The sequence below is a fragment of the Sphingomonas sp. 8AM genome (assembly GCF_902506455.1).
Classification (GTDB): Bacteria; Pseudomonadota; Alphaproteobacteria; order Sphingomonadales; family Sphingomonadaceae; genus Sphingomonas.
In genome coordinates, this window is sequence record NZ_LR733844.1 from 2,761,205 (window position 1) to 2,818,004 (window position 56,800).

Sequence of the window (56,800 nt, forward strand, 5' to 3'; positions counted from 1 at the left end):
CGGCGCGTACAGCCGCTACGGCTCGGACACGTTCAAACAGCTGTATATCTATGGCGCGCTCGACACCGGCGCGACGACACTCAACCGGCTCGCGTTCGGATTCCAGTGGAGCGTGTCGGGATTCCTGCTGACGCCCTGGCTGAAAAAGGCTGCTCCGGAGACGACGGCGCGAATGCGGCAGCGGATCGCCGACGAGCTGACCACGACCTTCGCGAGCAACTATACGGCGACGATCGGACTCAAGGAGGCGCTGCATGCCGACGTGCTGCGCGCCTATGAGCGCAAGGCAACCGGTGAGAAATATCTGATCGACCCGACGCGGTAGGTTCCGCGCCGCGTCATCGAACGCGAAGCCACCGATGACGTGCGAAACCCGAGGCAGGTCCTGACCTGCCGCCCGATGCTGATCTTATCGTTCGACAAGCGGTGTATCGATCGTGCGGCTCGATGAAGGCGCGCGATCGATATGGCAGACCGCTGCGGCCCGGCATCGTTTGCCGCCGACCCGCCGCGCGCGCTGAAGCGGGTCAGCGATAACCGCCGGTACCCCGATGTGCCGGGTGCCCGGTACGGGCGCGGCTGGCGCGTCAAAGGGCGGTGACTAGATCCGACCGGTCGCACGCCCTGCATCCGGGTAGGGTGCGGGGCGACGAAGGCGCCGCTAGAACGCCGTCGCCAGTCGGTCGAGCATCGACCGTGCCGGGCTGACCACCGGCATCTCGCCGGCATGCGCGGCGTCCAGCAACGCGACGCGGCGATGCAGCTCGACGCTGCTCTCGATCAGCCCTCGCGCATGCTGCGGAAACCGCGCCAGCATCTCCGCGTCACTGGCCGGTGCAGTCCCCAGCCGCCGTGAAGGATCGAGCGCCTGCGTCGCGGGCAGTTCCCCGGCCGCGATCGCACGTTGCGTCAGCAGCCACGCGATGACGTGCATCAGCCGCGTCGTCACCTTGAGCGATTCGCAGCTGAACGCCACGCGCTCCATCGGCGGCAGCGCCTCGCGCTCGATGCGTCCGCCCTCGTCGAAATAATGCCGCGCCTCGTCCGCCAGCACCATCGCCTCGGTATAGAAGGCGTCGATCAGGCGGCGTTGCAGGCGAGGATCATGGGCGTGGTCGGCCATGTCCGCGTCCTTGCCACGACCGCGCCTCGGCCGCCAAGCGCGTTCATCACGTTTGCGGACCGTCGCAGGGCAGAACCGTCCCGAAATGCGCCGTTTTTGCCGCCGCCCGTCAGGCGATGATGTCGGGGATCATCTGATCCTCAAGCAACGCGATTTCGTCGCGCAGCCGCAGTTTGCGCTTCTTCAGCCGCATGAGTTGCAACTGGTCGGAGCCGCCACCCCCGGCCAGCGCACCGATCGCCGCGTCGAGATCGCGGTGCTCGACGCGCAGCATCTCCAACCGCGCCGTCACGTCCGCCTCATCGCCCACGTCGTTCATCGCCCGCACTCCCGACCCCTGAGTCGCGCCTGCATAGCCGCCGCGTCGACGTGGCGCGACCCGTCGTACCAAAGTCGCAGATGGGCGCGAGTCAGCAAAAGTCACGGGACATATCGCCCGATTCGTGATTTCCTTCCTTTCCCTCTCAACCACGAAGGAGACTGCCATGCAGACCGCGCACATCTCGGCCCTGGAGGCCAAGCACGCGACGATCGACCAGCGGATCGCCGCTGAGTCGCAACGTCCGGTGCCCGATACGATCGTGCTTGCGGAACTGAAGAAGCAGAAACTGCGGTTGAAGGAGGAAATCACCTCCTCGCACTAGGCTGAGCAAGGTGGCGCCCGGTGGACACGTTCCGCCGGGCGCTTTCCTGTTCGAGCTAGCCAGCGCAGCCGACCAGCCCGGCGAGCGGCACCACCACCGTGTCGCGCCCCTCGCGATCCAGCCGCAGCGTCGCCACCGGCACCGCCGCCCCCGCGGTCAGGTTCTGCCGCAACTCCACCGTCATCTGCACAGTCGCGACCATGTCGCCAGCGCGGTAGACGCTCTCCGCGTTGAGGCCGAGCTGCGCACTGCCGGTCGCCCCGGTACGTGGCAGGTCGATGACCTTGCCATCGATCGACAGCCGCAGGGTCCCGGGGTCGGCGGTCGCCAATGCCGCCAGCGTGCGCGTCGTCCCGGTCGAGAAAAGATACGCCGCACAGCCCCGCGCCGGCAGCGACTGCTGGGGCAGCGGGCCAATCGGCAGGCCGTCGATACCCGATGATGGCGCGGCCGCCTGTGCAGCGAGCAGCAAAAACGCGAACTTCATGCCGCCATGCCTATCATGAGCAGCCACGCCGGGTAAGCCGCGATCGCCAGCAGCGTCCCCAGCGGCAGCGCGTCGTCGGCCGCGACCGCTGACCCGCGCACCCTCTGGAACAACACCCAGCCAAGCCCGATCAGCCCCGCCACCAGCATGACCGCCGGCAGCATCCGCCATCCCAGCGCAAGCCCGATCGCGCCGAACAATTTGGGATCGCCGCCGCCCAGCCCGTCGCGCCCGCGCCACCGGCGATAGCCCGCACCAATCAGCCACAGCACCGCAAAGCCACCAGCTCCGCCGATCAGCCGTTCGCCAAGCGCGGGCGGCGCAAGCCACGCCCCCGCCACCGCGGCCAACGCCAGCGCCGCGACCAACGGGTCGGGCAACCAGAAGTCACGCGCGTCCATCACCGCCAGCACCAGCAACAGCCAGCCGAACGCCGCACCGGCCAGCGCGACCGGACCCGGCGCGGCAAGCGCCGCAGCGACGCCGACGGCCGCGCATCCCGCTTCGATAAGGGGATGCAGCGGGTCGATCCGCGCCCCGCACGTCCGGCACCGCCCCCGCGCGACCAGCCACGCGACCAGCGGGATCAGCTCATCGGCTCGCAGCGACCGCCCGCATCCGTCGCAGGCCGAGCGTCCGTGCGTCACCGACCGTTCCTGCGGCCAGCGGATCGCGATCGTTGCGAGGAAGCTGCCGATGACGGCGCCCAGCACGCCCAATCCCAGCACCCACATCCACCGTCTCAGCCCTGCTTGCGAATCAGGTACCGATACACGCCGAAGCTGTTGATGCCGAGCAGCACGCCGTTCTGCACGCCCAACGGCTCGTCGCCGGTCAGCCACGCGCCCGCGATCCAGGCGATCGACGACGTGACGAAGATCGCCATGCCCCATCCGGTCACCCGGCGGCCGCTGTCCAGCGACACCATGAACGCGGCTGCGATCCCGCTGAGCGCCGCATACCATTTCAGCGCTTCATCAATGGCTTGCATGAAGGCGGGCCTAGTCGTTTGCGCCCTGCCGGACGAGTGCTTACATGCCGATCGAGATCAAGCGAGGAACCGCGAAATCATGGCTACCGACCCCATCGTCATCCTGTCCTATGCGCGCACCCCGATGGGCTCGATGCAGGGCAGCCTCGCCGCGCTGTCGGCCAGCGAGCTGGGCGCCGCCGCGGTGAAGGCCGCGGTCGAGCGCGCCGGGGTCGACGCCGCCGCGATCGAGCGCATCTACATGGGCAACGTCCTGTCGGCCGGCGTCGGCCAGGCGCCGGCACGACAGGCCGCGATCCTCGCCGGGCTGGGCGAGCATGTCGAGGCGACGACGCTCAACAAGGTCTGCGGATCGGGGATGCAGGCTGCGATTCTCGGTGCCGAGGCGCTCGGCGCCGGCTCGATCGACCTGCTGGTTGCGGGCGGCATGGAGAGCATGACCAACGCGCCGTATCTGTCGAAGGCGCATCGCGGCGGGGCGCGGTTCGGGCATGACCGCCTGTTCGATCACATGGCGCTCGACGGGCTCGAGGATGCCTATCAGTCCGGCACCGCGATGGGCGTGTTCGCCGAGGACACTGCACGCGAATATCAGTTCACGCGCGAGGCGCAGGACGCGTTCGCGATCGCCTCGCTTACCCGCGCGCAGCAGGCGCAACAGTCTGGGGCGTTCGATCGCGAGATCGTCGCGGTGGAGGTGAAGGGGCGCAAGGGCACCACTACCGTCTCCACTGATGAGCAGCCGAGCAAGAGCGATCCCGCCAAGATCCCGACGCTGCGCCCCGCCTTCACCAAGGACGGCACCGTCACCGCCGCCAATGCCTCGTCGATCTCCGACGGCGCCGCGGCGCTGGTGCTGACGCGCCTGTCGGTCGCCGAGAAGCTCGGCATCACGCCGGTCGCGCGGATCGTCAGCCACGCCGCGCACGCCCACGCCCCGGCGCGCTTCACCACCGCCCCGGTGCCGGCGATGCGCAAGGCGCTGGAGAAGGCCGGCTGGTCGGTCGGCGACGTCGATCTGTGGGAGGTCAACGAGGCGTTCGCATGCGTCGCAATGGTTGCGATGCAGGAACTGGCGCTCGATCACGAGAAGCTCAACATCAACGGCGGCGCGTGCGCGCTCGGCCATCCGATTGGCGCGTCGGGCGCGCGCGTCCTGGCGACTCTGCTCGGCGGATTGCAGACCACCGGCCAGAGGCGCGGCGTGGCGTCGCTGTGCATCGGCGGCGGCGAAGGCGTCGCGATGGCGGTCGAACTGATGAACTGAGTCTTGCCGTCATTGCGAGCGTAGCGAAGCAATCCAGGGCGTCCTGGTCCGGCGCTGGATTCCTTCGCGACGCTCGCAATGACGCGCGAGCGGGCCTCGCCCGCCGCGATAAAACGTTGCACCGACCCGGATCAGCCACCTGAACGGTTGCGCAGCACGCCACTTCCGGCGATCCCCTCCTCATCCCCATCCCGAAGGAGGTTGCCCGCCTTGGAAGTCGTCTCGGTCGTTCTGTTGTTGTTGTTCGCGGTGGTCGTCAGCGGCGCGATCGCGCGCATTCTCCCGATCAATATCCCCGCCCCGCTCGTCCAGATAGCATTTGGCGCGGCGATCGGGATGGCAGCGAATTTGCGGGTGACGCTCGACCCCGAGATCTTCCTGCTCGTCTTCCTGCCCCCGCTGCTGTTCATCGACGGCTGGCGCATTCCCAAGGACGAGTTGCTGAAGGACGTACCGGTCGTCGTCGAACTGGCGCTCGGGCTGGTCCTGACCACGGTTGTCGGCGTCGGCTTCTTCATCGACTGGCTGATCCCCGCGATGCCGCTCGCGGTGTCGTTCGCGCTCGCCGCGGTCGTCTCCCCGACCGATCCGATCGCGGTGTCCGCGATCGCCGCACGCGTGCCGATCCCGCGCCGCATGATGCACATCCTCGAAGGCGAGGCACTGCTCAACGACGCTTCCGGCCTCGTCTGCCTGCGCTTCGCGATCGCCGCCGCGCTGACCGGCGCATTCTCGCTTGCCGACGCCGCCGCCAGCTTCGTGTGGCTCGCCGCTGCCGGAATCGCGATCGGCGTCGTCACCACCGTCGCGATCACCCGCGCCAAGGCTTGGGTGTCGCGGCGCTTCGGCGAGGATATCGGGTCGCAGGTGCTGGTCAGCCTGCTGATCCCGTTCATCGCCTATATCGCCGCCGAGCATGTCCACGCCTCGGGCATCCTCGCGGTGGTCGCGGCCGGCGTGACGATGACCTTCGCCGAGCTGTCGCGGCAGGCGCTGCCCGCGACGCGGATGCGCCGCAATTCGGTGTGGGACACGATCCAGTTCGCGCTCAACGGCATCATCTTCGTGCTGCTCGGCGAGCAACTGCCGGTCATCATCGCCGGCGCGCGCGACACGGTGCGACTGACCAACCACGACAATCCCTGGTGGCTGGCGCTTTATGTGCTGGCGATCGTCGCGGTGCTCGCCGGGTTGCGCTTCGTCTGGGTGTGGCTGTCGTTCCGCCTGACGGTATTGCGCCGCAGCGTCAACGACTCGCCGTTGCGCAGCCCCGACTGGCGAGTCTTCGCGGCGATGTCGCTCGCCGGTGTGCGCGGCGTCATCACGCTGGCGGGCGTGCTCACGCTGCCGCTGGTGCTCAGCGACGGCTCGCCCTTCCCGGCGCGCGATCTTGCGATCGCGCTTGCTGCCGGGGTTATCATCGTGTCGCTGGTCGCGGCGAGCATCGGGCTGCCGCTCGTCCTGCGCGGCCTCGCGCTGCCGCCCGAGCCGTCGAAACAGGGCGAGGAAAATCGCGCGCGCGTCGCCGCCGCCCGTGCCGCGATCCGAGCGGTCGATGGCGCGCAACACGATCTGTCACGCGACCGCGACGACGTCGACGTCTATGCCGAGGCGGCGACGCGGATCATGGACCTGTACCGCGAGCGAATCCGCGTCCGCGTCGACGGCGAGCCCGAACTGGCCGTCATCCAGCAGAACGAGCGCATCGACCGCGTGCTGCGACTGGCGGCGATCCGCGCCGAGCGCGAGGAGGTGTTCCGGATGGAACGCGCCCGCGCGATCGGCAGCGAAACCGGTCGCAAGCTGACCCGCGAGCTGGACCTGCTGGAGGGACGTCTGCGGGGGTGAAGCCGCACCGGGGTGCCCGCGAAGGCTAAAGCGGTCCAGCTCTTCTCCGTCATTCCCGCGCAGGCGGGAAACCAGACGCGCAGGTCATCGTAAGAGCCACTAACGTCCGCGGTTCTGGATTCCCGCCTGCGCGGGAATGACAAAAGAGCTGTTACCCCTGCTCCGCCAGCGAAAAAATCCGCCACGCCGCGACCCACTTAACTCCCGGCTCGGCCCACGGCAGACGACGCTGGTAAGCGTCCATCTTCGCCTCCCACGCCTGCACGTCGGGGTCGGCCGCATCCGCCGCCGCCTTGCGCGCGGCATCGAAGGTCGCGTCGGTGTCCATCACCATCACCAGCCGCCCGCCGGTGCGATAGATGTCCATCGCCACGATCCCCGCCGCGCGGATGCTGGCGATGACCGGCGCAGGTACCGCGCCGGCTGCGTGCCACGCCTCATAGGCCGCGACCGCCTCGGGCTCGTCAGCGATATCGACCAGCAGGACGTGGCGTTGGGTCATGCCTTATATGCCACGACGGTCTGGCGCTGCTGCCCCAGCCCTTCGATCCCCAGTTCCATGACGTCACCCGCCTTCAGGAACACCGGCGGCTTCTGCCCCATGCCGACGCCCGGCGGCGTGCCGGTCGAGATTACGTCGCCGGGCTGCAGCGACATGAACTGGCTGACATAGCTGACGATGAACGCCGGCTTGTAGACCATCGTCGCCGTCGATCCGTCCTGATAGCGATGGCCGTTGACCGCCAGCCACATGCCCAGCGCGGTCGGATCGGCGACCTCGTCGCGCGTTACCAGCCACGGCCCGATCGGCCCGAACGTGTCGCAGCCCTTGCCCTTGTCCCACGTCCCCTGCCGCTCGAGCTGAAACGCGCGCTCCGACACGTCGTTGATGACGCAATAGCCCGCAATGTGCTGCTCGGCATCCGCCTCGTCGACGTAGCGCGCTTCGGTGCCGATCACGATCCCCAGCTCGACTTCCCAGTCGGTCTTGGTCGACCCCTTCGGGATCTCGACGTTATCGTCGGGGCCGATGATCGCGCTGGTCGCCTTGGTGAAGATCACCGGCTCGGTCGGCACCGTCGCACCGGTCTCGGCGGCATGATCCGAATAATTGAGCCCGATGCACAGGAACTTGCCAACCGCACCGACGCACGGGCCATAGCGATCAACCGCGACCACCGGCAGCGTCGCCGGATCGATCGCGGCCAGCCGCGCCAGCTCGGCAACGCCCAGCGCCGCGCCCGCGATATCGGCGACATGCGCCGACAGGTCGCGGACCTGCCCCTGCGCATCGACCATCCCCGGCTTCTCGGCGCCCGGCGCCCCGTAACGTACCAGCTTCATGCGCTTTTCCTCAATTGACCCATCCGCCGTCGATGACATGCACCGCGCCGGTCGTGAAGGCCGCGTCGTCGCTGCCCAGATAGGCGACAAGCGCCGCAATCTCTTCGGCACGCCCCAGCCGACCCATCGGCTGCCGCGCGACGAACGCCTGTTGCGCTGCCTCGTAATCGCCGGTGTCGCGCAGCCGCTGCTGCAACGACGGCGTGTCGACCGTGCCCGGACAGATCGCGTTGCAACGGATGCCCTGCCCGACGAAATCGGCCGCCACCGCCTTGGTGATCCCGATCACCCCCGCCTTGGTTGCGGTATAGGCGAAACGGTTGGGGATGCCCTTCACCGAACTGGCGATCGACGACATGTTGACGATCGCGCCGCCGCCCGCCGCCAGCATCCCCGGCAGCACCGCGCGGATCGTGCGCGTCATCGCGGTCATGTTGATCGCGACCGCCTGGTCCCATTCGGCGTCGGTCAGATCGAGAATGGTCCCGGCGTGGACGATGCCCGCGATGTTGGCGAGCACGTCGATCCGCCCGACCTCGCCGACCAGCGCAGCGATCTGCGCCGCATCGGTGACGTCGAGTGCCCGCTGCTCGCACGCGTCAAGCCCCGCCAGCGCCGCCGCATCGATATCGGTCGCGATCACGCGCGCGCCCTCGGCGGCATAGCGCAGGGCGGCGGCGCGCCCGATCCCGTTGCCCGCCGCGGTGATCAACGCGACCTTGCCCTTTAACCGGCCTTCCATTCAACGCTTCCTCATTCAACGACTACCTGCAGCGACCGGCAGGCACGCCGGCCCAACCGGGTCGAAGGCCTTGTAGGTCAGGATGAATTCGCGGTGACCGAGCGCTTCGGACACGCTCTGTTGTCCGCCGGCCACCGCCATGATCGCATCGACGATCTCCGCACCGACCTCGTCGAGCGTCGCCTCGCCTTCGAGGATGCGCCCGGCGTTGATGTCCATGTCCGCCGCCAGCCGCCGCGCCGTCTCCGGGTTCGCGCAGATCTTGATGACCGGCGCGATTGCCGAGCCGACCACCGAACCCCGCCCGGTCGTGAACAGTGTCAGGTGACACCCGCACGCGATCATCTCGACGATCTCGGCATTGTCGGAGATGTTCGGGAAGCCGAAGCGCGGCTCGCCATCCGGCACGACGTCGAGCAGATACAGCCCGCCCGCCGGGGGCACGTCACCGGGCTTGATGATCCCGCTGATCAGCGACGATCCCGATTTGGAATACGCCCCCATCGACTTCTCTTCCTGCGTCGTCAGCCCGCCCTCGGCATTGCCGGGTGCGAAGCTGCCGAAGCCCATGATCGTGTAATATTCCTCGGCCTTGCGGACGCAGGCCACGATCTCGTCGCCCAGCTCGGGGGTCAGCGCGCGATCGGCCATGATCCCCTCGCACCCGACCAGCTCGCCGGTCTCTTCGAAGATGCAGGTCGCGCCGTCCGCCACCAGTCTGTCGAACGCGCGCCCGACCGCGGGATTGGCGGTGATCCCGCTGGTCCCGTCCGACCCGCCGCAGATCGTCCCGACGATCAGTTCGTCGACACGCATCGGCACGCGCGGCACGTCGGCGATCTGCGCCTTGACCCGCGCGACCGCCTCCAGCCCGGCGGCGATCGTCGCCGCGGTGCCGCCGGTCTGCTGGATGACGTACAGCTCGACCGGACGGCCGCTGTCGCGGATCACCTGCTGCAACCGCTCGCGGTCGAAGCTCTCGCAGCCCAGCGACACGATCACCACGCCGCCGACATTCGGATGCGTCGTCACCGCCTCCATCACCCGCGCCGCATAGGCATTGGGATAGCAGCCGGGGAAGCCGATCAGATGCACGTCGGCGTCATCGGCCTTGTCGACGATCTTGCGCGCGACGTGATGCGCACACTCCACCAGATACGCGACCGCGACGGTGTTGCGGATGCCCTTGCGCCCGTCGGCGCGCTGCCATGCCGCGATCACGCGCGCTGCTCCGTCACGGTGCTGCGCGTATGGCTGGCGATATAGTCGCTCTTCATATTGTGCATATGGACCCATTGTCCGGCCGCCGCCGCGTCGGTCATCGACCCGATCGGCGCGCCATATTTGATGACCTTGTCGCCCGGCTTCAATTCGGCGCGCGCGATCTTGTGGCCGACGGTGACGCCCTCGCGCGCCGGGATCGTCCCGCCCGACACCGGCAGCAGATCGCCCGCCGCGATCGGCGCGACGCAGATCATCACATTGTCGTCGGGGTGGAGCAGGATCAGTTGCTGCGGCGCGCGCGCTTCCAGCGCCGGCCACAGGTCGTCGGGGATCGGGGCGGCGATCCGCGTGCGCAGATCGGCGACCTCGTCCGGGTTGCCAAGCCCGGCGAGCACGCACGCCACCGCCGGATGCCGCAGCGGGAACTGGATCGCGGCGGCCGGCAGCGATACGCCGGCGGTCGCACAGGTCCGGGCGAGCGCACGCGTCCGCTCGACCAGCGCGGCCGGCGGGGCGGCATAATCGTAATGCGACTGCGCCGGATCCGCCTCGTGCGGATCGCGCGCCAATATGCCGCTGTTGTACGCGCCGCCGATGATGACGCGCACGCCCCGCACCTGGCAGCGGTCGAGGAACGGCGTCGCGCTGCGATCGAGCAACGTATAGCGCCCGGCGAGCAGGATTACGTCGAGCGGCACCCGGTCGAGCAATTCCTCGCACACCGCGACCTCGTTGACGCCAATTCCGATCGCGCCGACCACGCCGGCATCGCGCAACGCCACCATCGCGGCATAACCGCCATCAAGGAAGTCGCGCAGGTGGCGCTCATGGGCGTCGCCATGCGTCAGCCGCCCGAGATCGTGTGCCAGCAGCACGTCGACGCGGTCGCGCTGCAATCGCGCGCAGCTCGCGTCGAACGAACGCCGCACGCCGTCCGCGGTATAGTCGAATACCGGCTCGAACGGATCGGCGTCGACGAAGCCGTGCCGGGTGCCCGACGCACCGGTCGGCGCGAGCAGCCGCCCGACCTTGGTGGAAACCGCGCACGTCCGCTCCGGATCGTGGCGCGACAGCGCCGCGCCGAGCCGCCGCTCGGCCAAACCAAAGCCATAATGCGGCGCGGTGTCGAAATAGCGGACGCCAGCATCCAGCGCCGCGGCGACGGTTCCCTCTGCCGTGGCATCGTCGATCGCGCGGTAGAGATTGCCGATCGCGGCGGTTCCCATTCCGAACCGCGGCAGCGCCTCACCTGCCCGGTCGAGCGGCGGTGCGCTGGGGGTCGAATTCTGGAACATGCACGCTTCCTCTCCCGGCCCCACCCTTGTCGCGTGAGCACTACGGCAACATTCTAAGGCACGGGCATGACAATTGAAATGTGAAAAATGCTTTTATTGACGGGAATTGGCAGGTGCTGGTGTCGTTGCCCGCGCGTGGCTAGGGTGCGTCGACCATGACGAATCCGCCCCGCTATCAGGCTCCTGCGCTCAAAAAGGGGCTGGAGATCCTCGAACTGCTCGCCACCTCCGAACAGGCGCTGACGATGTCGGACATCTCCGGCGCGCTCGGCCGGTCGGTGGGCGAGATCTTCCGCATGCTTCAGGTGCTGGAGGAGCATCGCTACATCGCGCGCGACGACGACGGCTATCGTCTCACCAATCGCCTGTTCGCGCTGGGCATGGGCCGCCCGCCGGTGCGCGACCTTACCGTCACCGCGCTGCCGGTGATGCAGGTGCTGGCGCGCGCGACCGGACAGAGCTGCCACCTCGCGGTCGCGTCGGGTGCGGAAATGGTGGTGATCGCCGGGGTCGAGGCGCCCGGCCTGTCGGGCTTCGCGGTACGCGTCGGCTATCGCCGCCCGCTCCATCGCTCGAATTCCGGGCGTGTGCTGCTCGCTTTCCAACCGCCTGCGGTGCGCGCGGCAATGGTCGCGGAAGTTCGCGAGGCGGGCGGTGACATCGACCCGGCGCTCGGCAAGCAACTCGACGCGCTGGTCGCGGAGGGGGACGCGGTCACCCCGAGCCCGATGCTGGAGGGAATCACGGATTTGTCGGCACCGGTCCTCGAACATGGCGCAGCCCGCGCCGCGCTGACGGTCCCGTTCGTCGCCGGCCGCGCGGCGCGCGTGTCGCTCGACGAAACGCGCGCGCTGCTTCGCGACGCGGTGCGCTCGGTCAGCGCGCAGCTCCAGCCGACGATCGACTAGTGCCGGTCGTCGCGAGCGGCGCGAAGCATCCAGGGCTTCCTGGTCCGGCACTGGATGGCTTCGCTGCGCGCGCAATGACGATCAGGGACGCCGTCACCCCACCATCGCCAGCATGATCCGCGTCGAGCAGATCGAGCAATGCAGCGCGCGCGCCGCCCCTTCCGGGCAGTCGATGCATGCGCGCTGCGGTCGCGATCCGTTCAGCAGGTCGATCAACATCCGCTCGTCCGCCGACAGCGCCGCCGCCGTGCCGACCGCGAACTCGCGCCCCAATGCCGCCTCGTACAAGGTCATCAGACTGTCGAACACCGGCGCCAGCATCCCAGCCCCATGCGGCGCGAGCAGTCGGTGCAACCGCTGCTGCGTACAGGCATGACGGTCGCGCGCCGCGCGCCACCCGCGCGCCAGCGTCGGCAACAATTGCGCAATCCCGCGCGACGGCGACGATGACGGATGCGCGACGATGCTCATGCCTGATCCTCCACGACCGGGATCAGGCTCTAGCTTACTTGCGAATGATTATCAATAGATCATTCAACACCGATGGCTTCCAGCGAGCGCTGTTTGGTCTCGGGGAAGAACATCAGCACCACCACGAACTGCACCGCCATCATCGCCGCGAACACCACGAATGGCAGCCCGCGCGTGTGCGCGGCGATCACCGGGAACGCCATCGCGATCACCGCATCCATCGCCCAGTGCGTCGAGGAACCGAGTGCTTGTCCGCGCGCGCGGACGTCGGTCGGGAAGATCTCGCTGATATAAACCCAGATCACCGCACCCTGGCTGAACGCGAAGAAGGCGATAAACGCGATCAGCAACGCGAGCAGATATTGCTGCCCCTGCCCGGTCAGGAACACCGCCGCGGTTCCGCCCAGCGCCAGCGTCAGCCCGACCGACCCGATCAACAACAGCGTGCGCCGCCCCAACCGGTCGATCACCAGCAGCGCCAGCGCGGTGAACACGAAATTGCACAAGCCGATCGTCACCGACTGCCGGTCGGCAGACACCGCGTCATAGCCTGCCGCCGCGAAGATATCGTTGAGATAATAAAGGATCGCATTGATCCCGGAGAGCTGGTTGAACGACGCCACCGCGAAGGCGAGCAGGATCGGCTTGCGATGCCGGGTCCACGACAGCCGCGGCGCGCTGCCGACCGCCACGGCGGCGGCGGCGCGGGCATAACTGTCCAGCTCGTGCCGCGGATCGGCGACCCCCAGCCGCACCAGCACCTCCTCGGCCTCGTCCTCACGTCCCTTGGCGGCAAGCCAGCGCGGGCTGTCAGGGATCGCGAACATTAATCCGAGCAGCAGCAGCGCCGGCACCGCGCTGATCCCGAACTTCACCTGCCAGTCGCCCGCGCCGAGATCGAAGCTGCCGACGATTGCATTGCTCAGATAGGCGGCGAGGATGCCGAGCACGATGTTGAGCTGGAACGTCCCCACCATCAACCCGCGGCGCTCGGCGGGCGCGATCTCGGCAAGATACACGGGAGCGAGCACCGACGACGCGCCGACCGCCAGCCCCGCCATGACGCGGAACACGATCAGCGCCGGCCAGCTCCACGCGATCAGGCACCCCAGCCCCGACAGGCAATAGAGCAGCGCGATCCCCTTCAGCGCGTTGCGCGCGCCGTAGCGATCGCCCGGCAACCCGGCGAGCAACGCCCCCGCCAGCGTCCCCCACAATGCCGCCGATACCGTGATGCCCACGCCGCTCGCGTCCAGCGCAAAGGCGGTGCGGATGCCTTCCGTCGTCCCGGCGATCACCGCGGTATCGAAGCCGAACAACAGCCCGGCCAGTCCACCCACCAGCACGCCGCGCAGCAAGGTCGTGTTCAAAAGATCGTGCTCCGCCCGCATCGTCCGCCCCGCGCGGTCCGGTCGCGCACAGGGACCGCAAAGTGTGCCGTGCGTCAACCCGCACGCGCTCTTGGCAAAGGCCCAAGCAGCCGGTACTTGTCTTACAAAATGACTTAATCGGGAGGATTATCGTGGATCATGTCGGCCAGCGCCGTAGCGCTGTTCTTGTCGCGGCGTTGCTCGCCAGCGTTTCAGGCGATGCTGCCGCGCAGAACGCACCGCCGGTGCCGCTCCAGCCGCAGATCGACTCGCAGCGTCCCGACTGGGAGAACCCCGGCATCAACTACATCGGCCGGATGCCGGCGCATGCCACCGGCTTCCCGTTCGAGACGCGCGACAAGGCGCTCGCCGGCCATCGCACGGAATCGAAGCGCTTCCTGTCGCTGAACGGGCAATGGCAGTTCAGCTTCTCGCCCGATGCCGACAAGCTGCCGACCGGCTTCGAGCGTCCCGATTTCGACGCCTCGCAGTGGAAGACGATCAAGGTCCCCGCCGACTGGCAGACCGAGGGCTATGACCAGCCGCGCTACAACAACATCACCTACCCCTTCCCCGCCAACCGCCCGCTGATCCCGCACGCCACCAACCCGGTCGGTTCGTACCGCCGCACGATCGACCTGCCGGCCGGCTGGTCGGGGCAGGACGTCGTGCTGCACATCGGCGCGGCCGGCTCGGCCTATAAGGTGTGGGTCAACGGCCAGCAGGTCGGCTATTCGGAGGACAGCAAGCTCCCGTCCGAGTTCGACGTGACCCGCTTCGTCAAGCCCGGCGCGAACACCGTCGCGATCCAGGTGTTCCGCTGGTCGGACGGCAGCTATCTCGAGGATCAGGATTTCTGGCGCGTCTCGGGGATCGAGCGCGAGGTCTATCTGATGGCCGCGCCGAAGACGCGCATCCGCGACTTCTTCGTCCATGCCGGGCTCGACGAGAATTACCGCAACGGCAAGCTCGCCGTCGACCTGACGGTCGCGCCCGGCGCGGCGGTCAGCGCGCGCTACGTGCTGCTGGACGGCGACCGCATCGTCTCGCAGGGCCGCGCGCCGCTCGGTGCCGGTGACGCCGATCGCAAGACGACGCTCTCCGCCACCGTCGCCGGCGTGAAGCCGTGGAGCGCCGAGACGCCCAATCTCTACATGCTGCTGGTCGAACTGTACGACGCCAGGGGTGCGATCATCCAGTCGACCTATCAGCGGATCGGCTTCCGCACCGTCGAGATGAAGAACGGGCTGGTCAGCGTCAACGGCAAGCCGATCACGATCCGCGGCGTCAACCGCCACGAACACGATCCCGAGACCTTCCACGTCGTCAGCCGCGAGTCGATGGAGCACGACATCCAGCTGATGAAGCGCAACAACATCAACGCGCTGCGCACCTCGCACTATCCGAACGACCCGTATCTCTACGAACTCGCCGACCGCTACGGCCTGTACGTCATGGACGAGGCCAATATCGAGAGCCACGCCTATATGGAGATGGGGAACAACAACCCCCGCCAGCGCAGCGTGTACCAGCTCGGCTTCGACCCCGCATGGCAGTCGGCGCACGTCGACCGCGTGCTCAACATGGTCGAGCGCGACAAGAACCATCCCTCGATCATCTTCTGGTCGCTCGGCAACGAGGCGGGGATCGGCCCCAATTTCGCGACCGCCGGCACCGCCGCCAAGACGCGCGATCCCGGCCGGCTCATCAGCTACCTCGGCTGGGGCACCTATGAAGGCGTGCAGCAGCACCGCCCGAACTGGTTCGCCGACATCTACGCGCCGATGTACGATCCGGTCGCCAAGATGGCGGATTACGCCACCAACTGGAATTACAAGCAGCCGATGATCCAGTGCGAATATGCGCACATGATGGGTAATTCGGGCGGCAATTTGAAGGAATATTGGGACACGATCTACGCGCATCCCGACAAGCTGCAGGGCGGCTTCGCGTGGGACTGGGTCGATCAGGCGATGTACCGCTACACCAGGGACGGGCGCCGCTATTGGGGTGACGGCGGCGAATACGGTCCGAACCCCGGCGGTGATATCGAATTCGGCGACGGGATGCTCCAGGCGGATCGCACCCCCAACCCGCAGCTCTATGAGGTCCGCAAGGTCTACGCTCCGGTCCAGTTCACCGGCTATGACGCGAACGCCGGCCAGCTCACCGTCGCGAACCGCCACGACTTCCTCGGGGCGGATGCCTATGACTATAGCTGGGAAGTGCTGGAGAACGGCATCGCGGTCGCACGCGGCACGCTGGCGGCCCCGACCGTTGCCGCGCACCAGAGCGCGCGCGTCGCGCTCGCGCCGACCGGCTTCACCCGCCGCCCCGATGCCGAATATTTCCTGACCGTCAGCTACCGCGCAAAGGCCGGGATCACGCCCGGCGTCGCGGCGGGCACTGTGGTCGGCTGGGAGCAATTCCCGCTCACCGCCCCGCCGACTGCCGCGACCGTTGCCGACAACGGCCCGGTCAAGCTCGACAACCGCGGCGGCACCGTCCGGCTGTCGGCGGGCGAGACCGAATTGGTGATCGACCGCAAGACCGGGCTGGTCGATCGCTACGCGACCGGCGGGCGCGTCCTCCTCTCGGGTGGCACGCCCAACTTCACGCGCGCGCTGACCGACAATGATCTCGGCGTCGGCAGCGAGAAGCGCAACGTGCCGTGGCAGCGCGCCACCGACGAGCGCGTCGTCGAGGGTATCGACACGCAGAAGCTGCCCGGCGGTGGTGCGGCGGTGACGGTCCGCTGGCTGACCGGCGGCAACGTCGCGCGCTTCTCGACCCGCTACCAGATGGCGGCGGACGGCAGCGTCGCGGTGACGGGCGACTTCCAGCCGCTCGACACGACGCTCGGCGACCCGCTCCGCGTCGGCCTCTCCTACGTCACCCCGCGCGACTACAAGACCGTGCAATGGTATGGTCGCGGACCGCATGAGAGCTACAGCGATCGCAAGACCTCGGCGCCGATCGGGCTGTGGCGCGGCGACATCGCGGCGCAGAACCACGATTATCTCCGCCCGCAGGAAACCGGCAACAAGGTCGACGTGCGCTGGATGGAGCTGGTGCGCGGGCCCGACGGCGGGCTGCGCGTCGCCGGAGACCAGCCGCTGTCGATGAACGCGCTCGCCTTCCCGTATACCGAGCTGAACCGCCGCACCCCGGGCACGCGCAAGAGCACCGACATCGTCCCGGGCGCGAACGGCAGCCTGCTGGTCGACGCGGTGCAATCGGGTGTCGGCGGCGATACCGAATGGAGCGACTGGGGCCGACCGCTCGAGCAATATCGCATCAAGGTCGCGCCGCTGCGCTACGGCTTCACGCTCTCGCCGATCACCACCGACGGCCATGGTGCAAGCGCAAAGCCGGCCACCGCGACCGGGGAGGAGTAAAGTACCTTTCTTCGCCCCGGCCGTGAGCCGGGGCCCCGCTCCTTCTTGCCGACCATTGTTGAATGACGCCCCCCCGTCATCCCCGCGAAGGCGGGAATCCAGACGTGCAGGTCGTCGTAAGAGCAGCAACGTCAGAGTTTCTGGATACCCGCCGTCGCGGGAATGACGGTAATAGTGGTGGCACGGCACCGTTCCACCACCCGGGACGTTCCCCTCGCACCGCAGAGGAACCGCGACGATCGTGACCGACCGCCCCGCCGACCCGATCAAGCCCGGTCGCCTCCACGCGGCCGTGCGCTACGGCTGGCTGGCGCTCGGCTTCCTCCTCGTCGCGCTCGGCGTGATCGGCGCGCTGTTGCCGCTGATGCCGACCACGATTTTCCTGATCCTCGCGGCCGGCTGCTTCGCACGCTCTTCACCGCGGCTCGAGGCGTGGCTGCTCGACCATCCACGTTTCGGCCCGACACTGCGCGCGTGGCGTCGCAACCGCGCGATCCCGCGCCGCGCCAAGCTGCTGGCCTGCACCGGCATCGCCACCGGCTATGCGCTGTTCCTCGCCACGGCGCACCCACGCCTGCCGCTCGCACTGGTCGTGGCCGCGGCGATGGCCGCCTGCGCGCTGTTTATCCTTTCGCGCCCGACCGCCGCGCCCTCGTCAGCTGCGCCATGGTCGGACGCATAAGGCGCAAGGCCGGGCTCGCCGAAGCGGAGGCCCGTACGCACGCGGCGGCGATCGCGCCGCCGGTCTGCGCGCTTTGCGCCCGTCCGCTCGGCGCCCGTGTCGAATGGCACCACGTCATTCCGCGCAGCGAGGGGGGCACCGATACCGTGCCGCTCCATCCGATTTGCCACCGCGCGATCCACGCCGCCGCCGACAATCCGACGCTCGCACGTGCCGGCACGCTCGACGCGATCCGCGATCTGCCGCCGCTGAGTCGCTTTCTCCGCTGGATCGCGGACAAGCCCGCGGACTTCCACGCGCCGACCCATCGTCGTCGCGACGCGCTGCAATAAGGCCATATTGCGGCGCAGCATCCGGACTGTGGCCGGGATGCGGCACGAATGTTCATCTTCTCGACAGATTGCGTGTCTTTCGAGCAACACCGGCTGAGTTCCATGCCAAAATGGCGTTTTTCCGCGCAACCAAGAACGGGAGGCGTGGTTAGAGCAGTCCCCGGCCCGGCCGCACCTGGTGCTGCGACAAACCGGGCAACGAAACTGTATTGAGGTATTTTATGCGTAAGCTCGTTCTTGCGGCCGTTGCCGCATCCGCCGCGTTCGTCGCCACCCCGTCGCTGGCACAGGACGCCACGACGACGACCACCGACACCGCACCCGCGACGGCGCCGGACGGCACCCGCGCATTCGGGATCGAGCCCTATGTCGCCGTGCGTGGCGGCTGGGAAGAGTTCCAGAGCGACAGCGTTCCGGGTGCGCCGCGCCAGAACAAGCTGAACGGCTCGCTGGTCGAGGGTCTGGCCGGCGTCAACATCCCGCTCGGGCCGGTGTTCGTCGGCGCCGAAGGTAACGTCGCCAAGGGCGTGTCGGGCGACATCGACTGGCAGTATGGCGCCGCCGGCCGCTTCGGCTTCCGCGCCGGCGACAGCGGCCTGATCTACGGCAAGGTCGGCTACCAGTGGGTGAACTTCGACAAGCGCGTCAACACCGACCGTGACTTCCACGACATGACCTACGGCATCGGCTTCGAGGTCGGCCCGAAGGACATCGGTCTGGGCGGCATCACCAGCAACTCGGGCATCCGTCTGCGCGGCGAAGTGTCGAGCTACGGCTGGACCAACAGCTTCCGCCCGACGCTGGGCATCGTCGCGCACTTCTGATGCGCTGACGACAGGTTTTCCGGTCGTCGAAGGGAGCCTTGGACGACCGGGCCGCACCAGTAGCGTTTCGTGCGGGGAGAAAGGGGCGGGGCCGGATGGCCTCGCCCTTTTCCTTGTTAACCCATCATCGCCCGCCGGGCAGCCATTCCTCAAGCGCCGCGTTGACCTGCGCCGCGCCTTCCTGCTGCACCCAGTGGCCGACGCCCTTCAACCGCCGGATCGTCAGGTCGGACACGAACTCGTCGCTGCGATCGAGCGTCTCCAGTCCCAGTGTCTTGTCCTCGTCGCCCCACACGATCAGCGTCGGCACGTCGACGCGACCGTTGTCGGGCAGCCAGCGCGGTCGCGGGTTGAGCGGCACCGCGCGATACCAGTTGAGCATCGCGGTCAATGCGCCGGGCCGCTGCGCCGCCGCGGCATAGATGTCGACCACCGCCTCCGGGAACAGCGCCGGGTCGACCGCATGGCGCGCGAAGATCTGCCGCAGCGCCGCGGCATCGTTGCGGAGCAACATCCGCTCCGGCAATTCGGGCGCCTGATATGCCGCCAGATACCAGCTGCGCCGTTGCTGCGGCCAGTTGCGCAGCGCGCGCGCGAAGCAGCGCGGGTGCGGCATGTTCATGATGACCAGCCGGTCGAGCGGCCGCACATGGTGGATCGCGAACGACCACGCGACGGCCCCGCCCCAGTCATGTCCGATCAGCGTCAGCGTCTTCGCGCCGCTGGCGTCGAACAGCGCGGCGACATCCGCGACCAGATATTCGATGCGATAAGCGTCGATACCCTCCGGTTTCGAGGTCGCGCCATAGCCGCGCTGGCACGGCGCCCACACGCGGTACCCCATTGCTGCCAGCACCGGAATCTGGTGTCGCCAGCTATAGGCGAGTTCGGGATAGCCGTGCAGACAGATCGCGAGGTGGTCGCCCGCACCGGCCTCGATCACCTCGAACGACAGACCGCGCACCGCGATCTCGCGGACCGTCATCCCGCTCCCGGCATCGGGCTGCCAGCTGGGGATCATGCGCGCATGTCCAGCCGAACGATCGACGTCCACGTCATGACCGCCCTCTCCTTACCTCTCCGCTCCTATCATAGATGAGGACGGATTGCAGGCAAGTCATTGCAATCGATAGCGAAATTCGCTCTAAATCCTGACCGGGCGCGCAGCCGGCCTTCATCTTCCGGCGAGGACGGGGTCAGCGGTAACGGACAGGTCTAGCGGCGGCGTTTGCGCCGCGGCGTCTCCTGCGCGCTCAGCACGTCCAGCAGGGCACGCGCTGCCCCGGTCTCGGCCTCCTGCTTGCTGGTCCCCTCTGCGCTCACCTCGTCCTTGCCGACGGTTACGCGCACCGTGAAGCGCGGCGCATGCCCCGGCCCGGCGCGGTCGACCAGTTCATAGGCGGGCACTGCGCGGCGGTTGGCCGCCGCCCATTCCTGCAGCGCCGACTTGGGATGCTGCGGCGCCTTGTCATCGCTGTGAATGCGATCGGCCCACAACCGCCGCACCGCCGCGCGCGCCGCATCGAGGCCGGCGGTGCGGTAAAGCGCACCGAGCAGCGCCTCCATCACGTCGCCGAGCAGGTTGTCGCCATGCTGCGCGCCATCGTCGCGCGCCTGCTTGCCGAGCCGGACGTGCGCCACCGCACCGATCCCGCGCGCCACCTCGGCGCACACGGCGCCCGTCACCAGCGCGTTGAAGCGCTTCGACAATTGCCCCTCGGGTTCGTCGGGGAAGACCTCGCTCAGCCACTCGGCCATGATGAGCCCGAGCACGCGGTCGCCGAGAAATTCGAGCCGCTCGTAGCTTTCGCCTGCATGGCTCGAATGCGTCAGCGCGCGCTTGAACAATTCGGGGTTCTCGGGCCGGACGCCCAGCACCTCGTCCACCCATGCAGCGACATCGTCGCTCACGCTCAGAAGCCGTGTCCGATCCGGCTGAACCGCGCCGCCGACACCCACGTCCACGGCTTGATCCATTCCGCCGAGCCGTCGGTCGACCAGAAGGTTACCAACGCCTTCCCCTGGATCCGCTCCATCGGGATATAGCCCATGCCTTCGGGCGGCGCGAAGCGGCTGTCGGCGCTGTCGTCGCGATTGTCGCCCATCAGGAACACGTCGCCGGCCGGCACGGTATAGACGTCGGTGTCGTCGGCGATCGGCAGATTGCCCTGATCGAGCACCTCATAGCTGCGCCCGCCCGGCAACGTCTCACGAAAGCGCGGGTAGCGGCAGATCGGCTGTCCGGTCGCATCGACGTCCTGGAACTGTGCGCCGCATTTCTCCGCGGGGAAATTGGGCGTCAGCGGCACGATGAAGTCGGCGACGCGCTGCTTCGGGATCGCCTTGCCGTTGAGGAACAACTGACCGTTCTGCATCTGGATCTTGTCACCCGGCAGCCCGATCACGCGCTTGATGACATCATGATCGTCCGGTCCCAGCGAGCGGAACACCACCGTGTCGCCGCGTGTCGGCGTGTTCGCGAGGATCCGGCCCGGGATCAACGGCACGCCCCACGGCAGCGACCAGCGCGAATAGCCATAATTCCACTTCGACACGAACAGATAGTCGCCGATCAACAGCCGCGGCAGCATCGACTCGGACGGGATCGAGAACGGCGAGAAGATGAAGCTGCGCAGAATGAACACGAACAACGCCAGCTTCAGCAGGAAGCGGATCGTCTCGCCGGTTTCGGAATGCGCGGGCTTGCCGGGGGCAGCAGGGGTGGCCATGAAGCACCGCGTCGCGCAACCGCTCGCCTTCGTCAAGCGGAGCCTTGGCTCGCGCGAACGGTTATGGCCCGCAATTGGTCGGAAGGAAGATGCAGATGGCGGATTGGTCAAGGATCGAAGCGCTCCCCACGGAGCGACTGGAGACGCTGTTCGCGAACGACCCGGATCGGCTGGCGAAGCTGTCGCTCGACGTCGCCGGCATCCATTTCGACTGGTCGAAGACCCATTTGACCCCCGAGGCGGTCGCGGCATTCGAGGCGCTGGCGAAGGAAACCGATCTCGCCGGCAAGCGCGAGGCGATGTTCGGCGGCCAGAACGTCAATGTCACCGAGGACCGCCCCGTCGAGCACACCGCCGAACGTGGTGAAGGCAAGGACGAAAGCGTCGCGCGCGCCGCTTCCTACCACGCGCGGATGCGCGCGGTGATCGACGCGATCGAGGCCGACGCCTTCGGCCCGATCCGCAGCGTCCTGCACGTCGGCATCGGCGGTTCGGCGCTCGGGCCGCACCTGCTGGTCGACGCACTCGGCCGCGACAGCGACCGTTATGACGTCGCGATCGTCTCGAACGTCGACGGCATGGCGCTCGACGATGTGTTCGACCGCTTCGATCCGGCGACGACATTGCTGGTGGTCGCGTCGAAGACCTTCACCACCACCGAGACGATGATGAACGCCGAAAGCGTCATCGCCTGGATGACCGGTGCTGGTGTCGAGGACCCTTATGGCCGCGTCATCGCGCTGACCGCCTCGCCCGAAAAGGCGATCGAATGGGGCGTCGACGAGACGCGCATCCTGCCCTTTTCCGAAGGCGTTGGCGGGCGGTATTCGCTCTGGTCGTCGATCGGCTTCCCGGCGGCGATCAAGCTCGGCTGGGAGCAGTTCGAGGAATTGCTCGACGGTGCCGCGGAAATGGACCGTCACTTCCGCCTCACCGCGCTCCACGAAAATGCCCCGGCGCTCGCCGCCTTCGCCGACCTCTATTACACACAGGTCCGTGGTTGCGAGACGCGCGCGCCCTTCGCCTATGACGAGCGGCTGCGGCTGCTGCCGAGCTACCTCCAGCAGCTCGAGATGGAATCGAACGGCAAGGGCGTGACGGTCGACGGCCAGTCGGTCGGCCGCCCGACCGCCGCGATCACCTGGGGTGGCGTCGGCACCGACGCGCAGCACGCGGTGTTCCAGTTGCTCCATCAGGGCACGCATCTCATCCCCGTCGAGTTCCTCGCGGTGATCGAGGCCGGCGACACCTTGCCCGCGGAGCATCACCGCCAGTTGCTGCTCAACGCTTTCGCGCAGGGCGCGGCGCTGATGAAGGGCAAGCAGGTCGACGACCCCGCACGCAGCTATCCCGGCGACCGCCCGTCCTCGACGTTGCTGCTCGACCGGCTCGACGCGCGCACGCTCGGCGCGCTGATCGCCTTCTACGAGCACCGCGTGTTCGTGAACGGCGTGCTGCTCGGCATCAACTCCTTCGACCAGTTCGGCGTCGAGCTGGGCAAGGAAATGGCGAAGGCCGCGGCCAGGGGCGGCGGCGACTTCGACCCCTCCACCACCGACCTGATCGCGCGCGCCGGTCTGGCGTAAGCGCGCCCGGCCGACTATGTGTATGGCTCGAAGGAGCCATACACATGCGGACCAATATCGAGATCGACGACGCGCTGATGGCCGAGGCGATGGAGATAATGGGTGTCACGACGAAGCGTGAGGCCGTGAAGCGGGCGTTGGAGGGTGTGGTTCGCGCAAAGCGGCAGCTTCGGGCCTGGGACGGCTTGCGCGGCCTGGGTTGGGAGGGCGACCTCGACGACATGCGTACCAGCAAATACATCCCGGCTGAATGAGCGTCGTTGTCGACACCAGCGTCTGGATCGATCTGCTCGCTGACCGTCACACGCTCCAGACCGAACGTGGTCGAGCGCTGATCGTAGCCCGGCACGAGCTTTTGATCGGCAACCTTGTGCTCGCCGAGATATTGCAGGGTACGCGCGATCAGCGCGACCACGACCGAAAACTGGGGATGCTGGACGGTTTCACGCCCATCACGATCGTTGACCGTCGTATCGCGATCGAGGCGGCGCGCAACTATCGCGTACTGCGCGCGCTCGGCATCACGATCCGCAAAACGATCGACACATTGATCGCCACGCGCTGCATCATCGACGGCATCCCGCTTCTCTACAGCGACCGCGACTTCGACCCGTTCGTCGAACATCTCGGCCTTCGCTCCGCCATGACCTGACAGCTCACCTGTCCTACGCCACTCGCCCCTGCTAACAGCGGCACCATCCGGCGCGCCGCTGGTTCGTCATCCAACGCGCGATCGTCTCAACATTCACAACATTCGCGCCCAACGGAGCCCATTCATGTCCGACTTCGACTACGACCTTTTCGTCATCGGCGCCGGTTCAGGCGGCACGCGTGCGGCGCGCGTCTCCGCCGCGCATGGCGCGAAGGTGGCGGTGGCGGAGGAATATCGCGTCGGCGGCACCTGCGTGATCCGTGGCTGCGTTCCCAAGAAGCTGCTCGTCTACGGCGCGCATTTCGCCGAGGACCTGCGCGACGCGCGTCACTTCGGCTGGGACGTCCCCGATGACTGCGCCTTCAGCTGGCCGCGGCTGCGCGACAATGTGCTGAAGGAGGTGGATCGCATCAACAAGGCGTACACCACCACGATCGAAAGCTCGGGTGCGGAGATCATCCACCAGCGCGCCACCGTCTCCGGCCCCAACGAAGTCACGCTCGCCGACGGCACGAAGAAGACCGCGAAGACGATCCTGATCGCAGTCGGCGCCCATCCCGCAATCCCCGAATGCCCCGGCCACGAACATGGCATCACCTCGAACGAGGCGTTCCATCTCGACGGCATCCCCAAGCGCATCCTGATCGCGGGCGCCGGCTATATCGCCAACGAATTCGCGGGCGTCTTCCATCAGCTCGGCGCGCACGTCATCCTGATGAACCGCACCAAGGAGATCCTGCGCGGCTACGACCTCCAGATTCGCGACCGGCTGCTCCAGATCAGCATGATGAAGGGGCTCGAGTTCCGCTTCGACGCCGCCTTCCAGGGGATCGACAAGGGCGAGGACGGCTGCCTCACCGTCCATATGTCGAACCACGAACCGGTCACCGTCGACCTCGTGATGTTCGCCACCGGGCGCAAGCCGAACACCAATGGCCTCGGGCTGGAAACCGCCGGGGTGGAACTGGACGATCACGGCGCGGTCGTGGTCGACGACGACAACCGCTCGACCTGTGCGTCGATCTATGCGGTCGGCGACGTCACCAACCGTATCCAGCTCACCCCGATCGCGATCCGCGAAGGGCAGGCGTTCGCCGACAACATGTTCGGCGGCAAGGCGACCCGGGTCGATTACGATTGCGTTCCCAGCGCAGTGTTCAGCCACCCGCCACTCGCCGGCGTCGGCCTGACCGAGGCGCAGGCGCGTCAGAAGCTCGGCTCGGTAAAGGTCTATTCGTCGGACTTCCGCCCGATGAAGAACGTGCTTGCCGACCGCGACGAGCGCGCGCTCTACAAGATGGTCTGTGATGGCGAAACCGATCGCGTCGTCGGCATCCACATGATCGGACCGGACGTCCCCGAGATCATCCAGGCCGCCGCGGTTGCGGTGAAGGCCGGCCTGACCAAGGCGCAGTTCGACGCGACCGTGGCGCTACATCCGACGATGGCCGAGGAACTGGTGTTGCTGAAATAAAGCCCCCGTCCTCCCCGCTTATTCCGTCATCCCCGCGAGGGCGGGGATCCAGACGCGCAGGTTCACGCACGGGCCGCACCGTCGGCGTATCTGGTTTCCTGCCCCCGCGGGAATGACGGGCCCGGGATCACCCCACCGCGCCCCGCCCCACCGGGATCACCGCCGCCGTCATCCGTGCCAGGCACACCAACCGCTCCGCCTCGTCGGTCACCCGGATCGTCCACACCTGCGACGACCGTCCGCGCGCCTCGCTGATCGCGGTGGCAAAGACGAACCCCTCGCCGACCGGCCGCAGGTGGTTGGCGTTGATCTCCATGCCGACCGCGGCGGAGGTCGCCGGATCGAGCGTCGCCATCGCGGCGACCGACGCCACCGTCTCGGCCAGCGCGACCGAGGCACCGCCGTGCAGCCGCCCGTACGGCTGACGGGTGCGCTGGTCGACCGGCATCCGCGCGCGCAACCAGTCGTCCCCGGCGTCGACGAACGCGATCCCGAGGAAGCCCGGCATCGACCCCGCACAGGCGGCGGTCAGCGCGTCGAGATCGAGAGGGGAATGCCAGATGCTCACGCGTGCTCTCCAAACGGCAGGATGGTCTCATAAAGCGCCAGCGCCGGGGCGCCCGGCACGATAGCCCCATGCCGCAACAGAAAGGCATGGCGGACGATCTCGGCCTGTTGCTCGAGGCCATAGCGCTCCAGCCGCCAACCGGGGCGGATCGCATAATCGTAGCGGCAGAACGGATGACGCTTCAGCGGCAGGAAGATGCCGCGCTGGTGCTGCCAGATGTGGCACAGCTCATGGATGAACAGCCCCTGCAGATCGAGCGAGGCGGCGGCGAAATCCTCGCACCACAGATCGCCCTTCGGATGAAAGTGGATGCAACCGCGCGGCGCCATCACCACGTCGCGCGGCTGGAAGAACGCCCATTTCCGGTTCGCCAGCCGCACCGCCCCATAGTCGATCGCATCGCCGTACATCGACCGCGCCAATGCGACCTCCGCCGGCGTCAGGGGCCGCTGATCCCTTATATCCCTATCTCCGCGAGCAGCAGGAACGGGCTCGTTCCGATACGACGATGACAGGAACACTCCAGCCACACGATCGACAATCCGCCGAGTACGATCGGGAAGGCGATGCCGAGCGCGGCGATCATGTCGACCCTCTCGCGACCACCATAATGAAGCACGATCAGCGCAGCGATGGCGGCGATCACCATTTCAGTGAGGAGCGTCAGAACGAAGCGAAGAACCGCCGGCCGGCCGCTCAGCTCCTCATCCGGCGGCCGAAAGCCCGGCTCACTCCGGGGCGACATCGCCCGCCGCGATCACCTTCGCCTCGACCTTCGCCACCGCGCCATCGGCGAAGCGCAGCGTCAGCGGCACCCGCGACCCCGCTTGCGCACTCTGAGGCAGGTCGAACAGCATCACGTGCCGCCCGCCTGGCGCGAAGGAGACATCAGTTTTCGCCGGGACCGGGACCGTTGCCAGCGACTCCATCGTCACCATGCCGCTGGTGGTCATCCGGCTGCCATGCATTTCTGCGCGGGATACGCCCGGCGCTTCCACGCGAACCAGCGTCGTGTCCTTCGCCCCGCCGCGCAATGCGAAATAGCCCGCCGCAGGCCGACCCGGCACCGCCGCCAGCCGAACATAGGCGTCATCGGCGACCGGTGCCGCTGCCTGCGCCGAACATCCCGCCGCCGCGAGGATCAAAGCTGCCATCGTCAAGCGGCGCATGGTCGTCTCTCCCGTCACCGGACCGGATGTACGGTCGCGTCGCCGCGCGGGCAAGCACCGCTGCGCATGGAAGACGTGCAGCAGCGGTCGTCCGTGTCTGCCCCACTGGAGCGGGTGCTTCACGTGCTTCGCCGCGCATCCGCGTTCTTGGTCCGCAACGTCGGCGCGGCCGCGGCAGGATCGTCGGGCCAGGGATGGCGCGGATAGCGGCCGCGCATCTCGCGCGCGACGTCGCGCCAGCTCCCCTGCCAGAAGCCCGGCAGATCACGCGTCGTCTGGATCGGTCGTCCCGCCGGCGAGGTGAGCGACAGCACCAATGGCACGCGCCGTTCCCCGACCATCGGATGCTCGGCCAGCCCGAACAACGCCTGTACGCGCAGTTCGACGGTTGGCCCGGCCTCAGCGGCATAGTCGATCGCATGTGTCGAGCCGGCCGGGCTGGTGAAGTCGGCCGGCGCGAGCCGGTCGATCTGGCGCAGCGCGTCCCAGCCGAGTAACATGCGCAGCGCCTCGGTCAACGCGCCCGACGTGATCGCATCGAGCCGGCGCTTGCCCGCCACCAGCGCCGGCAGCCACTCGTCCAGCCGCTCGACCAGCATGGCATCGTCGATCGGCACACCCGCATAGGCGGCCCGCGTTCGTAGCGCCCGCGCGCCCGCCGACCACGGCAAGAGCTCCACGCCATGCGTCCGCACGCCCTCGACGAGCGCCGCCGCGATGACCGCCGGGTCCGCCTGGCTGTCCGGCCCGCTCGACACACGGATCGCGCCGATCCGCCGCTCGCGCAACGGCTGGACGCCGCCCGTGGCCGGATCGAACACCGCCGTCCGCTTGGTCTCGATCCGTTCGGCGAACAACGTCTCGACCTCAGCGGCATCGATCGCCGCGCCCGACAGGATGCGTGCGCCCGCCGCCATCCCCTGCGTCTCCGCAACCGCCAGCCATTCCGCGCGCGCCAGCGACGACGCCGCATCGAGCCGGAACCCGCGCCCGCCCGCCGATACCCAGCGCTCGCCGCTCGCATCGCGCCGCCGCGCCACCCGGTCGGGGAAGGCCAGCGCCACGCACGCCGCGATCGTGTCGCCGCTGTCGTCGCGCCCCGCCATCGCCGCCCAGCGCTTCGCCAGCCCGCGCGCATTTTCCGCCTTGGGCGAGCGCTCGCCGCGCCAGCGCCGCAGCCGCAGTTCGAGGTCGGCGTCCTGCCCGCCCAGTCCGCGCTCCTGCAACAGCACCGCAATCTCGGCGGCCAGCCGCTTGTCGCCCGCGCGCAGCAGCATATGCGCCAGCCGCGGCGTCATCGGCAGCCGCGCGATCTTGCGACCCTGCGCGGTCGGTCGCCCGTCCGCGTCGATCGCCCCCAGCCCGAACAGCCGCGCGCGCGCCTCGTCAATCGCCACCGCGGGCGGCGCGTCGATCCAGCGCAGCGCGCGCGGATCGGCCACCCCCCACAGGGCGCACGCCAGCACCAACGCCGACAGATCGGCCTCGAGGATCTCCGGCGGATCAAAGCGCGGGATGCCCGCGGTCGCCGCCGCCTCCCACAAGCGATAGGCGACCCCCGGCCCCTGCCGCGCCGCACGACCGGCGCGCTGCGTCGCTGCCGCCTGGCTCGCGCGCTCGGTCACCAGCCGCGTCATCCCCGCGGCGCGATCATAGCGCGGGCGGCGTGCCAGCCCGCTGTCGATCACCACACGGATACCGTCGAGCGTCAGGCTGGTCTCCGCGATCGAGGTCGCCAGCACCAGCTTGCGCGCGCCATCCGGCTCGGCACGGATCGCCAAGCGCTGCGCCGCCGGATCGAGGCTCCCGTGCAGCCGGTGCAGCCGAACGCCCGGTACGTCGCCGATCCGCTCGGCGGTGCGCTCGATTTCGGCGACGCCGGGCAGGAAGGCGAGCACCCCGCCCGCCTCTTCGGCGAGCGCGCGGCGGACCGCCGCTGCCATCGAGTCCTCGATCCGCGCCTCGACGGCGCGACCGATATGCCGCAGCTCAAGCGGATGGCTGCGCCCCTCGCTCTCGATCACCGGCGCATCGTCCATCAGCGCCGCAAAGCGCGCGCCGTCCAGCGTCGCCGACATCGCCACCACGCGCAGATCGGGCCGCAGCCCGGCCTGCGCGTCGAGCGCCAGCGCCAGCCCGAAATCACCATCGAGGCTCCGCTCGTGCACTTCGTCGAACAGGATCGCCGAGATGCCAGTCAGCTCAGGATCGTCCTGCAATCGCGCGGTAAGAATGCCCTCGGTCACGACGGTGACGCGCGTCGCCGCCGACCGCTTCGTATCGAGCCGCGTGGCATAGCCGAAGGTACGCCCGACCGGCTCGTCGGCCTGCGCGGCCATCCGCTCGGCCGCCGCGCGCGCGGCCAGCCGGCGCGGGCTCGTCACCAGCACCTCGCCGCTGCACCACGGTTCACCGATCAGTGCCGGCGCGACCGCAGTAGTCTTCCCCGCCCCCGGCGGCGCCACCAGTACCGCCGATGACCGCTCGCGCAGCGTGGCGAGCAGCTCGGGCAGCACGGCATGGATCGGCAGCGAGGTCACGGGCGGGTCTGTGGCAGATCGGCGCGGGGTTGAGAACCGCCCCATCCCCGTCGCCCCTGCGCAGGCAGGGGCCCATGTCTGTGGAGTGGGAGTGAGGGGCTGACACGAGCACGCTGCACTTGTGTCAGAGGCTCATCCCCGGCCGAGACAGACATGGGCCCCTGCCTGCGCAGGGGCGACGGGACCGGTCTGTTCATCGCCGCCCGGTAGTCACACCCCCGCCGTGATCGCCTTCAGATCGACGATCGGCCGCGCGCCGAAATGCTGGATGACCTCCGCCGCACAGATCGCGCCGAGCGTCAGCGACGCCTCCAGCGACTTGCCCTGCGCCTGCCCGTGGAGGAAGCCCGCCGCGAACAGGTCGCCCGCGCCGGTCGTGTCGACCACCTTGTCGATCGGCTGCGCGGGCACCACGACGCGCTCGCCGCCCGCCACCGCCATAGCGCCGCGCTCGGCCAGCGTGACGACGACCAGCGGCACCTTGCCCTGCACCGCCGCCACCGCCGCATCGACCGTATCGGTCTGCGTCAGGAACATGATCTCGGTCTCATTGGCGAACAGCACGTCGATCAGCCCCTGATCGATCAGCGCGTGGAACGCCTCACGATGCCGGTCGATCACGAACTCGGCCGACAGCGTGAAGGCGACCTTGCGCCCCGCGCCACGCGCGATGTCGATCGCGGCGCGCATCGCCGCGCGCGGCTCTTCCGGGTCCCACAGATAGCCTTCGAGATACAGGTAGCGCGCATCCGCGATCAGCCCGGCGTCCAGCGCCTCGGCCGGCAGATAGTGCGACGCACCCAGAAAGGTGTTCATCGTCCGCTGCCCGTCGGGCGTCACGAAGATCAGGCAACGCCCGGTCGTCGGCGCACCGGCGCGCGACGCGGTGTCGAAGCGGATGCCCGCCGCGCGGATGTCGTGCGCGAACACCTCGCCGAGCTGGTCGTCGGCGACCTGCCCGATGAAGGCGCACTGGCTGCCCAGCGCCGCCATCCCCGCGATCGTGTTCGCAGCCGACCCGCCCGACACTTCCTGCCCCGGTCCCATCTTCGCGTAGAGCGCGTCGGCCTCCTCCGGCGAGAAGACCAGCGCCATCGCGCCCTTGGTCATGCCGTTCGCGGCGATGAACGCATCGTCGGCGGGCGAGAGGATGTCGACGATGGCATTGCCAATCGCGACCACGTCATAGCGGGGTTCGGTCAAATCACGGTTCCTGGCAGCGGGGAAAGCGCCCGACTAGAACGCGGTCGCGGCTTGCGCAACGGCCAAGCGTGGCGCATCGCAAGGTCATGGTGCGCGCATTCTGGCTATCGGTGCAGCAACTCGGCGACCCCGCGATCCTGCGCGTGCTCGCGCTGTCGCTGGCAATCACGCTCGGCGTCTTCATCGCGCTCGGCGCCGGGGCATGGTGGCTGATCGACGCGGCGCTGGCCGGGGTGAGCTGGCACGGCGCGCTCGCCGGAATCGCCGCGACGATGCTGACCGTCCTCGGCGGCTGGCTGCTGTTCCGCGCCGTGGCGATGCTGGTCGTCGCCCTGTTCGCCGATACGATCGTCGCCGCGGTCGAGCGGCGGCATTACCCGCAGGCGCTGGCCAGCGCGCGCCCGGTGTCGCTGGCGCGCGGATTGCGGATGGGGCTCGCTTCGGCGGGACGGTTCATCGCGGTCAACCTGCTTGCCGCCCCGGTCTATGTCGCGCTGCTCGTCACCGGGGTCGGCACCGCGGCGGCGTTCTTCGTCGTCAACGGCTGGCTGCTCGGGCGCGACCTCGGCGAGATGGTCGCGGCGCGCCACCTGCCCGCTGCGGCGATGCGAGACTGGCGCGCGGCGACCGCCGGGCAGCGCTTCGTGCTGGGACTTGCCGCGACCGGGCTGTTCGTGGTTCCGCTGCTCAACATCCTCGCGCCCCTGCTGGGCGCGGCGATGGCGACGCACCTTTTCCACGGAACCCGCCGATGAAGCCCCTCGCCTCCGCCGCGTTGCTGCTCCTGCCCCTGCTGGCCGGATGCGCCACGACCACCGCACAACGCCCCGCGGTGGCGCGCGCAATCCCGGTCGCCCTGCCGACGCTGGGGCTCGAGGCGGTGATGGGCCAGGATGCCGCGCACCTGACCAGCACCTTCGGCCAGCCCGACGCCGATGTCCGCGAGGGCAGCGCGCGCAAGCTGCAATTCTCCAGCGCGATCTGCATCCTCGACGCCTATCTCTACCCCGCCGCCGACCGCGCCGAACCGCACGTTACCTGGGTCGATGCCCGTCAACGCGACGGCAGCAGCATCGATCGCGCCAGCTGCGTCGCCGCGCTGACCCGCCGGACCGGTGGCAGATAGCGCGAACATCCTCGTTGAGCGCGGGCGCCTCTCCCCCTAACCTTTGGGAAACGGGGGAGGATACGACATGGCACCGGCGCAGCTCAGCGTGCTGTTCTTCATGCAATTATTCGCGATCGTCGCGGTGTCGCGCGCGGTCGGCTGGCTGGCGAAACGCTATCTCGGGCAACCGCAGGTCGTCGGCGAGATGATCGCGGGCGTGCTGCTCGGGCCGTCGCTGCTCGGGCTGCTCGCCCCGGAGTGGCAGGCGCTGCTGTTCCCCAAGGAAGCGCGTGGGCTGCTCTACGCGGTCGCACAGCTCGGCGTCGGACTGTACATGTTCATCGTCGGGCTCGGCTTCCGCGCCGATCATTTCCGCAGCAACGCGCGCAGCGCGACCGCCGTGTCGCTGTCGGGGATGATGGCGCCCTTTGCGGTCGCGTTGGTGCTCGCCCCCTGGCTGCGCTCGATCCCGGGGCTGTTCGGCCCGACCGTCACCGCGACGCAGGCGGCGCTGTTCACCGGCGCGTGCATCGCGATCACCGCCTTTCCGATGCTGGCGCGCATCATCCACGAACGCGGGCTGTCGGGCACCCCGCTCGGTACGCTGTCGCTGTCCTCGGGCGCGATCGACGACGCCGGAGCGTGGACGGTGCTGGCGGTGGTGCTGGCGACGTTCGGCGATGGTGCAGGCGTCGCCGTCAAAGCGATCGGCGGCGCCGGCTTGTTCGCGATCGTCGTGCTCGGGATCGGTCCGCGGTTGTTGCGCCCGCTCGGCGCGCGTGCCGAGCGCACCGGGGTAGTAGGCCAGACCGAGACCGGCATCGCGCTGATGCTGTTCCTCCTCGCCGCCTTCGCGATGGACGCGGTGGGGATGCACGCGGTGTTCGGCGGCTTCCTGCTCGGCGTCGCCATGCCGCGCGGCGCGTTCGCCGAGGGGCTGAAGCGGCAGCTCGAACCGATCACCGTGCTACTGCTGCTGCCGTGCTTTTTCACCTTCAGCGGGCTCAACACGCAACTCGCGCTGGTCGCCGATCCGGCGCTGCTCGGGGTGACGCTGGTGGTGCTCGCCGCCTCGGTAATGGCGAAGGGCGGGGCGTGCTGGGCGGCGGCGCGACTGACCGGGCAGGACAACGCCACCGCGCTCGGGGTCGGCGCGCTGATGAACGCGCGCGGGCTGATGGAGCTCATCATCATCAACATCGGGCTGGCGCGCGGCATCATCGGGCCGGCGCTGTTCTCGATGCTGGTGCTGATGGCGATCGCGACGACGCTGATGACCTCGCCGCTGTTCGAGTTCGTCTATGGCCGCCGCGCACGCGAACGCGGCGAATTGGGCTCGCTCGACGAGGAAGGAGCAGCGCCCGCGTCGCAGCGGGCGATATCCTGAGCCCGAATCTGGTAAGCGGGTCCCTGCCCCTCCGTCATCCCGGACTCGATCCGGGACCCCGCTTTCTACCGGTCGTAAGAGGCGGGGTCCCGGGTCAAGGCCGGGACGACAAGCACGGGACGTTGTTCGAGGCGAAAACGCAGTCGTTTGTCGTAGCAGCCGCGGTCTGTCAGGCGCTCACGAGCGGCGCAGCACCCGGCGGACCGGATAGAAGACCGCGCCGGGAGCAATGGACAGCGCCAGCACCACCGCCACCGCCGCGATCGACGCGCAGGTCAGCAGCCGCACCCAGCGCTCGCCGTCCATCGGCGTGCCGACCCGCACCAGCGCCAGCGCGATCAGCACCGCCGCGCCGCTGCGCAGCGCGCGCACCGCGCGCTCACCCGAAATGCCCGCTTCACGCCGGAACTTGTATGACGCCGCCGCCAGCAACACGAACGCCAGCGCACACAGCAACACCCCTTCACACATGTACCACCTCCCGTGACTGTCGCGATGTACGCACCGCCTGCGGCCGTGCCGCGCGCCACGCGGCGATGCTTAGCAGCGCCGCGACGCCCAGCATCGCTAGATCAAAACCCATGAACAGCCCGTCACCGTCGCGCCATGAGGCCAGCAGCCCGCGCGTCGTGGTCAGCGCATTGGCGACCGGCACCGCGACATAGATCGCGGCCCCGGCGGCGAAGAGAATCGCCCACGCCTGCTTCGCCGGCCGGAGCAATTGCAGCACCGCCGCCGCGCCCCAGGCATAGAACATCGTTGCGACCTCCACGGCCGCACGCCCCTCTAAGGCGGCCGGCATGATCCGGTTCGCGAGCAAATAGGCGCCCATGCCGATCGGCAGCCCGGCGATGGTGGCGATATTCAGCCGCTCGACCAGCCGCAGGCCGAAGAACGGCGTCGCGCCCGGCCTGCGCCGCGCCGCGGTCCACAGCAGCAACCCGGTACCGACCATCGCCGCCCCGGTCAGCCCGAGCAGGAACAGCACCCAGCGCAAAGCGGGCGCCGCAAAGTGCGCGAGGTGCAATCCCAGCATCACTCCCGCGGTCGACACCGCCGCCCCGCCGACCGACGGCGGCTGGAGCAGCGCGCCGGTCGCGCCCGAATAGACGACGGTGCCTGCGCGCGCGTTCAGGCGCGTGTCGGCAGCGCCGCTGATCGCCACCGTCGCGGCAGCGTCGCCGGGCTGCTGCACCACCACCCGGGAAGCTGGCATGTGCAGTCGCGCTTCGGCGTCGCGCACCAGCGGCGCGATCGCCACCAGCGGCGCTGGACGCCCGCTCGCCTCGGCGTCGCGCGGCAGGCCATAGGCTTCGCGCCCGAAGTCGAGCGGCTGCTTGTAATTGATCGCGATCGGATAGGGCAGGTACATCAGCACCAGCGTCATCAAGCCGGTATAGGTGATGACCGCATGGTAGGGCAGCGCCAGCACCGCCGACACGTTATGCGCGTCCAGCCAGCTGCGCTGCCCCTTGTTCCAGCGCAAGGTGAAGAAGTCGGCGAAGATCCGCTTGTGCGTCACCACGCCCGAGATGATCGCGCCGAGCATGAACATCGCGCACACGCCCGCCAGCCACCGCCCCCACGGATGCGGCAGCTGCAACTGGAAGTGGAAGCGGTAGAAATGCTCGCCGCCGCGGGTCTCGCGTGCGTGGATCGGCGCCCCGGTCGCCGGGTCCAGCACCTGTTCGTCGGCGCGCTTGCGGCGCTTGCCGGGCGCCTTTTCCGCAGCAGCGGCATCCGGCTTGGGAGTGGCGTAGACGTGGGTCACGACGTCGCGGTCGGTGGGCAGCTGGATGAACCATTGCTGGTCGCGGATACCGTCGCGCGACAATTGCGTGACCGCATGCTGCGCCGCGTCGGCGGTCGCGGTGCGGTTCATAGGCAGTTCGGGCTGCATCCAGCGCGTGATCTCGGGTCGGAAATAGCTGGCGGTGCCGGTCAGGAACATCGCGAACAGGATCCAGCCGGCGAGCAAGCCCAGCCAGCTGTGGATCCACGCCATCGACTGCCGCAACGAGCGCGTCATGGCCGCACACCCAGCAACCACACCGCCAGCCCGGCAACCACCGCTCCGCCCCACACCGCGCCGGCGACTCGCGTCAATCGCGGCTCGTGGAAGGACCACAGCCCCACCAGCGCATAGAAGAGGAACCCGGGGATCATCGCCCAGACGGTTGCGTCGACCCGCGCGATCGGGAGGATCCGGGCGACAAGCGTCGCGACGAGCGCGGTCAGCGCGTAACCGCCGAAAAACGCGGTGAGACAGCGCGCCAGCATCGCCAGCGCAACGACGCGGATGTGGCGCATGCGCGGTGCTGGCGTCGTCGGCGATCCCACCCGCTGCATCAGCATTCGCCACCTTCCCAGACCCGTCGATGGCAGGGCTATATCAGCGATTGCGACTGACTAGCAATAGTGAAGCGGTGCTTTCCTGCGTTCCGATTTTTAGGCGTCGCAGACGCTGGATGGCTGGCACGCCGCCGGCAGCGCCGATCATGGTAGCGATTTATTTAACCATTACTGCGATGTGGGCAGCGGGAAAGGGAACACCGAACCAGCGTGCGGCGCCAGCCGGAGTAAGGCTGCGTGCCGCACGTACCCCGTCGCTTTGAAGAAACGGTGATGCTAGGCGTTGGTTCCATGACGATAACCACGAATCCGGGTGCCGAAGGTCCGATGCGGGCGGCGTTGTCGCTGTGCCGCCGCCACATCCTGGCGGCGTTCGGCTTCAGTGCGCTGGTCAACATCCTCTACATCGCGCCGACACTGTACATGTTGCAGGTCTATGACCGGGTCGTGCCGACGCATGGCCGGCTGACCTTGTGGTTCCTCACCGCGGTGCTGCTCTTCGCGCTGATCACCTTGTCGATGCTCGACCGCATCCGCACGCGCCTGCTCGTCCGCGCCGGGGTGCGGCTTGACGCGACGCTCGCGCCGCTGCTGCTCGATGCGACGATCGGCCGCCCCGATCAGCCGGTCGCGCGGCAGGCGCTGCGCGAGTTCGACAACGTCCGCCAGACGCTGAGCGGCCCGGGCGTGCTCGCGCTGTTCGACGCGCCATGGACGCCGATTTACGTGGCGGTCTGCTTCCTCGTCCATCCGGTGCTCGGCGTCGTCGCGCTGGTCGGCGGGACGATCCTGCCGGTGATCGCCTGGCGCAACGAAAAGGGCACCCGCACCGCGCTGGAGCGGGCGCAGATCGCCGCCACCACCAGCTACGCCAGCCAGGAAGCGATGCTCGGCGGCGCGGAAGCGGTGCGCGCGCTCGGCATGCGCCGCGCGATGGTCACGCGGCAATTGCGTTATCGCGAGACGATGCTGGCGCTTCAGACCCGTGCCGGCTTCACCGGCGGCAATTACATGACCGCCACCAAGTTCGTCCGGCTCGCGCTGCAAAGCCTGGCGCTCGGGCTCGGCGCGTTGCTGGCGATCGACAACCAGATTTCGGGCGGGTCGATCTTCGCCGCTTCGTTCCTGATCTCGCGCGCGCTCGCGCCGATCGAGATGCTGATCGGCAGCTGGAAAGGCATCGCGCAGGCGCACGGCAGCTATCTGCGGCTCGACAAATTGCTGGCCGAGACGCAGGTGCCCGTGGCGGTGACGCAGCTCCCCGCCCCCAGGGGCACGCTGCGGCTCGAGAACGTCACGCTGTTCAACGACACGCGCGACGGCACGATCGTCAGCGACGTCTCGCTGCCGATCGCGGCCGGCGAGGTGATCGCGATCGTCGGGCCGAGCGGCGCGGGCAAGTCGACGCTCGCCCGGATCATCGCCGGCGCGATCCGTCCCGACCGGGGCCGCGTCCGCATCGACGGCGCCGACGTCACCGACTGGGACCCCGAGTTGCTCGCCGAACATATCGGCTACCTCCCGCAGGACCCCTCGCTGTTCGCGGGCACGGTGAAGGAGAATATCGCCCGCTTCCGCACCGAGCTGGCGCACGATCCCGCCGCGATCGATGTGGCCGCGATCAAGGCCGCCGAGCGCGCCCGCGCGCGCGAGCTGATCCAGCGGCTGCCGGGTGGCTTCGACCATGAGCTGAAGCCCGGCGGGCGCGGGCTGTCGGCGGGTCAGGCGCAACGCGTTGCCCTGGCGCGGGCGATGTTCGGCGATCCGGCGGTGCTGATCCTCGACGAGCCCAACGCGCACCTCGATGCCGAGGGTGACAGCGCACTGCTCGCCGCGATCGACCATTACAAGAAGGCCGGGCACACGATCCTGGTGGTCAGCCACAAGCTCGGCATCCTGCCGGTCGTCGACAAACTGCTGGTGATGCGTGGCGGCCGGGTCGAGATGTTCGGGCCACGCGACGAAGTGCTGCCCAAGATCGCGCCGCAACGCCCGCGCGCCGTGCCGCCGACCAAGCCAACCCCCACGATCACCGCCCCCAGCGCGAGCGCCTGAGCCATGGCCACCCTGCCCCTCCCCTCCTCACCGCTCGCCACGGGCGACGATGCGGTCCACCTGCCCGCCGATCCGCGCAGCGACATCCGCGCCGGCTTGATCGTCGCCGCATTGTTCTTCATCGGCTTCCTCGGCTGGGCGGCGTTCGCGCGGCTCGATGCCGCCGCCTATGCGGAGGGCGTGCTCGCGGTGTCCGGCCAGCGGCAGGCGGTCCAGCACCGCGACGGTGGCGTGGTCGACAAGATCTTCGTTCGCGACGGCCAGCGCGTGCAGCAGGGTCAATTGCTGATCCGCCTCGGCTCGCCGGAGGTGCTCGCCAGCGAACGCGCCCTGGCGTCGCAGGTCATCCGGCTGCTCGCCCAGCGCGCACGGCTTCAGGCCGAACAGCTCGGCCAGACCCGTGTCCCGACCCCGCGTGAATTCGCGACGCTCAACGCCGAGGATCGTGCGGAGGCCGCGCTGGCGATGCGGCTTCAGCAAACCGAGCTGAGCGCGCGCACCGCGACGCTCACCGCGCAGCGTGACGCGCTCGGCCAGCGCGCCGCGCAGTCGAACGAACAGGGCCGTGGCTATGGCGAGCAGGTGCTGTCCGCGCAGGAGCAGTTGAAGCTGCTCGACGCGCAGCTTGACGCGTTGCGCCCGGTCGCCGCCAAGGGCTTCGTCTCGCAGACCCGGCTGCGCGAGCTGGAGCGGATGCGCGCCGAATTGCAGGGCCAGCGCGGGCAATATTCCGCCAGCGTCGCGCAGACCCGCGAGGCCGCGCGCGAGAGCCAGATCCAGCGGCTCGAGGCCGAACGCACCTTCACCGAACGCACCGCCGCCGACCTGCGCGACGTCGAGGTCCGGCTCGGCGAGCTGATGCCGAAGCTGGGCGCGGCGCGCGAACAGCTCGCGCGCACCGAGATCCGCGCCCCCGCGACCGGCGCGGTGGTCGGGCTGACCGTCTTCACCCCCGGCGGCGTGATCCAGCCGGGGCAGAAGCTGATGGACATCGTCCCCGAACAGGCGCAGCTCCGCATCCAGGCGCGTATCTCGCCCGATGACGCCGACGACCTAAAGGTCGGGCAGCACACCACCGTGAAGTTCCCCAGCCTCCACGAACGCGAGATCCCGCCGCTCAACGGCACGATGACGCGGCTGTCGGCCGACAGCTTCACCGACGAGAAGACCGGCGTCAGCTATTTTACCGCCGAGATCACCGTGCCGCCCGCGGAGCTACACGTCCTGTCGCGGTTTCGCGGCGAGCAATTCAAGCTGCGGCCCGGGATGCCCGCACAGGTGCTGATCCCGCTGCGCAAGCGCACCGCGCTCGATTACGCGCTCGAACCGCTCGTCGGCGCCTTCTGGTCCTCGTTCCGCGAGCATTGATCCGACGTTCCCTATTTCGTCGCCCCGGACTTGATCCGGGGACCCGCTTCTTCTCTGCGACCGGATAGGTGGCGGAAGCACGTCAACGTTGTCCGTCATTGCGAGCGTAGCGAAGCAATCCAGAGCCGGACCAGGACGCCCTGGATTGCTTCGCTACGCGCGCAATGACCTAAGACGGTTCCGACCTCCGGTCATGATGATCCGGGTGGCCCGTGACCCATGTCACTGCCCCACCCCGACACACCCTTCGTTAACCCTCTTCCTTTACAGCGGGCATCATCGGCGACCGAACATGGCGCCGCGCCGTCCTCCCCCGTCGTTACCGTGAGTTGGCCATGCCCCTGTCCGCCGAACGCACCCGCTCGCCGCATGTTGTCCTCCGCGCGCTCGCGCTGCTCCGCCCGGAGCGGCTGAAGGCCGGCTCGCTGCTCGGTGCCGGCGCGCTGGTCGCCTTCCTGCAGGTCGCCGAGCCGCTGCTCTTCGGCAAGGCGGTCAACGGGCTCACCACCGGCGCGAACCCGATGCGCTACGTCGCGCTGTGGTGCGCGATCAGCGTCACCGTCTTCGCCGCCGGCGTGGTCATCGCCCTCCTTGCCGATCGCATGACGCACCGTCGCCGCCTGATCGCGATGTCCACCTATGTCGAGCATCTGCTCGCGCTGCCGCCCGCCTTCCATACGCAGGCGCGCTCGGGCCGGCTGATGCGGATCATGATCTCGGGATGCGAGGGACTGTTCAACCTCTGGCTGCCGCTGCTGCGCGACCAGATCACCAATCTCGGCATCCTCATCCTGCTGCTGCCGATCGCGATAATGACCAACTGGCGGCTCGGGCTGGTGCTGGTCGTGCTGATGCTCGTCTATTCGGTCGTCAACCTGATCGTGATGCGCCACACCGCCACCGGTCAGGCGCGCGTCGAGGATCGCTTCACCGACATCTCGGGCAATCTCGGCGACCTGTTCGGCAACGTTACCGTGCTCCAGAGCTTCCTCGCGGTACCCGGCGAGATGGGCAACGTCCGCCGCTCGCTCCACGATCTGCTCCACGCGCAATATCCGGTGCTCAACTGGTGGGCGGTGTCGGCGGTGCTGACGCGCGGCGCGTCGTCGATCGCGATCGTCTCGGTGTTCGGCTTCGGCGCGGCGCTGATCGAGCGCGGGCTGGCGACGATCGGCGATGTCGTGTCGTTCGTCGGCTTCGCGACGCTCATGATCGCGCGTCTGGAGACAGTCACCGGCTTCATCGTCAACGTCGCGCAGCGGCTGCCGGCGCTCCGCCAGTTCTTCGACGTCCTCGACCAGCAGAGCCACATCACCGAGGCTGACGACGCCGTGCCGCTGGCGGTCGCCGAAGGCCGCGTTACCTTCGACAACGTCTCCTTCCGTTATCCGACCGGCTCGGGCGCGGTCCATGACCTCGACTTCGAGGTCGCCCCCGGCGAGACGGTCGCGATCGTCGGCCCGACCGGCTCGGGCAAGTCGACCGCGCTCGGGCTCTTCCAGCGCGCCTGGGATCCGGAGAAGGGCCGCATCCTCGTCGACGGTCAGGACATCAGTGGCGTCACTCTCGCCTCGCTGCGCGCCGCGACCGGCGTGGTGTTCCAGGAGGCCGGGCTGTTCAACCGCTCGATCGCCGAGAATATCGCGATGGGCAATCCCGACGCCACGATGGAGCAGATCGAGGATGCCGCGCGCATCGCCGGCGCCTGGGACTTCATCATGCGCAAGCCGGACGGCTTCGCGACCGCGGTCGGCGATCGCGGCGCAGGGCTCTCGGGCGGCGAGCGGCAGCGGATCGCGATCGCGCGCGCCTTGCTCAAGAATGCACCGATCCTGCTGCTGGACGAAGCGACCAGCGCGCTCGACGTCGCCACCGAGGCACGGCTTCAGGAAAGCCTCGAGCGGCTGCGGCAAGGGCGGACCACATTCGTGATCGCGCACCGCCTCTCGACCGTGCGCGCCGCCGATCGGATCGTCGTGCTTGATCAGGGGCGGATCGTCGAACAGGGCGGCTTCGATGAGTTGCTGGCAGCGGGCGGCGCGTTCGCGAAGCTGGCGCAGGACGGCGGGCTCAGCACCCCTGCCGCCAACGACGACGCCGGAGCCCGCGCCGCCGCCTGACCTTGGGTCGATCGGCATCGAGATCATGATGACGTGCGGTCAAATTCCCATTTCGTCATTGCGAGCGTAGCGAAGCAATCCAGGGTGTCCTGATCCGGCGCTGGATTGCTTCGCTACGCTCGCAATGACGGATCAAGGTGACGTCCCTACGCGATAGGCACGCCCGGTTCTTCCCTCTCCCCTCCTTGAGGGGAGAGGGTTGCGCAGACTTGACCTTTGCGCAGCGAAGGCTCGGTCGGAGCTGAGTGAGAGGTGCGCGCTCGCGCAGCGCGCGCGCGAGCCAGAGGCTCCCTCCCCGTCCGTCACCCCCGGACTTGTTCCGGGGTCCACTTGCACGATAAAATCAACGGCCTGCACGCTCGCGGACCGGCGGCTGCCGCAACAAGTCCGACATGACGAGCGACACGTCGCACCCGTCTAGCCTCACCCGGCAATAGCGATTGGCGACGGCTCCCCGCGCCGCTACGCTCCTTGGCGACAAGGGGAAGCACGCGTGGCATCGAGTGATTATGCCGTCATCGCCGACGGATTGGTAAAACGATACGGCGAGCGGCACGTGGTCGACGGAGTCGATCTCGCGGTGCCGGCGGGCATGATCTACGGCGTGCTCGGCCCCAATGGCGCGGGCAAGACGACGACACTGCGCATGACGCTCGGCATCATCGAGCCCGATGCGGGCACGCGCACGTTGCTCGGCAGCGACCACCCGCGCGACGTCGGCGACCGCGTCGGCTATCTGCCCGAGGAGCGCGGCCTGTATCCGTCGATGAAGGCGCGCGAGGCGGTCGCGTTCATGGGCGCGTTGCGCGGGCTCGACTGGCAGACCGGCCGTGCACGCGCCGCCGACTTGCTGGAAGCCGCCGGGCTCGGCCATGCGATCGACGAGAAGATCCGCAAGCTGTCGAAGGGCATGGCGCAGCTCGTCCAGTTGCTCGGCGCCGTCGTCCACCGTCCCGACCTGCTGGTGCTCGACGAGCCCTTCTCGGGGCTTGATCCGGTCAATCAGGAACGGCTCGAGGCGCTGATCCTCGCCGAGCGCGACCGCGGCGCGACCATCCTCTTCTCCACCCACGTCATGCAGCACGCGCAGCGCCTGTGCGACCGGCTGGCGGTGATCGCGGGCGGGCGGCGACGCTTCGAAGGCACCGTCGACGAGGCGCGCGCGCTGCTCCCGCAGCAGGTCCATTACGTGCCCACCCATGCCGATGCGCAGCTCGTCGCGATGCTGCCACCCCATGCGCGACACGAGGCGGAGGCGTGGCGCTTCGCCTTGCCCGAGGAAGGAATCGAGGGGCTGCTCCGCCGCCTGATCGACGCCGGCTATGGCATCAAGGGGCTGTCGATCGAACGTCCCGGCCTCCACGACGCGTTCGTGCGGATCGTCGGGCAAACCGCTGCGGAGTCGAACGCATGAGCGCGCTGCGCCGCCAGATCCGCCAGACGCTGACGATCGCCCGCCGCGATTTCACCGCCACGGTCTTCACGCCGATCTTCCTGCTCTTCCTCTTCGCGCCGGTCATCATGATGTCGTTCGGCGCGATCGGCGGCATGGGCGCGGCCTCGGTCACACAGGGCTCGTCCGACAAGGCCCGGCTGGTCGCGATGCTGCCCGCCGCATCGGCGAACGCGCTACGTAGCGCCGATGCGCAATTGCGTCCGCTCGTACGTGGCGAGGCAGCGCCGCCGCCGCTGGCGCTGCACCCGTTGGTCGAAACTTCGCCGATTGTGGCCCACGCGCTACTCGATGCGCCCGGCGGGGACGTAAACGCGGTTTTATACGGTACGCTTGCACATCCGATGGTGGTATTTTCGGCCGGAAACCGGGACGACGCGCGTTATCTTGCGACCGTAGCGCGACAGGCCGCGCTGATCGAGCGCGCCGGCACCGCCCCGACGGTCCGGATAGAGGCTGTAAAAACCACCGCCCCCACCCTTGGCGGTCGCAACGCCGCGGCGTTTTTTGCGGTTTTCGGTATCTTCTTCCTGACCCTGTTCCTGTCGGGTCAGGTCGTGGGCACGATGGCGGAGGAGCGGAACAACAAGGTCATTGAAATCCTTGCCGCTGCCGTCCCGCTCGAAAGCGTGTTCCTGGGCAAGCTGCTGGGCATGTACGGCGTCGCGCTGCTGTTCGTTGCCTTCTGGGGTACGGTGCTCAGCCAGATTGGCGCGCTGCTTCCCGGTGACATCGGCGCGGATTTGGGCCAACTGCGCCCGGCGATCGGCATGGTTCCGTTCGTGCTGCTGTTCGCCACCTATTTCACCACCGCCTTCCTGCTTTTAGGCTCGGTATTTCTAGGGGTTGGCGCTCAGGCCGGGACGATGCGCGAGGTCCAGATGCTCTCGCTTCCGGTGACGATCATCCAAGTCGCGATGTTCGGCCTCGCCTCCTCGGCGGTGTCCCACCCCGGCACCCTCCTCGCAACCGCCGCCGAACTTTTCCCGCTTTCCTCGCCCTTTGCGATGGCCGGCCGCGCCGCTTCCGGCGCGCAATGGTGGCCGCATCTGGCCGCGCTGGCGTGGCAGTTGCTGTGGGTCGCGGTCTTCATCACGATCGGCGCGCGACTGTTCCGCCGCGGCGTCCTGCAATCCGGCAGCGCCAAGCCAGCGTGGAAGCGGCTTTTCGCGCGGAGTTGACGGCCGGCGGGACAGGGCGGCTGTCGCTTTTTTGCAACGCCGCAACAGAGTCTTGCAGCGGTGCAGCAATCGACTCGCAACTGTCACGCAACCTTCACATAGTGCGGCCATCGGCGCCCCAACGACGAAGCCGTCGCGGGTCGCACTGCGGCAAAAAGGGGACATTCTTTCCAATGCGCAACAATCTGTTCGTAGGCGTGGCCGCGGTCGCGCTGGTCATGCCGGCTGCCGCAATGGCGCAGGAGACCACGTCCTCGATCCGCGGCACGGTGACCGCGAACGGCGCGCCGGTGGCAGGCTCGACGGTTACGATCCTGAACGTCCCGACCGGTGGGACCTCGACCGTCACCACCGACGCCAGCGGCAGCTTCAACGCCACCGGTCTTCGCGTTGGGGGCCCCTACACGGTCACGGTCGCTGCGCCCGGCTATGCCTCGACGCAAGTGACCGACATTCAGACGGTTGTTGCGCAAAGCTTTGAGCTGCCGATCGAATTGACGGCCGAAAGCGCTGGCGGCGGCGACATCGTCGTGACCGCTTCCCGCCTGCCGAATGCCCGCAACCTGAGCCAGGGCCCGGCGACCGTTCTTTCGGCTGCGCAGATCGCCAGCGTCGCCTCCGTCAATCGCGACGTGCGCGACCTGATGCGCCGCGACCCTTTCGCGCGCCTCGACTATTCGGAAGGCAACGGCCGCGCGGTCAGCTTCGCCGGCCAGAATGCGCGCTACAATCGCTTTTCGATCGACGGCGTGCCGGTCACCGACAATTTCGGCCTGAATCCAGACGGTCTGCCCACGCGCCGTTCTCCCGTCCCGTTCGACGCGATTGGCCAGTTCCAGACCAAGGTCGCTCCGTATGACGTCCGCGAGGGCAATTTTCAGGGCGGCGCGATCAACGCGATCCTGAAGTCGGGCACGAACGAATTCCATGGTACAGGCTTCTACGCCTATTCCGCCGACGAACTGACCGGCAAGCGCACAAAGGCGGGTCCGGGCGTGCCGACCGGGCGGGTGACAATCCCGAACTTCAAATATGAGAATTACGGCGCCGAACTTTCCGGCCCGATCATCAAGGACAAATTGTTCTTCATGGTCGCGGGCGAACGCGTCCGCGCCGGTACGCCGATCGTGGAAGGCACCCCGGGGAACAACGCCGGCACCGTCATCCCGAACATCACCGATGCGGCGGTTCAGCAGATCCAGCAGATTGCGCAGAGCCGTTACGGCTATAACACCGGCGGCGTCCTGAACAATTCGGACGATCGCGACGACCGCTTGGTCGCCAAGCTGGACGCGAACCTCTCCGATACCCAGCGCGCGTCGGTGACGTACATGTACACGAAGGACCAGATCCGCTTTAATCAGAACACGCAGGTCGGCACGTCGAGCAGCACCGGCAACGCGCCGGGGCTCGGGCTGGAATCGAACGGCTACGTCGGCTCCAACCGCCTGCATGCCGGCGTCGTTCAGTTGAATTCTGACTGGTCGGACGAGTTCTCGACCGAGGCGCGTGGCTTCTACAAGGACTACAAGCGCGGCCAGGACCCGATCCTGGGTCGTGGCTTTGCGCAATTCCAGGTCTGCACCGCCGCCCAGTCGGACCGCGGCACGTTCGGTGCCAACGGCGGCACCAATATCGACCTCTCGACCAATTGCGCCGGCGGATCGGGTGTCGTCTCGTTCGGCCCAGATATCTCGCGTCAATCGAACGAGTTGAGCAGCCGAACCTGGGGCGGCACGGTGCAGGCGCGCCTGACCCGCGACGACCACGACCTGCGCGTCTTCGGCGAGATGTCGGATACGAAGATCGTCAACCTGTTCGTGCAAAGCACGGCGGGCAATTATTACTTCGACTCGATCGCGGACTTCCAGGCGGGTAACGCCCAGCGCCTGCGCTATTCGAATGCGGTGCCGTCGCTGAACCCCATCGATGGCGCGGCGCGCTTCCAGTATCAGTCCTACGCCTTCGGCATTCAGGACAATTGGCGGATAAACGATCTGCTGACGCTGTCTTACGGCATGCGCTACGATATGTACGGGGGACACGGCCGTCCGGCGCTCAATCAAAATTTCGTGAACCGGTACGGCTTCACGAACCAGAACTACATTTCGGGGAAGGGCGTGTTCCAGCCGCGGATCGGCTTTGATTTCAAGCCGACGTCGCAGCTCACCTTCCGTGGCGGCATCGGGATCTTCTCTGGCGGCTCGCCCGACGTCTATATCTCGAACAGCTATTCGAACACGGGCTTCCTGACCAACAGCATCGACGTCACCCAGTTCAACAATGGCAACTACTCGATCGGTACCGGCGGCCAGATCCTGACCAACGTCAGCGGCACGACCATCCCGGCGGCGGCGAACACCGAACTGAAGAGCGCCTCGTCGTCGCAGAACGCACCAACGAACGCGCTCGCACGCGACTTCCGGCTGCCGTCGCAGTGGCGCGGCACGCTGTCGGCGGATTACGACACCGACTTCGGCGGGTTCCTCGGCGGCGGCTGGCACTTCGGCGCCGACTTCCTGTGGTCGAAGGTACGCGATCAGGTGTATTTCGCCGATTATCGCGTCGTCCCGAGCGGCATGACGACTCCGGATGGTCGCCTGCGATATCAATCGGTGACGACGTTCGGTGACCGCTTCCAGGACATCGTGCTGACCAATACCTCGCAGGGCCGCACCTATATTGGCGTTGCGCGCTTCGATAAGTCGTTCGACCGGTGGCTGAACATCTCCGCCAGCTATACGTATCAGGACGTCAAGGACAAGACGCCCGCGACCTCGTCGACCGCCGGTTCCAATTACGGCAATGGCGCATTCTTCGACGGCAGCGGCGCGAGCTATGGCGTGTCAAACGATCAGGTGCGCCACTTCATCAAATATGGCGCAACCTTCGACCACGCGTTCTTCGGCGACTACAAGACCAATGTCGCGATCTTCGGCGAGACCCGCATCGGCAAGCCGTTCAGCTATACGATGCAGGACACCTCATCGAACCGCAGTCCGATCTTCGGGAACGTCGGCACTCAGGCGCGCTATTTGATGTACGTGCCGACCTCGACCACCGATCCGCTGGTCAGCTATGGCGACACGATCGTGAACGGCGTGGTCACGCAGACCGCGGCGCAGACTGCCGCCAATCTGGACGCACTCATCAAGTCGTCGGGCCTGTCGAAATTCCGTGGCAAAATCGCACCGCGCAACGCCTTCAACTCGCCGTGGTTCACGAAGATCGATCTTCATGTCTCGCAGGAAGTACCAACGGGGCTGGGCGCCAGCCGCATCACCCTGTTCGCCGATGTCGAGAATGTCGCCAACCTGATCAACAAAAACTGGGGACAGATCCGCGAGTATGCGTTCCCTTACACGACCGCCGCGGTCCAGGTGGATTGCCTCAAGGTAGCGGTGCCCACCGGCACGGCACCGGGGAGCAACAAGGCGCAGAACAACACGACCGACACCTGCGCCCAGTATCGCTACACCGCTCCCCGCGTCGCGCCGGATCAGCAGAATGTGATCTCCTCGCGTCAGTCGCTCTATTCGGTCCGCATCGGCGCGCGCTTCAGCTTCTGATCGCGCCTCTCGTCCGGCTTCCGGGCCGCCGTTCCTTCGGGCACGGCGGCCCTTCTTTTTGCGCGCGGCCCGCAGGCGGTGTAGGAAGGGCGCGATGGCGACTTCCGCGACTTCCGTCTCCGCTGCTCCTGCCCCGTCCGCTTATGCCGGCACGCCGGAGCGTCCGCTGTTCGTCCGGCCGTTCTTCGAGAACAAGGCCTCGGCGTTCTGGAAGCTCCAGGCGGTCGGCTGGACCGGCTATCTGGTGCTGCGGCTCGTCTCCTCGCTGAGCAGCAATGCCTCGTTACAGGTGATCGGCTCGGTGCTGATCGAGTCGATCATCGGCTACTGCATTACGCTGTTGCTATCGGTGCTGTACGGGTACTACCGGCAGTTGCCGCGCGTCACCGGCATCCTGCTGTCGATCTTCACGCTTGCCGCGGCGACGTTCCTCTACGCGACGCTCTACGCCTTCTCGTTCAGCCTGATCCGACTGGCGGCGCCGGGCGTCGACCTGACGCTGCTGCTCGCCGCGCTCTTCCTCAGCTTCACGACGCTCGCCGGCTGGTCTGCGCTGTATTTCGGGATCAATTTCTACCTGATCCTCGAGGATCAGATCGACCAGATGGAGCATCTGGAGAATCAAGCGTCCTCCGCGCAGCTCGCGATGCTGCGCTACCAGCTCAACCCGCACTTCCTCTTCAACACGCTCAATTCGATCTCGACGCTGGTGCTGCTGAAGCAGACCGAGCGGGCGAATGCGATGCTGAGCCGGCTCTCGTCGTTCCTGCGCTACACGCTCGCCAACGAACCGACCGCGCACGTCACCGTCGCGCAGGAGGTCGAGACGCTGAAACTGTATCTCGAAATCGAGAAGATGCGGTTCGAGGACCGGCTGCGCCCGAAATTCGACATCGATCCGGCGGCGGAAAAGGCGCGGCTACCGTCGCTGCTGCTCCAGCCGCTCGTTGAAAACGCGATCAAATATGCCGTGACGCCGCAAGAGGATGGCGCGGAAATCTGCGTCACCATTCGGCTCGTCGGTGACAGGGTGCTGCTCGGCGTATCCGATACCGGCCCGGGTTTGATGCCGACGAAATCGCGGCCAAGCCTTTCAACCGGCGTGGGCATCGCCAATATCAGGGAGCGGCTGGCACAGGCTTACGGGCCGGACCACCGCTTCGATGTGCGGGCCATGCCGACGGGCGGGTTCGGGGTCGAGATCGAGATCCCGTACCAGCTCGAAGTACCGAACAGAGAGGTGTGATGACCATTCGTACCATCCTCGTCGATGACGAGCCGCTTGCGATCCAGGGGCTCGAACTGCGGCTACAGGCGCACGACGACGTCGAGATCATTGCCAAGTGCCAGAACGGCCGCGAGGCGATCAGCGCGATCAAGACCCACAAGCCCGACCTCGTCTTCCTCGACATTCAGATGCCGGGTTTCGACGGCTTTTCGGTCGTACAGGGACTGATGGACGTCGAGCCGCCGCTCTTCGTGTTCGTCACGGCCTATTCCGACCATGCGATCCGCGCGTTCGAGGCGCAGGCCACCGACTATCTGATGAAGCCGGTCGAGGAGTCGCGGCTTGCCGACACGCTCGACCGCGTGCGCCAGCGGCTGTCCGAGCGACAGAGCGCGGGCGAGGCGGAGAAGCTCAAGGAAGCGCTGGCCGAGCACGCGCCGGAAGCGGCGGCGGAAATGGCCGATGGTGGTGACGCGGTGAACGCCAGCCGCTTCGAAAAGATGATCAACATCAAGGATCAGGGCCAGATCTTCCGCGTCGACGTCGACACGATCGAGCGGATCGATGCCGCCGGGGACTATATGGTGATCTACACCGGCGACCGGAATCTGATCCTGCGCGAGACAATGAAGGACCTCGAAAAGCGGCTCGACCCGCGCCGCTTCCAGCGCATCCATCGCTCGACGATCGTCAATCTCGATCTGGTCAAGCAGGTGAAGCCGCATACCAACGGCGAATGCTTCCTCGTGCTCGACTCGGGCGCGAACGTGAAGGTCAGCCGCAGCTATCGCGACGTGGTGGCGCGCTTCGTCCATTGATCTCGCCCGAAAACATCAGGGTCTCGGCACTCTATCGTTTCGCCCGCTTCGACGATCCGCACGCGCTGCGCGAGCCGCTGCTCGCCGCCGCACGCGCGGCGGGAATCAGGGGCACGCTGCTGCTCGCGAGCGAAGGGATCAACGGCACGATCGCAGGCGCGCCCGACGCGCTCGATATGGTGATCGCGCATATCCGCGCGCTACCCGGCTGTGCTGAGTTGTCGCTAAAGCATAGCTGGGCCGAGGCGATGCCGTTCCACCGGCTGAAGGTAAAGGTGAGGCGAGAGATCGTGACGATGGGCGTTACGGTCGACCCGCTGACCGATGCCGGCACCTATGTCGCCCCGGCCGAGTGGAACGCGCTGATCGCCGATCCGGAGACGTTGGTGATCGATACGCGAAACGACTATGAGGTCGCGGTCGGCACCTTCGCGGGCGCGGTCGATCCGAAGACCGCCGGCTTTGCGGACTTTCCCGATTGGTTCCGCAGTCAGCGTGAGACATTGCTGGCCGGCAAGAAACGAGTCGCGATGTTCTGCACGGGCGGCATCCGCTGCGAGAAGTCGACCGCTTTCCTGAAGGCGGAAGGCGTCGAGCAGGTCCACCACCTCGACGGCGGTATCCTGCGCTATCTGGAAGAAGTACCGGCGGCCGAGAGTACGTGGCGAGGCGAATGTTTCGTCTTCGACCAGCGGGTCGCCGTTGGGCACGGGCTCGCGCCGGGAACGCATCTGCTGTGCTTCGCGTGTCGGATGCCGGTCAGCGCGACCGATCGCGCCTCCCCCGATTATGCCGAAGGCGTGAGTTGCCCTGCCTGCGCTGGCGAGCGCACTGCGGAGGAACGCGCCGGTTATGCCGAGCGCCACCGCCAGGAACGGCTCGCGGCGGCACGTGGCGAAGCGCACGTCGGCCGTACATTCGATCAGGAATGATGCCCCGCCGGACACGGTCTCGGATCGCCTTGCGGACCTAATCCAGATCGGTAGCGTTTCCCTCCTGTAACGACATGGCGATACCGGGGGCTTGTTGAATGACGATCGATCGACAGCGCGTCGAGAATGGCGGGCTGATCCTCTTCCTGCTGCTGATTTCGGTCGGATTGCTGCTGGTCGTCTCCGGGTTCCTGGGCGCGCTGCTTTGGGCGGCCTTGGCGGCGTTGCTATTTCAGCCGATCTTCCAGCGCTTCGCGCGGCGCTGGCCGGCGCGGCGCAACACAGCGGCGGCACTGACGCTGCTGGTCATCACTTTTGCGGTGGTCATCCCGGCGCTGATCCTCGGCAGCATGATCGTCGATCAGGCAGCGGGCGTGTACGAGCAGATGCGCAGCGGCCAGATCGATTTCGCCATGTACTTCAAGCAGGTACACGATGCGTTGCCGTCGCGCTTGCAGCAATTGTTGGACAGCGCCGGACTGAACAGCTTGGAGCGGGCACAGGCGCGCGTCACCGCGACGCTGAGCAACAGCGCCAGCGTCCTCACGCGGCAGGCACTCTCGATCGGCGCCAACGCGGCGGCCTTCCTGCTGGCGTTTGGTGTCGGGCTGTACGTCACCTTCTTCCTGCTGCGCGACGGAGAGCGGATCGGACCGGCGATCGTGCGCGCGCTGCCGCTGGAACGGCCAGTCGCAGAGCGGCTCGCCGAGAAATTCGTGACTGTCGTCCGCGCGACGATCAAGGGGTCTGGCGTCGTGGCACTCGTTCAAGGGGCGCTGGGAGCGATCACCTTCTGGATCGTCGGCCTGCCCGCGGCATTGCTATGGGGCGTGCTGATGGCGGTGGCCGCGCTGCTACCGGCGATCGGCCCGGCGATCATCTGGGGACCGGTCGCGGTATACCTGCTCGCGACGGGTGCGATCTGGCAGGCGGTGGTGGTAATGGTGTCGGGCATCTTCGTGATCGGTCTGGCCGACAACGTGCTGCGGCCGATCCTTGTCGGGCGCGATACCGGGCTGCCCGACTGGCTTGTGCTGGTGACGACGCTGGGCGGGATCGACCTGCTGGGGCTGAGCGGGATCGTCGTCGGACCCGTCGTGGGGGCGCTGTTCCTGACGGGTTGGGCGATCCTGTGCGAGCAGCGCGAGGCTGGCGTGACAGCCGACGATCGCCTTCCCGAGCGTTAATGAGCGCCTCCAAAAAACCGAGATGATCGTCATCGCTGCGCGAGCGGGGAGCATCGCCCCCCCGCTCGCGCCATGCCATTCGGTGAACGGCGCGCCTGGCTTTCCGCCGTCGTAAGACTGACGCTCACCGTTTCAGCGCGCCAACACCCCTCCCTTCCCCCTCCGCGCGCATTCCGCTACAGGCGCGCGCATGCTTTCTCTCAACGGCATCACCGTGCGGCTTGGCGGCCGCACGATCCTCGACCGCGCCAGTGCCGCGCTTCCCCCGGGCAGCCGCGTCGGGCTGATCGGTCGCAACGGCGCGGGCAAGTCGACGATGGTGCGCGTCATCGCCGGGCTGCTCGAACCTGATGAGGGTTCGGCAGACATGCCGCGCGGCGCACGGATCGGCTATATCGCGCAAGAGGCGCCCGCCGGTGACTCGACCCCGCTGGAAACGGTGCTCGCCGCCGACACCGAGCGCGCTGCGCTGCTGGAGGAGGCCGAGGCGTTCGACGGCACCGGCTGCATGGACCGGCTCGGTGAGGTCCACGATCGGCTGATCGCGATCGATGCCTATGCGGCCCCATCGCGCGCAGCGCGGATCCTTGTCGGCCTCGGCTTCGACGAAGAGGCGCAGAGCCGGCCGCTCGACAGCTTTTCGGGCGGATGGAAGATGCGCGTCGCGCTGGCCGCGCTGCTGTTCTCGCAGCCCGACCTGTTGCTGCTCGACGAACCCAGCAACCACCTCGATCTCGAAGCGGTGATGTGGCTGGAGGATTTCCTCAAAAGCTACCGCGCGACGATCGTCGTTGTCAGCCACGAGCGCGACTTCCTGAACAACGTCGTCGACCACATCCTGCACCTGCAAAACGGCAAGACGACGCTCTACCCCGGCGGCTATGACGCCTTCGAGCGCCAGCGCGCCGAACGGCTCGCGCAGTTGGCGGCGGCGAAGGCGAATCAAGACGCGCAACGCGCCAAGCTGCAGGACTATGTCGCGCGCAACTCCGCCCGCGCCTCAACTGCGAAGCAAGCGCAGAGCCGCGCCAAGATGCTCGCCAAGATGCAGCCGATCGCCGAGGCGGTGAACGACCCGACGCTCAGCTTCGACTTTCCGAATCCGACCGAGTTGCGCCCGCCGCTCATCACACTCGATCACGCGGCCGTCGGCTATGGCGACACGCCGATCCTGTCGCGGCTTAACCTGCGGATGGACCCCGAGGATCGGATCGCGTTGCTCGGCCGCAACGGCAACGGCAAGACGACGCTGGCGCGGCTGCTGGCGGCGCAACTGACCCCACTCGCGGGCGAGATGAACGCCACCGGCAAGATGAAGGTCGGTTACTTCACCCAGTATCAGGTCGAAGAACTTGAGGCCGACGATACCCCGCTTGCGCACATGACGCGGGTGATGTCGGGCGCCACCCCGGCAGCGGTGCGTGGGCAACTCGGACGGTTCGGCTTCTCGGGGGACCGCGCGACCGCGCGCGTCGGCAGCATGTCGGGCGGCGAGCGCGCGCGGCTGGCGCTGGCGCTGGTTACGCGCGAGGCCCCGCACCTGCTGATCCTCGACGAGCCGACCAACCACCTCGACGTCGACGCGCGGGAGGCGCTGGTCCAGGCGCTCAACGCCTATACCGGCGCAGTGCTGCTGGTCAGCCACGATCGCCACATGGTCGAGCTGAGCGCCGACCGGCTGGTGCTGGTCGACAATGGCACCGCCAAGGAGTTCGACGGCAGCCTCGACGATTATATCGCTTTCGTGCTGGCCGGCGACGGCAAGGGCTCGGATAAGCACAAGGGCAGCAAGCAGGATCGCAAGGCTGCAGCCGCTGCACGCGAGAATGACAAGGCGCTGAAGAAGGAAGCGCGCGACGCCGAGGCGGAACTGTCAAAGCTGACCACGGAGCGCGCGGCGATCGATCGCGCGATGTTCGACCCGTCGACTGCCGAGGCGAAATACGCGAAGCTGACGATGACCGAGTTGATGAAGCAGCGCGCCGAGCTGAACGACCGCATCGAGGCGGCGGAAGCGCGCTGGATGTCCGCCAGCGAGGCGATGGAGACGGCGTAACCGTCAGCGCGGCTGTGGTAAACCTTTGTCATCCCGGGTAGACCCGGGATGACGTAAGAAGCTTTACGCCTCGTTCTCGTCCGCTTCCTCGTCGCCACCCTCGGCAGCGTTCTCGAAATACGCCTCGACCGGCCCGGTCAGCTTGATCGTCAGCGGACGGCCGTGACGGTCGACCTTCTTGCCCAGCGCGACGCGGACCCAGCCTTCGGACATGCTATATTCCTCGACGTCGCGGCGCTCGACGCCCTTGAAGCGGATGCCGACGCCGCGTTGCAGGGCGCCCTGGTCGAAGAACGGGCTCGACGGATCGATCGACAGATGGTCGGGAGGAGTATCGCTCATGCCGCGCCCTTGCCGCAAAGCGGCGCGCGCGGCCACAAAAAACGGCGCGGGGATCGTCCCCCGCGCCGTCGTTCACCTCACCAGCCGTAATAGCCCGGCGTGTCATAGCCGCGATAATAGCCGCGCGGCTCGTAATAGACCCGCGGGGGTGGCGGCGCGTAATAACGCTCGCGGTAGTAAACCCGCGGCGGCGGCGCGTAATACGAACGATCGTCATAGTAATAGCCGCGATCGTCATAACGGCGGTCGTAATAACGATCGCGATTGCTCGACGCGATCGCCGCGCCGAGCCCCAGCCCGATCACGCCACCGATCAGCGCGCCCGCCGCGGTGTCGCCGCCCCGGTCGCGGTGGCGCCAGTAACGCTGCGCCTCCGCGGGCGCGGCACTGGCCAGGGCTGTCGCCATCAGGCCGGTGGCCAAAACGGCCTTCTTCAACGCAGACATAAACCGGACCTCCTGCACTCGCTCGCCTGTTGGACTGAACGCATTTGTGTGCGAGCCTGTGCCACGGCTATGCCCCGCGTCGGCTGAACAGGTGCAGAATGGAGTATTCATGCGCGGTTTAATCGAGGGACGAGCGTGGCTTATTGGCTGTTGAAGACGGAGCCGGGCAGCTATGGCTGGAACGATCTTGAGCGCGAGCGCGAGACCGGATGGACCGGCGTGCGCAACCATGCCGCAGCCGCGCATCTGCGTGCGATGACTGTCGGCGACCAGGTGCTCATCTACCATAGCGGTACCCACAAGGCGGCGGTCGGAGTTGCCGAGGTGGTGCGCGCAGCGCGATGGCGAGGCACCGTGGGTGTCGGTGGCGATTGCCGCCGGTGCGCCGCTGGCGAACCCGGTCACGCTGGCGGCGATGAAGGCCGATCCCGCCCTGCGTGCGTTGGCAATGCTCCGCCAATCGCGGCTGTCGGTCAGCCCGGTTGGCGTAGACGAATGGCAGGCGATCATGGCGTTGGCGTAGAAGCTGGCTGCCCTCACGCTTAAGGGCACGAAGCGGAAATATTCCGTTACTTTTCATGATCTCGACACAATCGCCGCCTAGCCGCCGCAACGGGAAGCCGAGCGCTTCGCCGGGAACAAGCGCCGCAGCAGTCGGCGCCCTGCAAAGCCTTCCCATTGTTTCATAAGGGGTTCTCATGCGTCGTTCGTCGAAATCGATCCTGCTCGCCGGCCTGTTCGCCGGCGTGGCTTTGACCACCCTGCCCGCCGCCGCGCAGACCGCCGGCGTTGCGCCTGCCGCGACCAACGCGGCCCCGGACGCCGGAGACACCGGTTTGGGCGAAGTAGTGGTGACCGCCGAGCGCCGCACCGAGAATCTGCGCCGCGTGCCGGTATCGGTCGCGGTGGTCAACGGCGACGATCTGCGCACCTTTCAGGCGGGTGGTGAGGACGCGCTGGCGCTCGCCGGCCGCGTGCCCGGCCTGTATGCCGAGACGACCACCGGCCGCATCTTCCCCCGCTTCTACATCCGCGGGCTCGGCAACATCGATTTCTACCTCGGCGCGTCGCAGCCGGTGTCGATCATCCAGGACGATGTCGTGCTGGAGCACGTCGTCCTCAAGTCGAACCCGGTCTATGACGTTGCCAATGTCGAGGTGCTGCGCGGCCCTCAGGGCTCGCTGTTCGGGCGCAACACCACCGCGGGTATCATCAAGTTCGACACGATCGGTCCCGGCCAGACGTGGACGAGCCGCTTCAACGCCTCCTACGGCTCGTACAACACCGTCACCTTCGACGGCGGGGTCGGCGGACCGATCGTGCAGGACAAGATCGCAGTCCGGCTGTCCGGGCTGTACCAGCATCGCGACAACTGGATCGACAACGATTATACCGGCCTGAGCCGTGACGGCACGCGGCCGGGCCGCGACGCCATGGGCGGCTTCGACGAGCGCGACGCGCGCCTGCAGGTGCTGCTGACCCCGACCGAGACGCTGTCGGTCAACCTGTCCGGTCACGTCCGCTCCTACGAGGGTACGTCGACGGTCTTCCACCGCGGCGCACTCATCAAGGGGCAGAACAACATCAACCTCGAACCGCGCGACCGGGTCGCGCTCGATGAGGGCGCGAACAACCCGCAGGCGTACAAGACCTATGGCGGGTCCGTGAACGCGGCGTGGGATTTCGGCGCAGCGACGCTGACCTCGATCACCGCCTATGAGACCACCTCGGGCTATAGCCGTGGCGACACCGACGGCGGCGCGGCGACCAACTTCGGCAACAGCGGCTATGGCGAGAGCATGGGCCGGGTCCGCGACCTCGACCAGTGGACGCAGGAAGTGCGACTGGCCAGCAATGGTGACGGCGCGTTCAAATGGCAGTTCGGCGGCTTCTATTTCGACAGCCGCGACGTCACCGAATTCTACCAGCGCGGGTATTTTCTGCTGCCGAATGACCCCCAGCGCAACGTCAACAACTGGGTGCGGCTGCACAACGTCAACACCAGCTGGGCGGTGTTCGGGCAGGCGAGCTATCGCCTTGCCGAGCGCCTGACGCTGACCGCCGGTGCGCGCTACACCGAGGACGACAAGGAAACGCAGCTTGTCCGCGCGGGGCGGAACGCCGCAGGCACGGTCGACACCTTCCCGGCGACAGCACCGCGCGCGGTCAAGCTGACCGGCAAGGAGCCGAGCTGGGATCTGTCGGCGCTGTACGAGATTGACCCGACCGCGAGCATCTATGCCCGCGTCGCGCGCGGCTTCCGCGGCCCGACGATCCAGGGGCGTTCGGCGGTGTTCAACACGCCGTTCTCGACCGCCAACAGCGAG

The 56,800-nt window shown here is 67.7% G+C and carries 54 protein-coding genes and 1 pseudogene (2 of these 55 cut by a window edge); 29 read left to right on the plus strand and 26 right to left on the minus strand.

The features are described from left to right. A protein-coding gene (locus BACI71_RS13020) for a zinc-binding dehydrogenase (RefSeq protein ID WP_201297369.1) crosses the window boundary here: on the plus strand, positions 1-325 show its 3' portion. It extends 806 nt beyond the left edge of the window; 325 of the gene's 1,131 nt are visible here — the last part of the coding sequence; the start codon falls outside the window, past its left edge; it ends in the stop codon at positions 323-325. Positions 326-661: 336 nt separating this feature from the next. Here the strand turns inward: BACI71_RS13020 and BACI71_RS13025 are convergent, their stop codons facing one another. Together BACI71_RS13025 and BACI71_RS13030 are read right to left on the minus strand one after the other, a co-directional pair. Beyond that, positions 662-1,123, minus strand: a complete 462-nt coding sequence (locus BACI71_RS13025; protein WP_159759273.1) for a DUF1465 family protein — start codon at positions 1,121-1,123, stop codon at positions 662-664. Between the two features lie 109 nt (positions 1,124-1,232). After that, on the minus strand, positions 1,233-1,442 hold the full coding sequence (locus tag BACI71_RS13030; RefSeq protein WP_159761197.1) for a YdcH family protein: 210 nt from the start codon (positions 1,440-1,442) through the stop codon (positions 1,233-1,235). Between the two features lie 166 nt (positions 1,443-1,608). Between BACI71_RS13030 and BACI71_RS13035 the strand changes: the two genes are divergently transcribed. After that, complete coding sequence (locus BACI71_RS13035; RefSeq protein WP_159759275.1) at positions 1,609-1,767, plus strand: YdcH family protein; 159 nt, start codon at positions 1,609-1,611, stop codon at positions 1,765-1,767. A 55-nt stretch (positions 1,768-1,822) separates the two neighbouring features. On the opposite strand, the gene BACI71_RS13040 is transcribed toward BACI71_RS13035, so the two are convergent. From BACI71_RS13040 to BACI71_RS13050, 3 genes are read right to left on the minus strand one after another with little or no spacing between them, the layout of a single operon-like run. Next, complete coding sequence (locus BACI71_RS13040) at positions 1,823-2,254, minus strand: hypothetical protein (protein ID WP_159759277.1); 432 nt, start codon at positions 2,252-2,254, stop codon at positions 1,823-1,825. Further along, positions 2,251-2,988, minus strand: a complete 738-nt coding sequence (locus BACI71_RS13045) for a prepilin peptidase (RefSeq protein ID WP_201297370.1) — start codon at positions 2,986-2,988, stop codon at positions 2,251-2,253. Before BACI71_RS13045 ends, BACI71_RS13040 begins: the two co-directional genes overlap by 4 nt. A gap of 8 nt (positions 2,989-2,996) precedes the next feature. Then, positions 2,997-3,245, minus strand: coding sequence for a hypothetical protein (locus tag BACI71_RS13050; protein ID WP_201297371.1), 249 nt, complete (start codon positions 3,243-3,245; stop codon positions 2,997-2,999). Positions 3,246-3,324: 79 nt separating this feature from the next. Between BACI71_RS13050 and BACI71_RS13055 the strand changes: the two genes are divergently transcribed. After that, a complete protein-coding gene (locus BACI71_RS13055) occupies positions 3,325-4,512 on the plus strand; it encodes a thiolase family protein (protein ID WP_159759279.1) in 1,188 nt (395 codons plus the stop codon). Positions 4,513-4,722: 210 nt separating this feature from the next. Further along, positions 4,723-6,360, plus strand: coding sequence for a Na+/H+ antiporter (locus BACI71_RS13060; protein ID WP_201297372.1), 1,638 nt, complete (start codon positions 4,723-4,725; stop codon positions 6,358-6,360). Positions 6,361-6,511: 151 nt separating this feature from the next. Here BACI71_RS13060 and BACI71_RS13065 read toward each other — a convergent pair whose 3' ends face one another. Genes BACI71_RS13065 through BACI71_RS13090 form a run of 5 tightly spaced genes read right to left on the minus strand, consistent with a single transcriptional unit; the run spans position 6,512 to position 10,965 of the window. Beyond that, on the minus strand, positions 6,512-6,862 hold the full coding sequence (locus tag BACI71_RS13065) for an L-rhamnose mutarotase (RefSeq protein WP_159759281.1): 351 nt from the start codon (positions 6,860-6,862) through the stop codon (positions 6,512-6,514). Further along, positions 6,859-7,704 (minus strand): fumarylacetoacetate hydrolase family protein, encoded by an 846-nt coding sequence (locus tag BACI71_RS13070; protein ID WP_159759283.1) that lies wholly within the window; start codon positions 7,702-7,704, stop codon positions 6,859-6,861. The genes BACI71_RS13065 and BACI71_RS13070 overlap by 4 nt, the downstream gene beginning before the upstream one ends. Before the next feature lie 10 nt (positions 7,705-7,714). Next, positions 7,715-8,446 carry an SDR family oxidoreductase gene (locus BACI71_RS13075; protein ID WP_159759285.1) on the minus strand — a complete coding sequence of 244 codons (732 nt, stop codon included), beginning with the start codon at positions 8,444-8,446 and terminating at the stop codon, positions 7,715-7,717. Positions 8,447-8,461: 15 nt separating this feature from the next. Then, positions 8,462-9,667: a UxaA family hydrolase gene (locus BACI71_RS13080; protein WP_159759287.1), complete on the minus strand. Its 1,206-nt coding sequence runs from the start codon at positions 9,665-9,667 to the stop codon at positions 8,462-8,464. Continuing rightward, entirely contained in the window at positions 9,664-10,965 is a 1,302-nt protein-coding gene (locus BACI71_RS13090) for an aldo/keto reductase (RefSeq protein WP_159759289.1), read from the minus strand. The genes BACI71_RS13080 and BACI71_RS13090 overlap by 4 nt, the downstream gene beginning before the upstream one ends. A gap of 155 nt (positions 10,966-11,120) precedes the next feature. Between BACI71_RS13090 and BACI71_RS13095 the strand changes: the two genes are divergently transcribed. Continuing rightward, positions 11,121-11,873, plus strand: a complete 753-nt coding sequence (locus tag BACI71_RS13095) for an IclR family transcriptional regulator (protein WP_159759291.1) — start codon at positions 11,121-11,123, stop codon at positions 11,871-11,873. A 93-nt stretch (positions 11,874-11,966) separates the two neighbouring features. Here the strand turns inward: BACI71_RS13095 and BACI71_RS13100 are convergent, their stop codons facing one another. Both BACI71_RS13100 and BACI71_RS13105 read right to left on the minus strand, forming a co-directional pair. Beyond that, positions 11,967-12,344, minus strand: a complete 378-nt coding sequence (locus BACI71_RS13100) for a hypothetical protein (RefSeq protein ID WP_159759293.1) — start codon at positions 12,342-12,344, stop codon at positions 11,967-11,969. A gap of 59 nt (positions 12,345-12,403) precedes the next feature. Further along, a complete protein-coding gene (locus tag BACI71_RS13105; RefSeq protein WP_236552976.1) occupies positions 12,404-13,714 on the minus strand; it encodes a sugar porter family MFS transporter in 1,311 nt (436 codons plus the stop codon). A 152-nt stretch (positions 13,715-13,866) separates the two neighbouring features. Between BACI71_RS13105 and BACI71_RS13110 the strand changes: the two genes are divergently transcribed. From BACI71_RS13110 to BACI71_RS13125, 4 genes are all read left to right on the plus strand, one after another. Then, positions 13,867-17,112 carry a glycoside hydrolase family 2 TIM barrel-domain containing protein gene (locus BACI71_RS13110; RefSeq protein WP_201297373.1) on the plus strand — a complete coding sequence of 1,082 codons (3,246 nt, stop codon included), beginning with the start codon at positions 13,867-13,869 and terminating at the stop codon, positions 17,110-17,112. Positions 17,113-17,353: 241 nt separating this feature from the next. Next, positions 17,354-17,794 carry a YbaN family protein gene (locus BACI71_RS13115; protein ID WP_159759297.1) on the plus strand — a complete coding sequence of 147 codons (441 nt, stop codon included), beginning with the start codon at positions 17,354-17,356 and terminating at the stop codon, positions 17,792-17,794. After that, positions 17,779-18,126 (plus strand): HNH endonuclease, encoded by a 348-nt coding sequence (locus tag BACI71_RS13120; RefSeq protein WP_159759299.1) that lies wholly within the window; start codon positions 17,779-17,781, stop codon positions 18,124-18,126. Before BACI71_RS13115 ends, BACI71_RS13120 begins: the two co-directional genes overlap by 16 nt. Positions 18,127-18,347: 221 nt before the next feature. Continuing rightward, positions 18,348-18,950: an opacity protein gene (locus tag BACI71_RS13125; RefSeq protein WP_159759301.1), complete on the plus strand. Its 603-nt coding sequence runs from the start codon at positions 18,348-18,350 to the stop codon at positions 18,948-18,950. A gap of 124 nt (positions 18,951-19,074) precedes the next feature. On the opposite strand, the gene BACI71_RS13130 is transcribed toward BACI71_RS13125, so the two are convergent. The 3 genes from BACI71_RS13130 to lepB all read right to left on the minus strand — a co-directional run bounded on the left by BACI71_RS13130 (position 19,075) and on the right by lepB (position 21,679). Further along, entirely contained in the window at positions 19,075-19,971 is an 897-nt protein-coding gene (locus BACI71_RS13130) for an alpha/beta fold hydrolase (RefSeq protein WP_159759303.1), read from the minus strand. 194 nt (positions 19,972-20,165) lie between these two features. Next, complete coding sequence (rnc, locus tag BACI71_RS13135) at positions 20,166-20,861, minus strand: ribonuclease III (RefSeq protein WP_236552977.1); 696 nt, start codon at positions 20,859-20,861, stop codon at positions 20,166-20,168. A gap of 2 nt (positions 20,862-20,863) precedes the next feature. Next, a complete protein-coding gene (gene lepB / locus BACI71_RS13140; protein ID WP_159759307.1) occupies positions 20,864-21,679 on the minus strand; it encodes a signal peptidase I in 816 nt (271 codons plus the stop codon). Between the two features lie 95 nt (positions 21,680-21,774). On the opposite strand from lepB, the gene pgi reads away from it, so the two are divergent. The 4 genes from pgi (at position 21,775) to gorA (ending at position 25,391) form a co-directional block, all read left to right on the plus strand. After that, on the plus strand, positions 21,775-23,265 hold the full coding sequence (gene pgi / locus BACI71_RS13145; RefSeq protein WP_159759309.1) for a glucose-6-phosphate isomerase: 1,491 nt from the start codon (positions 21,775-21,777) through the stop codon (positions 23,263-23,265). 44 nt (positions 23,266-23,309) lie between these two features. After that, positions 23,310-23,519 (plus strand): type II toxin-antitoxin system VapB family antitoxin, encoded by a 210-nt coding sequence (locus BACI71_RS13150; protein ID WP_159759311.1) that lies wholly within the window; start codon positions 23,310-23,312, stop codon positions 23,517-23,519. Continuing rightward, entirely contained in the window at positions 23,516-23,917 is a 402-nt protein-coding gene (gene vapC, locus BACI71_RS13155; RefSeq protein ID WP_159759314.1) for a type II toxin-antitoxin system VapC family toxin, read from the plus strand. The genes BACI71_RS13150 and vapC overlap by 4 nt, the downstream gene beginning before the upstream one ends. Positions 23,918-24,041: 124 nt before the next feature. Next, positions 24,042-25,391: a glutathione-disulfide reductase gene (gene gorA, locus BACI71_RS13160; protein ID WP_159759316.1), complete on the plus strand. Its 1,350-nt coding sequence runs from the start codon at positions 24,042-24,044 to the stop codon at positions 25,389-25,391. Between the two features lie 127 nt (positions 25,392-25,518). Here the strand turns inward: gorA and BACI71_RS13165 are convergent, their stop codons facing one another. From BACI71_RS13165 to BACI71_RS13190, 6 genes are all read right to left on the minus strand, one after another. After that, positions 25,519-25,959 carry a hotdog fold thioesterase gene (locus tag BACI71_RS13165; protein ID WP_236552978.1) on the minus strand — a complete coding sequence of 147 codons (441 nt, stop codon included), beginning with the start codon at positions 25,957-25,959 and terminating at the stop codon, positions 25,519-25,521. After that, on the minus strand, positions 25,956-26,369 hold the full coding sequence (locus BACI71_RS13170) for a vgr related protein (protein WP_159761209.1): 414 nt from the start codon (positions 26,367-26,369) through the stop codon (positions 25,956-25,958). Before BACI71_RS13170 ends, BACI71_RS13165 begins: the two co-directional genes overlap by 4 nt. Before the next feature lie 47 nt (positions 26,370-26,416). Then, complete coding sequence (locus BACI71_RS13175) at positions 26,417-26,704, minus strand: hypothetical protein (RefSeq protein ID WP_159759318.1); 288 nt, start codon at positions 26,702-26,704, stop codon at positions 26,417-26,419. Further along, positions 26,688-27,113 carry a copper chaperone PCu(A)C gene (locus BACI71_RS13180; protein ID WP_236552979.1) on the minus strand — a complete coding sequence of 142 codons (426 nt, stop codon included), beginning with the start codon at positions 27,111-27,113 and terminating at the stop codon, positions 26,688-26,690. Before BACI71_RS13180 ends, BACI71_RS13175 begins: the two co-directional genes overlap by 17 nt. Before the next feature lie 134 nt (positions 27,114-27,247). Continuing rightward, the gene (hrpB, locus tag BACI71_RS13185) at positions 27,248-29,713 is read right to left on the minus strand and encodes an ATP-dependent helicase HrpB (RefSeq protein ID WP_159759322.1); all 2,466 of its coding nucleotides are present in this window, start codon (positions 29,711-29,713) and stop codon (positions 27,248-27,250) included. Between the two features lie 165 nt (positions 29,714-29,878). Next, complete coding sequence (locus BACI71_RS13190) at positions 29,879-30,871, minus strand: adenosine kinase (RefSeq protein WP_159759323.1); 993 nt, start codon at positions 30,869-30,871, stop codon at positions 29,879-29,881. Positions 30,872-30,957: 86 nt separating this feature from the next. Here BACI71_RS13190 and BACI71_RS13195 point away from each other — a divergent pair, with 86 nt between their 5' ends. The 3 genes from BACI71_RS13195 to BACI71_RS13205 all read left to right on the plus strand — a co-directional run bounded on the left by BACI71_RS13195 (position 30,958) and on the right by BACI71_RS13205 (position 33,366). After that, a complete protein-coding gene (locus tag BACI71_RS13195; protein WP_159761211.1) occupies positions 30,958-31,626 on the plus strand; it encodes an EI24 domain-containing protein in 669 nt (222 codons plus the stop codon). Continuing rightward, the gene (locus tag BACI71_RS13200) at positions 31,623-31,997 is read left to right on the plus strand and encodes a hypothetical protein (RefSeq protein ID WP_159759325.1); all 375 of its coding nucleotides are present in this window, start codon (positions 31,623-31,625) and stop codon (positions 31,995-31,997) included. The genes BACI71_RS13195 and BACI71_RS13200 overlap by 4 nt, the downstream gene beginning before the upstream one ends. Positions 31,998-32,064: 67 nt before the next feature. After that, positions 32,065-33,366: a cation:proton antiporter gene (locus tag BACI71_RS13205; protein ID WP_159759327.1), complete on the plus strand. Its 1,302-nt coding sequence runs from the start codon at positions 32,065-32,067 to the stop codon at positions 33,364-33,366. A gap of 177 nt (positions 33,367-33,543) precedes the next feature. Here BACI71_RS13205 and BACI71_RS13210 read toward each other — a convergent pair whose 3' ends face one another. From BACI71_RS13210 to BACI71_RS13220, 3 genes are read right to left on the minus strand one after another with little or no spacing between them, the layout of a single operon-like run. Further along, positions 33,544-33,837 (minus strand): hypothetical protein, encoded by a 294-nt coding sequence (locus BACI71_RS13210; protein ID WP_159759329.1) that lies wholly within the window; start codon positions 33,835-33,837, stop codon positions 33,544-33,546. Then, positions 33,830-35,395: a PepSY-associated TM helix domain-containing protein gene (locus tag BACI71_RS13215; protein ID WP_159759331.1), complete on the minus strand. Its 1,566-nt coding sequence runs from the start codon at positions 35,393-35,395 to the stop codon at positions 33,830-33,832. Before BACI71_RS13215 ends, BACI71_RS13210 begins: the two co-directional genes overlap by 8 nt. Continuing rightward, a complete protein-coding gene (locus BACI71_RS13220) occupies positions 35,392-35,676 on the minus strand; it encodes an iron transporter (protein ID WP_236552981.1) in 285 nt (94 codons plus the stop codon). Before BACI71_RS13220 ends, BACI71_RS13215 begins: the two co-directional genes overlap by 4 nt. Before the next feature lie 333 nt (positions 35,677-36,009). Between BACI71_RS13220 and BACI71_RS13225 the strand changes: the two genes are divergently transcribed. From BACI71_RS13225 to BACI71_RS13275, 11 genes are all read left to right on the plus strand, one after another. After that, the gene (locus BACI71_RS13225; protein WP_236552982.1) at positions 36,010-37,773 is read left to right on the plus strand and encodes a type I secretion system permease/ATPase; all 1,764 of its coding nucleotides are present in this window, start codon (positions 36,010-36,012) and stop codon (positions 37,771-37,773) included. A gap of 3 nt (positions 37,774-37,776) precedes the next feature. After that, positions 37,777-39,141, plus strand: a complete 1,365-nt coding sequence (locus BACI71_RS13230) for an HlyD family type I secretion periplasmic adaptor subunit (protein ID WP_159759335.1) — start codon at positions 37,777-37,779, stop codon at positions 39,139-39,141. Between the two features lie 335 nt (positions 39,142-39,476). After that, complete coding sequence (locus BACI71_RS13235; protein ID WP_159759337.1) at positions 39,477-41,261, plus strand: ATP-binding cassette domain-containing protein; 1,785 nt, start codon at positions 39,477-39,479, stop codon at positions 41,259-41,261. Positions 41,262-41,754: 493 nt separating this feature from the next. Continuing rightward, positions 41,755-42,675, plus strand: coding sequence for an ABC transporter ATP-binding protein (locus BACI71_RS13240; protein ID WP_159759339.1), 921 nt, complete (start codon positions 41,755-41,757; stop codon positions 42,673-42,675). Further along, the gene (locus BACI71_RS13245; RefSeq protein WP_159759341.1) at positions 42,672-43,895 is read left to right on the plus strand and encodes an ABC transporter permease; all 1,224 of its coding nucleotides are present in this window, start codon (positions 42,672-42,674) and stop codon (positions 43,893-43,895) included. The genes BACI71_RS13240 and BACI71_RS13245 overlap by 4 nt, the downstream gene beginning before the upstream one ends. A 173-nt stretch (positions 43,896-44,068) precedes the next feature. Then, a complete protein-coding gene (locus BACI71_RS13250; RefSeq protein ID WP_159759343.1) occupies positions 44,069-47,464 on the plus strand; it encodes a TonB-dependent receptor in 3,396 nt (1,131 codons plus the stop codon). A 94-nt stretch (positions 47,465-47,558) separates the two neighbouring features. Next, a complete protein-coding gene (locus BACI71_RS13255; RefSeq protein ID WP_159759345.1) occupies positions 47,559-48,710 on the plus strand; it encodes a sensor histidine kinase in 1,152 nt (383 codons plus the stop codon). After that, entirely contained in the window at positions 48,710-49,510 is an 801-nt protein-coding gene (locus tag BACI71_RS13260) for a LytR/AlgR family response regulator transcription factor (protein WP_159759347.1), read from the plus strand. The genes BACI71_RS13255 and BACI71_RS13260 overlap by 1 nt, the downstream gene beginning before the upstream one ends. Continuing rightward, on the plus strand, positions 49,507-50,442 hold the full coding sequence (gene trhO / locus BACI71_RS13265) for an oxygen-dependent tRNA uridine(34) hydroxylase TrhO (RefSeq protein ID WP_236552983.1): 936 nt from the start codon (positions 49,507-49,509) through the stop codon (positions 50,440-50,442). The genes BACI71_RS13260 and trhO overlap by 4 nt, the downstream gene beginning before the upstream one ends. Before the next feature lie 98 nt (positions 50,443-50,540). Further along, positions 50,541-51,629 (plus strand): AI-2E family transporter, encoded by a 1,089-nt coding sequence (locus BACI71_RS13270; RefSeq protein WP_159759351.1) that lies wholly within the window; start codon positions 50,541-50,543, stop codon positions 51,627-51,629. A gap of 190 nt (positions 51,630-51,819) precedes the next feature. Next, the gene (locus BACI71_RS13275; RefSeq protein WP_159759354.1) at positions 51,820-53,685 is read left to right on the plus strand and encodes an ABC-F family ATP-binding cassette domain-containing protein; all 1,866 of its coding nucleotides are present in this window, start codon (positions 51,820-51,822) and stop codon (positions 53,683-53,685) included. A gap of 63 nt (positions 53,686-53,748) precedes the next feature. Here BACI71_RS13275 and BACI71_RS13280 read toward each other — a convergent pair whose 3' ends face one another. Next, positions 53,749-54,027, minus strand: coding sequence for a DUF3297 family protein (locus BACI71_RS13280; RefSeq protein ID WP_159759356.1), 279 nt, complete (start codon positions 54,025-54,027; stop codon positions 53,749-53,751). Positions 54,028-54,104: 77 nt separating this feature from the next. Further along, positions 54,105-54,473 (minus strand): hypothetical protein, encoded by a 369-nt coding sequence (locus BACI71_RS13285; RefSeq protein WP_159759358.1) that lies wholly within the window; start codon positions 54,471-54,473, stop codon positions 54,105-54,107. Positions 54,474-54,608: 135 nt separating this feature from the next. On the opposite strand from BACI71_RS13285, the pseudogene BACI71_RS13290 reads away from it, so the two are divergent. Next, a pseudogene (locus BACI71_RS13290) lies at positions 54,609-54,996 on the plus strand (EVE domain-containing protein). A 175-nt stretch (positions 54,997-55,171) separates the two neighbouring features. Then, positions 55,172-56,800 carry the 5' portion of a TonB-dependent receptor gene (locus BACI71_RS13295; protein WP_159759360.1) on the plus strand. 702 nt of this gene lie beyond the right edge of the window, so 1,629 of the gene's 2,331 nt are visible here — the first part of the coding sequence; it begins with the start codon at positions 55,172-55,174; its stop codon lies beyond the right edge, outside the window.

Coding starts and splice junctions, on each gene's coding strand:
- BACI71_RS13025 (WP_159759273.1), bottom strand. CDS start 1,123: ATGGCCGACCACGCCCATGATCCTCGCCTGCAACGCCGCCTGATCGAC.
- BACI71_RS13030 (WP_159761197.1), bottom strand. CDS start 1,442: ATGAACGACGTGGGCGATGAGGCGGACGTGACGGCGCGGTTGGAGATG.
- BACI71_RS13035 (WP_159759275.1), top strand. CDS start 1,609: ATGCAGACCGCGCACATCTCGGCCCTGGAGGCCAAGCACGCGACGATC.
- BACI71_RS13040 (WP_159759277.1), bottom strand. CDS start 2,254: ATGAAGTTCGCGTTTTTGCTGCTCGCTGCACAGGCGGCCGCGCCATCA.
- BACI71_RS13045 (WP_201297370.1), bottom strand. CDS start 2,988: ATGTGGGTGCTGGGATTGGGCGTGCTGGGCGCCGTCATCGGCAGCTTC.
- BACI71_RS13050 (WP_201297371.1), bottom strand. CDS start 3,245: ATGCAAGCCATTGATGAAGCGCTGAAATGGTATGCGGCGCTCAGCGGG.
- BACI71_RS13055 (WP_159759279.1), top strand. CDS start 3,325: ATGGCTACCGACCCCATCGTCATCCTGTCCTATGCGCGCACCCCGATG.
- BACI71_RS13065 (WP_159759281.1), bottom strand. CDS start 6,862: ATGACCCAACGCCACGTCCTGCTGGTCGATATCGCTGACGAGCCCGAG.
- BACI71_RS13070 (WP_159759283.1), bottom strand. CDS start 7,704: ATGAAGCTGGTACGTTACGGGGCGCCGGGCGCCGAGAAGCCGGGGATG.
- BACI71_RS13075 (WP_159759285.1), bottom strand. CDS start 8,446: ATGGAAGGCCGGTTAAAGGGCAAGGTCGCGTTGATCACCGCGGCGGGC.
- BACI71_RS13090 (WP_159759289.1), bottom strand. CDS start 10,965: ATGTTCCAGAATTCGACCCCCAGCGCACCGCCGCTCGACCGGGCAGGT.
- BACI71_RS13095 (WP_159759291.1), top strand. CDS start 11,121: ATGACGAATCCGCCCCGCTATCAGGCTCCTGCGCTCAAAAAGGGGCTG.
- BACI71_RS13100 (WP_159759293.1), bottom strand. CDS start 12,344: ATGAGCATCGTCGCGCATCCGTCATCGTCGCCGTCGCGCGGGATTGCG.
- BACI71_RS13120 (WP_159759299.1), top strand. CDS start 17,779: ATGGTCGGACGCATAAGGCGCAAGGCCGGGCTCGCCGAAGCGGAGGCC.
- BACI71_RS13125 (WP_159759301.1), top strand. CDS start 18,348: ATGCGTAAGCTCGTTCTTGCGGCCGTTGCCGCATCCGCCGCGTTCGTC.
- BACI71_RS13130 (WP_159759303.1), bottom strand. CDS start 19,971: ATGATCCCCAGCTGGCAGCCCGATGCCGGGAGCGGGATGACGGTCCGC.
- lepB (WP_159759307.1), bottom strand. CDS start 21,679: ATGGCCACCCCTGCTGCCCCCGGCAAGCCCGCGCATTCCGAAACCGGC.
- pgi (WP_159759309.1), top strand. CDS start 21,775: ATGGCGGATTGGTCAAGGATCGAAGCGCTCCCCACGGAGCGACTGGAG.
- BACI71_RS13150 (WP_159759311.1), top strand. CDS start 23,310: ATGCGGACCAATATCGAGATCGACGACGCGCTGATGGCCGAGGCGATG.
- vapC (WP_159759314.1), top strand. CDS start 23,516: ATGAGCGTCGTTGTCGACACCAGCGTCTGGATCGATCTGCTCGCTGAC.
- gorA (WP_159759316.1), top strand. CDS start 24,042: ATGTCCGACTTCGACTACGACCTTTTCGTCATCGGCGCCGGTTCAGGC.
- BACI71_RS13170 (WP_159761209.1), bottom strand. CDS start 26,369: ATGTACGGCGATGCGATCGACTATGGGGCGGTGCGGCTGGCGAACCGG.
- BACI71_RS13175 (WP_159759318.1), bottom strand. CDS start 26,704: ATGTCGCCCCGGAGTGAGCCGGGCTTTCGGCCGCCGGATGAGGAGCTG.
- BACI71_RS13180 (WP_236552979.1), bottom strand. CDS start 27,113: ATGGCAGCTTTGATCCTCGCGGCGGCGGGATGTTCGGCGCAGGCAGCG.
- hrpB (WP_159759322.1), bottom strand. CDS start 29,713: ATGGGGCGGTTCTCAACCCCGCGCCGATCTGCCACAGACCCGCCCGTG.
- BACI71_RS13195 (WP_159761211.1), top strand. CDS start 30,958: ATGGTGCGCGCATTCTGGCTATCGGTGCAGCAACTCGGCGACCCCGCG.
- BACI71_RS13200 (WP_159759325.1), top strand. CDS start 31,623: ATGAAGCCCCTCGCCTCCGCCGCGTTGCTGCTCCTGCCCCTGCTGGCC.
- BACI71_RS13205 (WP_159759327.1), top strand. CDS start 32,065: ATGGCACCGGCGCAGCTCAGCGTGCTGTTCTTCATGCAATTATTCGCG.
- BACI71_RS13210 (WP_159759329.1), bottom strand. CDS start 33,837: ATGTGTGAAGGGGTGTTGCTGTGTGCGCTGGCGTTCGTGTTGCTGGCG.
- BACI71_RS13215 (WP_159759331.1), bottom strand. CDS start 35,395: ATGACGCGCTCGTTGCGGCAGTCGATGGCGTGGATCCACAGCTGGCTG.
- BACI71_RS13220 (WP_236552981.1), bottom strand. CDS start 35,676: ATGCGCCACATCCGCGTCGTTGCGCTGGCGATGCTGGCGCGCTGTCTC.
- BACI71_RS13225 (WP_236552982.1), top strand. CDS start 36,010: ATGACGATAACCACGAATCCGGGTGCCGAAGGTCCGATGCGGGCGGCG.
- BACI71_RS13230 (WP_159759335.1), top strand. CDS start 37,777: ATGGCCACCCTGCCCCTCCCCTCCTCACCGCTCGCCACGGGCGACGAT.
- BACI71_RS13235 (WP_159759337.1), top strand. CDS start 39,477: ATGCCCCTGTCCGCCGAACGCACCCGCTCGCCGCATGTTGTCCTCCGC.
- BACI71_RS13245 (WP_159759341.1), top strand. CDS start 42,672: ATGAGCGCGCTGCGCCGCCAGATCCGCCAGACGCTGACGATCGCCCGC.
- BACI71_RS13250 (WP_159759343.1), top strand. CDS start 44,069: ATGCGCAACAATCTGTTCGTAGGCGTGGCCGCGGTCGCGCTGGTCATG.
- BACI71_RS13255 (WP_159759345.1), top strand. CDS start 47,559: ATGGCGACTTCCGCGACTTCCGTCTCCGCTGCTCCTGCCCCGTCCGCT.
- BACI71_RS13260 (WP_159759347.1), top strand. CDS start 48,710: ATGACCATTCGTACCATCCTCGTCGATGACGAGCCGCTTGCGATCCAG.
- BACI71_RS13270 (WP_159759351.1), top strand. CDS start 50,541: ATGACGATCGATCGACAGCGCGTCGAGAATGGCGGGCTGATCCTCTTC.
- BACI71_RS13275 (WP_159759354.1), top strand. CDS start 51,820: ATGCTTTCTCTCAACGGCATCACCGTGCGGCTTGGCGGCCGCACGATC.
- BACI71_RS13280 (WP_159759356.1), bottom strand. CDS start 54,027: ATGAGCGATACTCCTCCCGACCATCTGTCGATCGATCCGTCGAGCCCG.
- BACI71_RS13285 (WP_159759358.1), bottom strand. CDS start 54,473: ATGTCTGCGTTGAAGAAGGCCGTTTTGGCCACCGGCCTGATGGCGACA.